We start from the raw sequence: 57,671 nt of genomic DNA, 5'->3' as shown, positions 1-57,671 counted from the left end.
CGTGGGCGCATAGTGCTCGGCCGAGAAGAGTTGCACCGCAGAGTCTTCGATCAGCGCGGTACCTATCGCGTTGGTCCCCACCGACTGCTCCGACCAGCGTGCGCCTTCCGCGAACCCGAGAGCGTCCGCCGCACGTTTGACGGTCTTCGCCCCTTCGCGCCAGAGCAGGACACCGTCGGCGTCGGCAACGACCACGATGAAGCCCGCGTCCTCGGCGACCTCGGTGAGCGTGGTTCGCAGTTCGGGCAGAACGCTTCGCAGCGCGGTACGCGAACGCCTCGCCTCCAACTCGGAGAAATCGGCGACAGTAGACGCACCGCAGTGATCCGGCGTGAGCCCGCCGGCGGCCACCCTCGACCACGACCGCGCCACGACGGTCCGCGGCTGCGCCGGTGGTTCCTGGCCGGAGAGAACTGCGTCGTGCACCCGACTGAGTAGGCGAGCATGCTGCGACAGGTCGGTACCCGGCACGACGGCACCGAGCCGACTGCCTTCGGGAGCGTTCCCCACGGTGGTCACTCCGTCAGGCTACCGCTTTCGATGTGACGCGAACCACGTCCACACGGCCAGGTCCCCACCACCTGCGATTAGCGGCCGGGAGCAAACTCCGGTAACGTATCCAAAGTTGTCTCGGCGAGGGTGAATCGCAGCAGTTCCACACGTTGCAGGTTTACCGTGATCGACGCGGCTACGGCTCAGCTCGAGCGTTTCGCTCCTGGCCGTGTGCGCGCCTGTCCGCCTTGCCGCAGGCAAAACCACACGTCAGTAAACCGAGCACGAACCCCGTGAGTTGTAGGAGCCGTTTCATCATGTCTGAAGAAAACAACCTCGTCGCCGTCGTCCGCACCGAATTCGGCAAGGGCGCAGCTCGCCGCGCACGTCGTGACGGCCAGGTCCCCACGGTTCTGTACGGCCACGGTGAAGATCCCCGCCACCTCAATGTGCCGGCTCGCGACTTCGCCGCCATCCTCCGTGCACACGGCACCAACGCCATCCTCACCCTCGACATCGAGGGCACGGAGCAGGTTGCACTGACCAAGTCGGTCGTCGTGCACCCCATCCGCAACTACATCGAGCACGCCGACCTCCTCGTCATCAAGAAGGGCGAGAAGGTCACGATCGACGTGAACGTCATCGTCGTCGGCGATGCTGCTGCAGGCACGATGGTCGCGCAGGACGCATCCACGATCTCCATCGAGGCCGACGCGCTTCACATCCCCGAGCAGATCGAGGTTTCGGTCGAGGGTCTCGAGATCGGCACCCAGATCCTGGCCAGCCAGCTCGAACTGCCCAAGGGCTCGACCCTGCAGGCTGACGCCGACACCCTGATCGTCAACGTCGTTGCTGCACCCACCGAGGCAGACCTCGAAGAGGGCGCAGAAGCTCCCGCCGCCGACGAGGCTGCAGAAGAGGCCTGATCCTCTCGGTTCCAACAGAACTCACTGCGCGCGGCGCGTCATTCCGATTCGGAGTGACGCGCCGTTCGTGCGTAGCAGGAAAAATCAAGCCAGAAAGTAGCGTCCGTTGAGCACAGATACCGCCCTCGTCATCGGCCTGGGTAATCCCGGCCCCCAGTACGAGAAGACCCGGCACAACGTCGGCTTCATGGTCGCCGGCACCCTTGCCGGGCGCATGGGCGGAAAGTTCAACGTACACAAGAAGAGTGGTGCCGAAATCGTCGAAGGTCGCCTCGCCGGCCGGCGCGTGATTCTCGGAAAACCACGCTCGTACATGAATCTCTCGGGTGGCGCTGTCGCCGGTCTCGCGCGGTTCTTCTCGGTCGACGCCGCGAACATCATCGTCGTCCACGACGAACTGGATCTCGATTTCGGGACAATCAGACTCAAACTCGGCGGCGGCGAAGGCGGCCACAACGGCCTGCGGTCCATTTCGAGTTCGTTGACCACCAAGGACTACCTGCGCACGCGCGTCGGGATCGGTCGTCCGCCGGGCCGCATGGACCCGGCGGACTACGTTCTCAAGCCGTTCTCGTCCACGGAGCGAAAAGAACTCGATCTCGTATGCGAAGAGGCTGCGGATGCAGTGGAGCTACTGCTCGAACTCGGGTTGGAAGCCGCACAGAACCGCCTGCACTGACGGTCAGTTACCCAGCAGTGCAGCCGAATTGGCGCGGCGGAGCTTCCCCGACGACGTCTTCGGGATACTGCCGGGACCCAGGACCGCAACGGCGCGAGGTCGGACACCGACGTCGGCAACCACGGCGTGGACCACTTCGCGTTCGATACGCTTGACCTCTTCCGGATCTTCGAAAGCGTTGGTCTCGACGGCGACTGCAAAGCTCTCACGCTTCTGGCCGGCGTCGAGACGAATCGCGACGGCATTTCCGGGACGCACACCGGCAACGGTTCCGGCCGCCCGTTCGATGTCTGTGGGGTACACGTTCCGGCCGCCCATGATGATGACGTCCTTGACACGCCCGCACACCACGACCAGTCCTTCCTCGGTGAAGTACCCGACGTCACCGGTGTCGAGCCAACCGTCGGCGTCCTGGGCCGGCTTGTGTCCGTCGACCGTGACGTACCCGGGGGTGACTGCCTTGCCGCGAACCTCGATGATTCCGACACCGCGGGCCGGAAGCACCTGACCGTCACGGTCGACGATGCGTCCCTCGAGGTCAGGCACCATCTTGCCGAGTGTGGCGAGGGCACGAGCGTTGGGGCGATTGGACGGCACCGCTCGAGACATCGATTCGAGAAAGTCTGGATCGACGTAGTCGAGGACCTGACCTTGATCGGGATCCGGAATCGACACGGCGAGCGTGGTTTCCGCCATTCCGTACACGGGCGCCAGCGCAGTCGGGTTCAAACCGAAACGCGCACCTGCCTCGGCGAGTGCATCCATCGTGTCGGGATCTACCGGCTCGGCGCCGTTCCACATGTATCGGACGCTGGACAGGTCGACTGCCCCGTCTTCCGCCTGTGCGAGTCGACGAGCCAAGAGCGAGTACGCGAAGTTCGGTGCGGCGGTGACGGTTCCGCCGTACTTGCCCATCAGTTCGGCCCACAGCACCGGGGTGCGCAGGAAATCCATCGGCGTGATGCTGATGACCTCTGCGCCCACCTGCATCGGAACCGTGAGAAAACCGACCATGCCCATGTCGTGGAAGAGCGGAAGCCAGCTCACCATCACGTCGTCTTCGATGGAGAACTTGATGCGGTTGATCATGGCGTAGGCATTTGTGTAGAAGTTCTCGTGCGTGATCTGCACGGCCTTGGGCGAACCGGTGGAACCGGACGTCAACTGCTGGAGTGCGATATCCGATTCGGCCGTCTCCACGGGATCGATCGACGTTCCGCTGCGAAGCTCGTCCACCGTCACGACGGTGATGCCACGCTCTTCGAGGAGCGGCTTGGCCGCGTCGAAGGGCGCACCAAGAATGACGGCTTTCGCGGAGATCATGTCGATCACAGTCTCGGTGTCCTGAGCCCAGACGCCCAGATCCGTTCGGGGGGTCGGCTGATGCAGCATCGTCACCGACGCACCGCGCATCCACGTCGCCTGGCAGGCAGGTGCGATGTCGACGGGCTGTCCGGCGAGAATGCCGATCGCGACGCCGCGATCGATACCGACCTCGGCCAGGCCGCCGGCCATGCGCCTAGCCTCCTGGTGGATGTCGCCCCAGGTCTGACGGAAAGCGTTGTCCGGCTCTCCCGTCACCAGGCCGCGGTCGGTGACTGCGGCGGTCGCATACATCTCTTCGGTGAACTTGCTCAACGCAACTCCTCGGTCAGTGTCACTCTTCGATCAGTGCAACTCTTCGCAGGACACAAATGGCTGTGTGTTCGAACACACACATACATGGATAATCAGCGATCGTTCGCCGAGTGTTACGCCGCAGTGGCTATTGCATCGTGGTCTGCGAGTATCCTTTCTCTGTTGTGCTGCCGCACTCTCCACCTGTCCGCGCACCGGCACGTCGCCGGCACCGACGCCCACTTCGAGAGGTTCTTCGTTGACTACCCCGTCCGACTCGACCGTCCCTTCCGACTCGACTGTCCAGTCCGACACCGAAGGCCCCGATTCAACCGAGAGCGGGTCGGTCGCGGTCACGACGACGACCAAGGGCCTGTCCGCCGAGGCAGAGCGTCGCCGCACCTTCGCCGTCATCTCGCATCCCGACGCCGGAAAGTCGACGCTGACCGAAGCGCTGGCACTGCACGCGAAGAAGATCTCGGAGGCAGGAGCCGTCCACGGCAAGGCAGGCCGCAAGTCGACGGTCTCGGACTGGATGGAGATGGAGAAGGCCCGCGGCATTTCCGTCAGTTCCACCGCACTGCAGTTCAACTACCACTCGTCCGAGACCCCGGACGAGCAGATCAACGTCATCAACCTCGTCGACACCCCCGGTCACTCCGACTTCTCCGAGGACACGTACCGCGTCCTGACCGCCGTCGACGCGGCGGTCATGCTCATCGACGCTGCCAAGGGCCTCGAACCGCAGACGCTCAAGCTGTTTCAGGTGTGTCGTCACCGCGGCATTCCGGTCATCACCGTCATCAACAAGTGGGACCGTCCCGGTCAGACTCCTCTCGAACTGCTCGACGAGATCAGCGAACGGATCGGCCTCACGCCCACCCCCCTGTACTGGCCGGTCGGCATCGCCGGCGACTTCCGCGGACTGCTGCGGCGCGGTGAAGACGGTGAGGCTCGCGAGTACGTCCGCTTCACCCGTACCGCAGGCGGCGCGAAGATCGCCCCCGAAGAGGTCATGGACGCCGACGCGGCGCTCGCCAAGGAAGGCTCCGAGTGGGAGACCGCGGCCGAGGAGAGTGAACTGCTCTCCGCTACCGGCCAGGACCACGATCAGGAGATGTTCCTCGCCGGTCAGACTTCCCCGGTGATCTTCGCGTCCGCGATGCTCAACTTCGGCGTCCGCCAGATCCTCGACACCCTCGTCGAATTGGCGCCGCCGCCGCGTGGGCGCGAAGACCTCAGCGGCAAGCCGCGCGAGGTCACCGATCCGTTCAGTGCGGTCGTCTTCAAGGTGCAGGCCGGTATGGACACCGCGCACCGCGACCGTCTGGCGTTCATGCGCATCGTCTCCGGCGTGTTCGAGCGCGGCATGGTTGTCACACACGCCCAAACCGGCAAGCCCTTCACGACCAAGTACGCCCAGACGGTATTCGGACGTGAACGTTCCACCGTCGAATCCGCGTTCCCCGGCGACGTCGTCGGCCTCGTCAACGCCACCGCACTCGCACCCGGCCACACGCTGTACACCGAGAAGAAGGTGGAGTTCCCGCCGATCCCGTCGTTCGCGCCGGAACACTTCTCGATCCTGCGCGCCGAAAGCGCCGGCAAGTACAAGCAGTTCCGCCGTGCTGTCGACCAACTCGATTCCGAGGGCGTCGTCCAGATTCTCCGCAACGACATCCGCGGCGACGCCTCCCCCGTCATGGCGGCCGTCGGCCCGATGCAGTTCGAGGTCGTCGCAGCACGCATGAAGGCCGAGTTCAACGTCGAGGCCAAGATGGAACCGCTCGGCTACGCATTGGCTCGCCGTACCGACGCCGCGTCCGAGGTCGAACTGAACCGTCAACGAGGTGTGGAGGTCTTCACCCGTTCCGACGGTGTTCTGCTCGCCCTGGTCAGTGACAAGTGGCGCCTGCAGTACATCCAGAAGGAACTCCCGGATCTGACGCTCGAACCCCTCGTCGCTGCTGCGGACTGATGAGCCTGATCGAGGCGCTGTTCGACGCCGAACTGCACATCGGCAGCGCCACGATTCTCTGGCGAGAGATCATCGGAAACGCGTTCGGAATCGGCTCCGCGATCGCGGGCGCGCGACGCTCGGTATGGGCGTGGCCCGTCGGTATAGCCGGAAATGCCTTGTTGTTCACGGTGTTCATGGGCGCACTTTTCCACACGCCGCAAGAGCTCAATCTCTACGGCCAGGCCGGCCGTCAGTTGTTGTTCATCACCGTCAGCGTCTACGGGTGGACTCAGTGGCGACGCGGGGCACGCGACTCCGGTCGCGCAGTCCTGCCCCACTGGGCGACAACTCGCGAGCGCGTCGCCATGATCGCCGTCATGTCCAGCGGCACAATCGCTTTCGCCTGGATCTTCGACCTCCTCGGCTCGTACGGAGCGTGGGCGGAGGCCTGGATCTTCACCGGCTCCATCCTCGCGACATACGGCATGGCGCGCGGCTGGACCGAATTCTGGCTCATCTGGATCGGGGTCGACGCCGTTGGTGTTCCGCTTCTTTTCCGAGCCGGCTATTACCCTTCGGCGATCCTCTATCTGGTCTATGCATTCTTCGTACTGTGGGGCTTCGCAATGTGGCTGCGCATTCAACGCCGAACTCCACAAGGGGTGTGACCGTAAACCAACTCCTGGTATGTTTGCGTCGATTAAGCAAACCGGCGGTCTGTTTACGGGCATCAGGAGCGAAACAATGGAAGACAAGAATTCTCACGGAATAGCGGGCCCCAACGGTTCCGGCAACGGATCGAGAGCCAATAGTTCCGCAAGTAATGGTTCTGCAAGCAATGGTTCTGCAAGCAATGGTTCTGCAAGCAATGGTTCTGGGAGCAACCTTTCCACGGGTAACGGTTCCAGCAGTGCCACCGCCACAGCGGATTTTCTGTCGACCGCACCCAAGCAATCCGATGCATTCACGTTTCCGCTTCCTGCCCGAACCACGGCCGCACACAGCAGCGGAGAGGACCTTTCAGTGCCAGCTTCAACACGCGAATCATCGAGGACGCTCGAAACTCGGAGTCGTACCGTCGTACGTCGCGACGCGATGGGCGTAGCCGCCGTTCGAGTGGCCGGTCGACTCACCCACACCGAACTCATCGCAAATCAGGCCTCACCCTCGAGCGCACATTCCTCCGATCCCACGACGGATCTGGACGAGTTGCTCACGATGCTCGGCAGCTACCTGTTGTCCTCGGGGTTCGAACATCCCGAAATCCACGCCAAACTGGGCGGACAGTCGATCGTCGTCAACCTCGTATCGCCGGAGATCAGCGCGAGCTGATCTGGGCCCAGCTGCCCCTTAGGGCCACAGCACTGCTCGTGTCCATGCTCGGTCCGAGCCGCGCCGGTACAACCACCGCTGATGCCGACGCCCGGAGTCTGCCTGCCAGAACTCGACAGACTCCGGCTCGAGGCACCACGCACGCCAGTCCTTCGACACGAACCCTGGGTCGTCGCTGATTCTTGCTTCCGCAGCGGCCACCGACGTGTCGTACGCCCCTAAGTCTTCGAGCACCTCGCTCTGCTCACTTGCCGTCGCCACCGCTCTCGCCGTGACGGAGCGTTCGACGAAGTCTCGGCGTCGAAGTGCGTCGTCGCCCTCGCGAACCGTTCCGCGAATCCGGACCTGTTGGCCTGTTTCGCGCCAGTAGAAGGCGAGCGATGCTCGCGGATTTTCTTTCAGCTCAACACCTTTCGGCGAAGCAGCTGAACCAGAGAACCAGAACCCACCCTCGGTCACGTCCTTGAGGATGAGGAAGCGAGAATCAGGCATACCGTCGCCGTCCACGGTCGAGAGCGCACACACGTGTGGCTCGACGACGCCGAAGGCTACGGCCGCACGGAGCCAGTCGAGGAACAACTCCCCCGGCTTTTCCGGAAAACACTCGGGCGCGGGCGGCGGAGTTCCGGTCAGCGCGGGGATACCGCGAATCCACGTCCGTACGTCAGGCAGCGAAAAATCTGCATCAACCATGAGCCGACTCTAATCGCGGGCGACCTCAGGAGACGTTGCGAACGACCGAGTCGCCGAACGACGGTTGCTGCAGCAGCGCCCACTTGTTGGACGTCAATCGGAAACTCGGCATGTCGGCGAGCGCCACCACCGATTCCCAGGTCCGCTCGTAGCTCGTGTGGGAGATTCGCCATTGACCGTCGCTGCAGCGGGTGTATCTGTCGTGATAGAAGGCCGATCCGCGAAGCAGCATGCCGTCTTCGGGGATTACCACTGTGTCCGCGAGGCACCAGATCCCGGTTGCGGTGTCTCCGTCGACGTCGATCTCGGGTTGCCCGCACTGATGTTCGGTGATGATGTGTGATCCGAGAGTGTTCTCGAGGAAGGAGACGAACGAATCTCGGGAATCGAAACTGAGTTGTTCTCCGTAGATCGCGGTGGCGTCGACGGTCAGAGTGTCGGCGAATTCGACCCACGATTTGGTGTCCAAGGCGCGTGCGTATCGGTACTTGAGTCTTTGGATGAGAACAATCGCTTCGAGATCCATGATCCCCGCCTCCCGGTGCAGCAACCACCCGTCCTATGTGTGCACATTAGCCTGTATCACGCCGAAACGGGCATTACTCTCAAAGCTAGTAGAAATGTCAGCCGATAACACGCTTTTCCAGGCCGTCGAGCATGATCGTGATCTTCTCGTCCAACCAACCTCGCCCGTGCCACGTCGATTCGTCGCCGATTCCCTCGATCAACGACTCCGATGCATTCCAACTTTCCTGATACGCCTGTCGCGCGGAACGTGAATCGGCGGAGCTGACGGTCTTGTCCATCGCCGCCATCATTGCGAACTGCGTCATCGTCACCTCGGAGATGAAGTCCACCGCCAATATCGCATCGTGGGGTGTGAAGCCTTGCGCAGTCAACGAACCGACCAGTTTCTCCACGATCTCGATTATCGCCGGCGGCGTGCCCGGAACTGCGAGACCGACCTGGGCCAGACCTGGATAGCGCTCGAACGAGGACCACAGAACGTCGCAGAAATCCTTCAGGAATTCGCGCCACGGACGATTCGTATCGGGCCATACAGTCTGACGCACAACATGATCCGAGCAGGCACGCAGCAGCGCTTCGCGGTCTGCGAAGTAGCGATAAAGTGCAGAATGACTGACGCCCAGCCGCTTTGCCACGCTCGGCATGGTCAGTTCACTCAGATCACCGGCGAGGGCGGCCTCGACGATGTCCACTGTCGACAACGTCGGCGGCCGCCCCGTCTTCTTTCCGGTCTGCATTCTGCTCAGCTTGCCACCAACCGCCATCCCGACGCACGGTGGCGCTGATTCCAGAACGCGGCGTAGTTCCCACCGGCTGCGAGCAGGACTTCGTGGGTGCCCACTTCGACGATCGAACCGTCGTCACCGAGCACGATGATCTGATCTGCGGCCACGACGGTCGACAGTTTGTGAGCGATCACGAGCAGTGTGCTTTCCCTGGCGAGTTCTTGCATCGCACGTTGAACGTGTGCCTCGTTCTCGGGATCGAGCGCGGCCGTCGCCTCGTCGAGCAGAACGACAGGTGCGCGTTTGAGGAGTGCGCGTGCAATGGAGACCCGCTGCCGCTCTCCACCGGACAGTGCCGTCCCGCCCTCACCGACACGGGTGTCCCAACCCCGCGGAAGCCGCTCGACGATTTCCGCGACGCCCGCGATCCGAGCCACGTCGAAGACTTCTTCGTCCGTGGCTTCGGGGCGGCCGAGGCGGATGTTCGCGATCAACGTGTCGTCGAAGAGGTACACGTCCTGGAAGACCAGAGACAGCTGCGACATCAGGTCGGCACTCGTGAGGTCCCGCACGTCGACGCCGCCGACACGCACCACACCGGAGTCGACGTCGTAGAAGCGCGAGATCAACCGAGTGACGGTGGTTTTGCCGGACCCTGACGAACCGACCAACGCCGTCAACGACTTCCGTGGCACGTCGAAGGAGATGTTTCGCAGAACCTGCCCACCGTCCGCGTATCCGAAGTCGACGGCGTCGAACTGCACTGCCGTCTCCCCCGTCGCCGTCCCGCTGGTATCGGGTTCGACCATTGGTTCAACTTCGAGGATCTCGGACATTCGCCGGATTTCATTGCGTGCCATTCTGATTGCACCGCCGAACTCGCCGATCTCACCCAGCGGCTGGATGAACCGTGCGGTCAGTCCGAGTAGCGCGATCAACGTGACCGGATCGATGTCGCCGCCGAGCGCGAGGAACGCGCCCAAGATGATCACGGCAGAGAACACGAATTGCAGGGCGATCCCGTTGACCACGGACCCGATCACCACGAACCACAGTTGTGAACGACCCGCAGTGTGTTGCGCTTCGATCGCGTCGTCGAGCGGTTCGTACACCCCGTGGGTGCGTCCGAAAGCACGCAGGACCGGTTGGCAACGCGCGTATTCGAGCACTCGATTGTTCGATTCGACGGCCGCTGCATGGGCCCGATCGTCGGCCTTGGCAGTCATCGTCGAGGCAAATCGTGCTGCCGCGAAGAGAATCGGAACGCTGATTACCAGCGCGAGCCCGAGCCGCCAGTCGAAGAACAACATGCACACGACAATGGTTGCCGGGCTGGCAATTCCGGAGATGATCGGTGTCATCAGGTGCGCAGCGGCCCCCATCACCGAGATGGTGCCCTTGCTGGCAACCTGCGACACCTGCCCGAGTCGGCCGGCGCCGAACCAGCCGAGCGGCAGAGTGACGAGATGATCTCCCAGGCGCAGATGCATCGTCCGCAGCAGAGTGAGGGCCGACTCGAAGCCCTTCATCGCCTGCAGGTAGTGCGCAATCGAACTGATCACAGCGCATACGGCCATGGCGGCGAGCCACCGAACGAAACTGCCCCAGTTCTGATCGAACAGTGCCTGCACCGCAGGGACCAGAAGCGCCACTGCCAAACCCTGCATCACGCCGTACAACACTGCCCACACCAGGAACTCGCGATATCGGCCCTGATTCTGCGGGCCGAGTATCCGGAAGAGGTCGCGAATCATGAGTTGGCCTTTCCTGCTGCGTCAGACTTACCTGCGGTGTTGCGTTCAATCGAGTCGGCCCGACTGTGTTCAATCGAGTCGGCCCGACTGTGACTCGCCCACATCCGCGCATAGGTTGAACCACTCGCCACAAGCTGATCGTGCGTGCCCTTCTCCACGATCCGTCCGGCGTCGAGGACCACGATCTGATCGGCACTCACGATCGAAGCCAACCGGTGCGCGATCACCAGCACGGTGCGCCCCACCGTCAAACGCGACAGCGCTTCTTGGATATCGGCTTCGGACTCCGGGTCGGCGAACGCGGTTGCCTCGTCGAGCACGAGAACAGGAGTGTCCGCGAGAATCGCACGCGCGATGGAGACTCTTTGGGCTTCACCACCCGAGAATCTGGCGTCGACCCCGACCACCGAGTCGTACCCCCTCGGGAGCGCTTCGATTCGGGTGTCGATCTGCGCGGCTGCGGCAGCGGCCTTCACCTCGGCCGAAGTCGCCTGCGGTCGGGCAAGCCGAATGTTGTCGAGCACGGTCGCTTCGACCAGCTGCACGTCCTGCAGAACGAATCCGACGTGGCGGTACAGCTCGTCGGTAGCGACTTCCCTGACGTCGACACCACCGATGGCCACGGATCCGGCACGCACGTCGTGGAACCTCGGAACCAACGTCGCCAGCGTCGACTTACCCGAACCCGACGGTCCGACCAGCGCCGTCACCGTGCCCTCCGGCAGCGTCAGATCAATGTCGGACAGGACGTCGGCGCCGTCGTCGTATGCAAAGGAAACTCCGGAGAATCGAACTTCGTTCCCCACAGGCTTTTTCGGATGATCGGTTTCCGGCAGAGCGTCGGTTGCGAACAGCGCGATCAGTCGCGCCGCAGCGGCGGCTGCCTCACGGCGTGCCTGCATACCGAAACCGATGGTCGTCACCGACACCGGAATCACCATCGCGACAAGAGAACTGGTCAGCACATCGACGGGTGACACCCATCCGGAGTGAACGAACCACGAGCCGAGGCCAAGGTTGACCACCAGCACAACCGGTGCGCTCAACGCAATCGAGGCCAGTGCCTCGGTCCGGAGCATCGGGCGAACCCAGCCCTCGTACGAGACGGCAAACGCCTTGGCAGCGTCGCGGTATCGAGAATGTGACTGCTTGTCCTGACCGAAGGTCTTGACCACTGCGATGCCGGTGACGAACTCGACGATTGTGTTGCTGATGGCCGCGATGCCCTCATTCATCCGGCTCATCTTGACGGCCATGTCCTTGGTCATCATGGCGTAGGCGATCATGTAGATCGGGAGGGTGGCAATCGCGACCAGTCCCAGACGCCAGTCGATCGAGATCACGTAGCCGAGCCCGACGAGCGGCACCGCGATGGCGCCGGTGGTCTCGACGGCGCTGTGCGCAACCAGGTAGTGGAGATCGGAGATGTCGTTCTGCGCGGCTTTGCGTACGGTTCCGGACGAGTGGGAGGTGAACCAGCCCAGTGGAAGTCGACCGAGTGTCGCTGCGATTCGACGCCGAAGCACAGCTTGAAGATTGACATCGGCGAAGTGCGTCACGATCAATGCACCGCCTCCGAAGAACGCACGCATACCCAGACCGAAGACGACCACCCACACGATCGTCCAGACGCGAGACGAGTCGATGTCGCCGCCCACGATCAGCGTCTTACCCAACTCGGCGATGGCCACGTACGGCACGATGGCCGCGACCGCGGCGATCACCTGCATCACCATCGCGATGGTGGTCCGTGTACGAACTGGCGCAAGGAGTTCGCGAAGCGCGCTCTTGTGCGCCGCCGCTTCAGCTTTGGCTTGCGAGGCTTCGGCCGTCGCTCCTTGTGATGCGTCGGCCTCTTCAGATGAAATGTCTGCTTTCGTAGCCTGTGTCGTCGTCATTTCGAGAACGCCTTCCATCGGGTTACTGCGTCGGCGTCGGATGCGATGCGGCCTTGGAGTTCCGCGCCGGTGAGAGTGAGATCGGCAAGAGCCTCGAGGTCTTCGAGGATCCAGTAGACCGCGAAAGGATAACTGCCGAACCAAAGTTCACCGCTCACGTCCACTGTGCGTCCGGCCTTCACTGCGGAGATCTCGTTGAACAGTGGATTTGCGTGAACTAGAGCGCCGTCGTAGATGTTGCCCGAGGTCACGACCATCGCGTCCGCCGCGTGCTGTCCGACCTCCTCGTCTGACACCGAAGACGTGGCAACACCTGTGTTGGGGCCGATCTTCGCGTCGAGTTCGGCTTGCGGGCGCCCGAAACCGGCTTCCTCGATGATCGAGGACATCGGCGACTCCGGGATGACGGTGTACATGCCGCCGGAGAATCCCACCAGCACTGACAGTGTCTGCGGTTGCGCCTCGAACGTTCCGGATACTTCGGCAAATTTGGCCTCGAGCCTCGACACGATTTCGCGAGCTTCGGACTCTCGACCCAGTGCAGTCGCCGCGGTATTCAGAACTTCGCGCCACGGCGCCGCATAGGCGAGCACCGTCGTCGGGGCAATCTCGTTGGCCCGCAAGGTGATCGACGTCAACGAGCCGACATCACTGAGCAGGATTCGGTCAGGATGAACGGCCGCGATCTGCTCCGCATCTGGTGATTGGAAGAACGTCGGTTTGTCGACGACCTCGATCCCCTCACTCTGCAATATCTCCTTCGCCGCCTGCGACTGCAGCGTGGCGAAGACCGTATCGGGCTTGACCCCGAGCGTGAGTGCGTTGAGCGCTGCGAACTCGTCCAGTGCGAGCAGTTTCTGAGGTGCAGGTACGGCCGACGACTCGCCTGTTTCCGATGCGTCTGCGTCATCGCCGCCCACGGAGCAACCGACAAGCGCCGTTGCTGTCGCTGCGAGTGCCGTTGCTCGCAGGCCCCACTGCTGCCGCATCCTTCTCTCCCCGCTTTAGTTACACGCTGTCTCGATTAGGGGAGCCTACAATAAGTCACGCCTTTTGTGCAGTCCTCGTCGCTGGAAGTGCAATCGCCGGCAGACAGGCGACAACACTGATGACGGCACCCATCACGAACGCCAGCGCGAACGAGTCGCCGGAAATGCCGATCGCCAGGACCGCTGTGGTCACCGGGGCGCCCACCGCCGAACCGACGGTTCTGATCACACTGTTGACTCCACTGGCTGCTGCCATTTCCGATGGCGGGACGATCGAGGCAACCAACAGAGCACAGACCGCGAACCCCACGCCGTTCCCCAATCCGACGAGGGAAAAGAACGCCACGATCGCAACCACCGAACTCGGCCAGATCGCGAGTCCGACTGCGCCCGCCGCCATGAGGGCCAGCGCTATGACAGCGGGCACCCGCGGCCCGAATCGCCGCGCGAGAGCCGGCGTCAAGCGGCCACCGAGAAAGACGAGGACAGCGGCGGGCAAGAGCGCCAAGCCGGTCTGCACAACGGTGAATCCGCTTCCATACGTGGACGTTTCCGGCGCCTGGAGGATCCGCGGCAGACAGAGATAGAAAATGTACGGCACGAACCCGAACACCAGGGTGAGTGCGCTGGTGATCATCATCGGCTTGTCCCGAAAAACTCGCATGTCGACGATCGGCGCGTCGTGGCGGGAATCGACGGCAATCAGTGTCGCGAACGAAACGAACGCGACTACCACCAGACCCCAGAATCCGAGCGACAAAACTCCCCAGTCGGAGGCTTTCGTGATCGCCAATAGCAGGCTCACCAATCCGAACGCCAGAGCGCCGGCACCGGCCCAGTCCGTCGGCATACCCGGGCGGCGATGCGAGCCCGGAACCACGGCCACCACTGCGACCAATGCGAGCACGATCAAGATCCCGGTGATCACGAACAACCACTGCCAACTGAGATACTCGAGGATGACACCGCCGATCACCAGTGCACTTCCGGCACCGATTCCCAAAGTCCCAGCGAGCCAACCTATCCCTGAAGACAACTCGGGACCTACTACCGTTCTCCGCAGTACTGCCATCGCAAGCGGGAAGCTCGCCATGCTCACTCCCTGGACAGCTCGAACGACAAGCAGCACCCCGATATTCGGGGCGGCTGCCGCGGCAAATGTCGCGAGAGCGAAGATGATCAGGACGATCACCAGGACTCGCTTGTCGCCGAATCGGTCACCCATCGCGCCGACTATCGGAGCCATCACCGCGGCCGCCAACAGGTACGCCGTCAGGATCCAGCCGGTCACCGCCACGGACGTGTCGAAATGCTCACCCAACACCGGCAACGCCGGTACCAGCATGGTCTGCATGAGCGAGTAGACGAGTACCGCCCCCGCAAGCGCGGCGATCACCCGGCTCCCGGATCGCGTGGGCGCCTCCGCCAAGGTTGTCATCGACACCTTCCTCCAATCATGAATCGAATCGGAACGGAACACTCCGTTCCGATTGAGTAAACCATGCATTGCTAGCCTGTGGGAATGGCGAAAGAGAATGCGAGCCTCCCCGGACGCGCCCGAGAAGCCGCAGACAACGACGTCACCGTACTGCGAGCAGCGCGCGAGATTTTTGCCGAACAGGGTTGGAATGCACCGGTATCGGCAATTGCCACCCGGGCCGGAGTGGGAGTAGGCAGCATCTATCGCCGATACCGAGGCAAGGAGGAACTGGCGCAATCCCTGCGCGTCTGGGCGATCGACCACCTCGCCACCCTCGCCCGAGAGTGCATGAGCACCGCGAAAACCGATGAAGCCGTATTGAAGACGTTCTTCTCGCGATACCTCACCGAATCAGTTGGGCCGCTCATTCCGGTCCTCGGCGGCAAGTTACCTGAACACGCCGAAGTCACTCGTGCCGCCGAAGAATTGGAGGCCGCACTGCAATCGATGGTCGACGTCTGCATCGACGCTCGCGAAGTCCCGCCCGACTTCACTGCTGCAGACGTCATGCTCATGACAGTGCATCTGCGGCCGACTCTGCCGATCGAGGGTGATCGAGCCACCGAAATACACACGCGCTATCTCGACTTCATGCTCGACGGACTTCGTGGCGGAACACCCCGACCAACGATCACTCCCCCGTCCTGGAGCGAATGGCTTCAGATGTGGCAGGGCAACTGACCCCGAGAACAACCGAATGACATGTCAGGTTAGGCTTACCTAGCTTAGTTAGCCATGTTCGGAAGGTTCTCATGAAAATCAATCGCCGGCTCGCCGGCTTCGCCGCACTGCCCGTCGTCGCCACACTCCTACTCGCCGGTTGCGGAAGTAGTGACGCAGCGCCCTCTACCGAGACCAGGTCTGCCGACCAGTCCTGGAGTTACACAACGGGATACGGAAACACGATCACCCTCGACCACGCCCCGGAGCGGATCGTCGTCGACGCGTACTCCGCTGCGGCTCTGTGGGACTACGGCATTCGGCCGGTCGGCATCTTTGGTTACGGCGTCGGCAATCCAGACGTCACCGATCGCGCTGACGAGTCGACGATGACCGTCGTCGGCCGTGAAGGTGAACTCAGCGCGGAAGCTCTTGCGGCGCTGGACCCAGACCTGGTCATCGGGTACGGCAACAGCGACGACCCGACACGATGGACTTGGTGGGACGAGCCGATGGGCAAGACCGTCAACAATGTTGCACCGTTTGTCGGCGTCAAGTTCTCCGGAGCCTCGACACCGGACGTGTTGAACGAGTACGCCTCACTCGCCGAAGCACTCGGCGGGAACACCGACACAGCCGCAGCACGCGAGGGCAAGGAAGCATTCGAATCCGGTGCGGAGCGCATCCGAACTGCTGCGGCCAAGGTCGACGACATCGAAGTCCTCGCCCTGAACGGTGACAGCTCCGAGTTGTACGCAGGCACAACGGCGCTCGCTCAGTTCGGGTACCTTAAGGAACTGGGCGTGAAGTTCACCGGTCCGGGAGGCGACAAGGGCTGGGCCGATCTCAGCTGGGAACAGGTACCGGATTATCCGGCGGACATCGTGTTCCAGTTCGCGGAGTCGGCAGAGGCATTCGCGGCATCACCTGTGTTCGTCAAGCTGCCCGCGGTGACCGCGAACCAGGTGATCGACTTCGACGACAAGCGTCCCAACACCTACGCCAATTACGGCGCCTGGTTCGAGCAGGTTGCACAACTACTCGACCAGGCCCGCAACGTCGCCTGAATTACTGCCCAGCAGTGATTCGTCCGGCCGCTTCCTCGAGAACGTCGAGGAAGATGGCCGCGGTGAGCGCAAATCCTTGGTTGTATCGCGCGTCGCTGGTCAACACGTTGCCCGCTTGAACTGCAGGCAACCGCTGCCACGTCGGCTGCGACTTGATCGCGTCGAGCGCTTCCTGATCGCGTGCTTGGGCGATGATCACATCCGCCGGAGCCAAGGTGTCGAGTTGCTCGAACGACAACTCGAACGAGTTCTCTGCATTGTCGTCGTCACGGAAAAGCACGTCCAGGCCGGCATCGAGTGCAACACTGATTCGCAGATTCCGCTGATGCACAAGGAAGCCCGTCGGCGTCTGAACGCCGAACACGATCTTCTTTCCGCCCAGCTTCTCCTGCAACATCGGTCGCAGTCTCGCGAGCTTGTCGTCGTACTCCGCAATGGAAGCCTCGGCGATCGTCACCCGGTCGAGCTGGCTCGCCTGCGCCATCAGAGCACCTCGCCAGTCGACCGGGTGCCCGGCAATCGGTTCGACGTCGTCGCCGACGACCAACAGCGGCGCGATGGAAGACAAGCGCTCGGTGCCGTACCAGTCACTGGTGTATCCGATCGCAGTGATGACGATCAGATCGGGCTCGAGAGCGAGCAGAGCCTCGAAGTTGGTGGAGAAGTCGCCGGCGACGTTGACGAAGCTCGCGTCCTCGATGGTGCGGCCGGGAAACTGGAATCCTGCCTTGGCGTCGGGGAACCAGAAGTTGCCCGATCCGACGATCGGGTAGTCCATCATCATCGCGAATTCGAGGTCGACGCGGCCGTCGAGCACCACCACACGCTTCGGGTCGCGCGGAACGTCGCCGCTGAACTCGGCCCACGTGTACGGGAGAGTGTCACTGGCAGAGTCGGATTCGCCATCGGAGCTTCCGCAGGCGCTCAGCGCCAATGCTGCAGCCACACCAGCTGCGCCACCGAAGAATCGGCGTCGCGAAATGCGGTCGACGATCTGAGCCCACTCCGTGTCGGTAACCTGCGCATCCAGGACGAGTGTCATACCTTTGCTCCTTCGATGTTTCGCTGACGCTCGCGTCCCACCGGAATGACCAGCGGTGTGTGGGAAACCGGATCGTCGATGATGCGGCACGCCATGCCGAACACCTCCTGCACCAGTTCTTCGGTGATGATCTCCGCGGGCGGGCCCTCGGCGACCACCGCGCCGTCCTTCATCGCGATGATGTGAGTTCCGTAGCGGCACGCGTGATTGAGATCGTGAAGCACCGCCACCAGCGTGTGTCCGTCGTTCTCGTTCAGATCGCGGCAGAGTTCCAGCAGCTCGATCTGGTGCGCGATGTCGAGGAACGTCGTCGGCTCGTCCAGTAGCACCAACGGAGTCTGCTGCGCGAGAACCATAGCTACCCAGACACGTTGGCGCTGACCACCGGACAGTTCGTCGACCGGCCTGGCCGACAGATCCGTGACCTTGGTTGCTTCCATCGCCTTGATGACGGCGGCCTCGTCCTCTCGGGACCACTGGCGGATCAGCTTCTGGTGCGGATAACGCCCTCGCGCAACCAGATCGGCGACTTTGATTCCGTCCGGCGCGATCGACGTCTGCGGCAGAAGCCCGAGTCGCCTCGCAACTTCCTTTGCCGGGTACGACGTGATCGCCTTACCGTCGAGAAGGACCTTGCCGGTGGTCGGCTTGAGCAACCGGGACAGCGCACGCAGAAGCGTCGACTTGCCGCAGGCATTGGGACCGACGATGACGGTGAAGCCACCGTCGGGGATTTCGACGTCGAGGTGTTCCGAGATGACGCGCTTGTCGTAACCGATCGTGACGTCCTCGGCGCGAAGCCGATTCGTCCTTTCGACCACGACGGCGGCCGTACTTGTCTCGTTCACGCTGTTCCTCGTTCCTTCACCGATCACTGCTTACGTGCCTCTCGCGCGAGAAGCCATACGAAATAGATGCCACCGATGGAGACGGTGACGACGCCGACCGGCAACTGTGTCGGCGCGAAAGCTCGCTGCGCCACCCAGTCGCTGACCATCAGCAACGCGCCACCCATTGCTGCCGACGGCAGCAGGGTCACTCCGGCACTACCGGTCAATCGCCTCACCAACTGCGGAGCCGCCAGCGAGACGAACCCGATGGGACCGGCCGCTGCTGTCACCATGGCCGTCAGGGCGACGCCGAGAACAACCAGGGAAAGCCGCGTGGGTTCGGCCCGGACGCCGAGCGCCTTGGCGGCGTCGTCGCCCATCTCGAGCATCTGCATCCGCCTGCCCAACACCAGGATCAGCGGAACGAGGATGGCCAGCACGACGACCACCGGCCACACCTGAGTCCAGCCGAGGCCGTTCAACGAACCGGCACCCCACACTGCGGCAGCCATGGCGTCGTCAAGTTTCGCCTTGAGGATCATCCAGGTGTTGACCGAGCCCAACATCGCGCTGATGGCGATACCGACGATGATCAACCGGAATCCCTGCACACCTCGCTTGTACGCAAGGAGATAAACAACTGCTGCGGTGGCGATTCCGCCCACCAGAGCACCGACTGCGATCTCGTAGTAAGTACCACCGATGAGGAGGATGACCACCAGAGCGCCCGTGTACGCACCGGAGTTGAAGCCGATGATGTCCGGGCTACCCAACGGGTTCCTGGTCAGCGATTGGAAGATCGCACCGCTCATACCGAGCGCCGCACCGAGCATCAGCGCCAACAGAACTCGGGGCAGACGCCATTCCACGACGACCATGTGGATACGCGCGGGGGCTTCGCCGAACAGTGCACCGAGGACGTCCCCGATCGGCACTTGGTAGTCACCACTACCGAGCGCGATGACACCGATGGCCAATGCAAGCGCAACGAGGACGAGGCAGACTGTGACCGTGCGGACGTCGATCCGCGCGGACCAGCCTTCTTTGGGTGAGCGCACCACCGTGGTGGCGCGCCCGAAATCGATGCTCACAGACCGCTCACCTTGCTTCGACGCACCAGCATGATCAGCACCGGAGCGCCGATGAAGGCCGTGACGATGCCGACCTGAAGTTCACCCGGGCGCAGCACGATTCGGCCGACGACGTCGGAGAAGAGAAGAAGAATCGGCGAGCACACCAACGTATACGGGAGAATCCATCGCTGATCCGGTCCGACGAACCATCTCGCGACGTGCGGAACCATCAAACCGACGAATCCGATCGGCCCGGCCGCAGCTGTCGCCGCGCCGCACAGCAATGTCACCGCGATGACACCGAGGATGCGAGTACGAGTGATGTTGGCACCGAGCGAACGTGCCAGATCGTCACCCAGGGCCACCGCGTTGAGTTGGCGCGCCAACGCGAGCGCCAGGAAGAGCCCGATGAGAATGAATGGGGCAACGGCCAGAACGATTTCCAACGAACGCCCGCTGAGTGAGCCGGCATTCCACTGGCGCATCTGGTCGAAGGCGGTCGGGTTGAGCAAGGTGATCCCGGACGAGATGCCGCCGAGCACGGAGCCGATGGCAACACCGGCAAGCGTCAGCCGAATGGGCGTCGCACCACCTCGACCGATCGAGCCCAGCGTGTAGACGATCGCCGTGGCTATCACCGCTCCGAGGAAAGCGAACCAGATGTACGACCAGATGCTGGTCAAGCCGAAGACCGCGACGGCAACGACCATCGCGAAGCCCGCGCCGGCATTGACACCGAGAATTCCTGGATCAGCCAAGGGATTTCGTGTCATCGCCTGGATGAGGCCACCGGCCACACCCAGTGCCATACCGACTATCAGACCGAGCAGAGTACGAGGTAGCCGCAGATCACGGATGATCACGTGATCATTGGAATCGTCGTAGTTCACCAGCGCGTCGATCACGGTGCCGAACGGAATGGTCTTCGATCCCACCGCGATACTCAGCAGGAGCACGGCGGCGAGCACCACCAGGCACACCAGAAGACCCGCCATACGACGAGAGTTGGTCGATACCAGCCCGTCCGGTTGCTTCTGCTTCTCGTGCAGCGACTCGTCGATCAGTTCTTCGGTGTGTTTGTCGACTGCGCTCTTGTCCGCCGCACCGCTGTCGACAGCACTCTTGTCGAATCCAACGGTCACAAGCCGGCGCTCTCTAGAGTCTTCTCGACCTCGTCGCGGATCTCTTCCTCGTCGCGGTCCGATTCCCAGGCCGCATCGAGTGCCGCGCGGACACTTTCGTCGAGGGCCTCGTACTTCGCGTTCCACACCTCGGCTTTGTACGTCCAGTAGCCGATGACCTTGTACTGCTCACCCGGCAACTTCAGTTCGTGGCGAAGGTACTTGCGGATGTCACGGAGCATCGTGCTCTCGCCTGCAACCCACACGTATCCGAGTTCGGTGGGCAGGTTCATCGCGCGAACCGCGTCCGGCAACTTCGACGGTGCAACACCGTTGCCACTGCCGACCAGCCAGATGAACTCGACGTCGGCCGACGAGGTGATCTGCTGCTTGTGAGACTCGTCCACCACCTCGACGATCGCCTTGGCCGACATCCCGGCGGGCAACTGTTCGATCAAGCGTCCGAGTGCGGGGAGTCCAGTCGCGTCGGCGACGAACACCTGCCAACGTGCGTCGGCCGGGGGCTCGTAGAGGCCACGAGACTCGCCGATCGCCAACTTGTCACCGATCTCGGCCTTCTGCGCCCAGTCGCTGGCGATACCACCCTCGTGAACGACGAAGTCGATCGTCATGCGGCTGGTTTCGGAATCGAACCGTCGCACGGTGTACGGCTGGCACGGGGACGGTTCCTCTCCCTCCGGGTATCGCCAACCGCGCGGTGCATCCGGATCTTCCGCCGGAAGAACGAACTTGCCTGTAGCCGGGACCGGGAAGTGGAGGCGCAGATATTCGTCACCGGTACCGGTGGTTTCGAAGGCGGTCAGCTCCTCCCCACCGAACACGATACGAACCATTCCCGGGGTCACGTACTCCTTGTGAAGTACCTCGCCGAACACAAGACTCACAACAATCTCCAACATCGATGGAACATGAACCGGACCCGAACACGAGGATCCATCCGACTTCCGGACATAGTTAACCCGTGCTAAGTAAGGTAGACCTTAATTTATTGCAGTGTCGTCGATGAGTCGATGCCTTCTCCGCTGCAACGGGGCCAACTACTATCGCAATTCGGCCAACGCAATACGTATGGCCTGTTCACGACAAGTATTGGCACCGGTGTGACTTCTGACTACCGCCCACGATCCCTAGCGTGGACCCAGTGCCTTCGACACCACTTCTTTCGGCCGAGACAAACGGTCCCCCAACCAGCCCGGCGATCACGCCGCGTCAGGTAATCACACGCGCGATCGCTTCCGAAGGTCGCGGAGCCAAGCTGGCGGCCGCGTCCGTCGGCTTCACCGGCCACCAGGTCGCGGAAGCGTTGGTGCCGGTGGTGATCGGTGCGGTGATCGACCGTGCTGTGGCGACCAGCGATGCCGCAGCGCTCGGAAAGTGGATCCTCGTTCTCGGAATTCTCTTCACCGGCTTGTTGCTCAGTTGGCGCTTCGCGGCGCGCATCTCCGATTCCGTCACCGAGCACGGAGCACATCGCTTGCGGATGGACATCGCGCGCCGAGGCCTCGATCCGCACGGCATGTCGCCGCGGCGTATGCCGGGCGAGGTCTACTCGATTGCAACATCCGACGCGGGTTCGGTGGCCGGATTCACGCACACGCTGAGCACCAAACTTGCGGCCGCCTGCGGAGTGCTGACCGCCGCGATTTCGCTACTGGTGATCTCGGTGCCACTCGGCCTGCTCGTCATCCTCGGCACTCCCCCGGTGCTGGCTCTCATGCAGGTGGTCAGTCGGCCGCTCGAACGCCGAGCCGAAACCGATCAGTGGCAGGGCGCCAAGGCCGGCGCACTAGCCGCGGATCTACTCTCCGGACTCCGAATCCTCTCCGGAATCGGCGCCGGAGATGCTGCAGCGCAGCGGTATCGGGGAGCCAGCCGGACTTCGTTGGAAGCAACCCTTCGCGCACAGAGATACCAAGCGATGTACTCCGCCGCCAACGTTGCGATCGCCGGCGCTTTCCTCGCCGTCATCGCGTACGTGGGCGGACGGATGGCAGCGTCCGGGAGCATCTCGGTCGGTGAATTCGTTGCCGTGGTTGGTCTGGCACAGTTCCTTCGGGGTCCGTTGATCGACATCATCTACTTCGGCGCCGGTCTGGCACGGGCGCGTGCTTCCGCCAACCGCGTCGCAGCACTTCTCGGGACCACCGAGGCTGTGACTCCCGCGGGTGAACCTGTGTCCCTGAATCACTCCGAGTTCCTGACGCTGCGCGACGTCGAGTTGGCCGGAGCGTCACCAGTCGATCTCGACGTCAAACGCGGCGAGATCATCGGCATCGTCACCGAGAATGCCGCCTGGGCAGATGCGTTGGTCGACGCACTGGCGCGTCGAATCGAGCCTTCGAGCGGAACAATTCATCTCGGCGACAACGCCATTCACGAGCTGCACATCGACGAACTTCGCACTCACGTTCTGGCAGCACCGCACGACGCGGCACTGTTCATCGGCACAGTCGGCGACAACATCGACGCCCTCGCACCGATCGGCAGCCGCAACGACGAGGCCATCGCCGCTGCTGCGGCAGATCAAGTGATCTCGGCACTGCCGCTCGGCCTCGCAACCCGAGTCACCGAGCAAGGGAATTCTTTGTCCGGCGGTCAGCGTCAGCGCATCGCGCTGGCGAGGGCACTGGCGAGCGAAGCTCCCGTCCTGGTCCTGCACGATCCCACCACTGCCGTCGACTCCGTCACCGAAGCGCGCATTGCTCGCGGGATCGCCGAGGTACGCGGGGCGCACGCCACAATACTTCTGACCAGCAGCCCAGTGCTGCTCGATATCTGCGATCGGGTGATCGAGCTGTGAACGAACTACTCCCCACCGCAACACCGAAACAGGCGCGGCGCGCGGCACTTCGGTTGATGGGACCCCACCGGATTTCCGCGATCGCAGCAGTCGTCACCCTGACCGCCGCGACCGCGATCGGTCTGCTCACACCGCTGGTCCTCGGCGCCATGGTCGACGCCGTGACCGACGCAGACGGCGACGCTGTCTCTCGCATCGGCACACTGACTCTCGCGTTGGTCGGCATCGCGGTTGCCTCGTCACTTCTCGTCGGAATGAGCAACTACCTACTCGCCGGCGTCGGCGAGCGCGTTGTCGCCGACCTTCGCGAAGAAGTTGTCGTCCGGGTTCTCGACCTTCCGCAGAGCGACGTCGAACGGGCCGGGCGCGGAGATCTCGTCTCCCGCATCACCGGCGACGTGCGGTTGGTGACCCGGGCCGTATCCGAAGCACTTCCGGTTTTTGCCACCGCGGCACTGACCATCGTGTTGACGCTGATCGGATTGGGTAGCCTCGATTGGAGATTCGCCGTCGCCGCGGTGATCGCGGCACCCATCCAGATCCAGGCGCTGCGCTGGTACCTCTCGAGGTCGGCACCGGTCTACCGCGAGGAGCGGGAGGCAGAAGGTGCACGTGCGCAACAGCTCCTGGACTCGCTGAGCAACTCCGACACCGTCGGATCGCTTCGCCTGGCCCAGCCGCATCTCGAACAGATCGAATCTCGATCGATGACGGCCGTCCGGCTGAGCTTGTTGACCACGCGTCTACGCACCAGGTTCTTCGGCCGGCTCAACATCGCGGAGTTCATCGGCCTGTCCGCTGTGCTGATCACCGGCTTCTGGCTGGTGAAGGACGGTCAGATCAGCATCGGTGCCGCCACCGCCGCAGCCCTGTTCTTCCACCGCCTCTTCGATCCGGTGGGCGCGGTTCTCAGCGTGTTCGACGAATTGCAGGAAGGCACAATCGCGTTGGCTCGCCTGGTCGGAGTCACGCTTGCGCCCGTGCCATCTGCACCGACCGATCCGCAGGAACCTGTCGACAGCTCAGCTTCTTTGGAACGCGTCACATTCTCGTACCGAAGCGGCGACGCTCCTGTTCTGCGAGACATCGACATCACCATTCCGGCAGGAACCGTCACCGCACTGGTGGGCGCTACCGGAGCCGGAAAATCTACAGTCGCAAAGCTGATCGCGGGAACCTACGAACCGACCGAAGGCGTCGTGAAGATCGGGACGGTGCCCCGGAACGAACTGCCACCGTCGACATCTCGGAGCGCGGTGGCCCTCGTGACTCAGGAGGTCCACGTCTTCGCCGGCACGTTGGCCGAGGATCTGCGGCTGGCCGACCCGTCGGCAACCGACAACGACATCACCGCGGCGCTCGATACCGTCGGCGCGTCGGATTGGCTGCGGGCTCTCCCGGACGGACTCGAAACCGTGGTCGGAGACGGTGGACACCGGCTGACCGCAACACAGGCACAACAACTTGCGTTGGCAAGAATCGAATTACTGGATCCGCCGCTGCTGATTCTCGACGAGGCGACCGCCGAAGCGGGCAGCGCCGGAGCCAGGGTCCTCGACGATGCCGCTCTCGCTCTGACCAGGGGTCGCACTGCTGTCACAGTGGCACACCGACTCTCACAGGCCGTCGACGCCGATCAGATCCTGGTGATGGACGACGGCCGCGTCGTCGAGCACGGCTCTCACGACGAGTTGGTCAACCTCGGGGGTCGGTACGCGGAGCTGTGGGAAGCGTGGTCCGCTCCGCGGAGTTGACCGCGACGGTTGCACCGAGCACTTCCGCCCGGTGCAACCCAACTCATGCGTGCAGAAGGTACGGCACCGATTCGGGCGCCACACTCCGCTTGTTCATCATGCTGCCGGGTGTGCGGCCGGTGACCCGGCGGAACACCGCGACAAAGGCACTCGGAGTTTCGTATCCGACCCGCCTACTGACAACCGAAACCGGCACTCCAGCAGCTAAATACGTCAATGCTGCGCGGACACGTACCTGAATTCGCCACTGCGCAAAAGTCATTCCAGTGCCCTGCGCGAACACACGCGTCAGCGTACGGACGCTACCGCCAGCCGTCAGCGCCCATTCGGACAGCGACCGCTGGTCTGCCGGATTGGCGACCAACGCTTCGGCGACGAACAACGCTCGCGGATCGGTCGGCATCGGAACCTCCACCGCAGCAACTTCGAGCGGCTGCAACATGTCGAAGGCCACCCGCTCGGCGCGACTGCGCGCCTCGTCGGGCATGTTCCGCCGATGCATGTGCAGGAGTACCTCACGCAGGAGAGCGCTGACACCGAACAAGCCCGGAACACCCGACGGCGCCTCGTGAGCCTCGGGCCGGAAGTAGGTGCAGAAGAACTCCGTACCCGGACCGGCCTTCACGGCATGCAACGCCCCGGCAGGCAGCCACAGTCCGGCCGAAGGCGGCACCTCCCAAGTGATGCCGTCAGCGACAACCGTGAGCATTCCACCGGAGTTTCCCCAGATCAGCTCATGTTCAGGATGACGATGCGGGGCCCACTGCCGCTGATGAGAGAGCTTCAGAGTCACCGTTGTCATCGAGTAGGGGTGATCGATGGAACGCGGCCCCACGGGCACCGAAATTCTCTCTGCCACAGCTGTCATGAAGACGAGTATAGGACTTTCGTTAGGCATACCTAAATAGGAACCCGAAAATCGTTGACTGTGACCCCAGAGTTACACATACCAGGGTCCCCGATATCGTGACTGCAACTCCCGGCTACGGGTCGGCAACGAGAGGTACATGATGGTTGACGCATCACGAATCCCGGTCATCGTCGGCGTCGGCGATCTGCGCTGGAATCCTGCCGACGGGCACCGCGAACCCCTCGATCTGATTCACGACGCCACCGTCGCCGCGTTGAACGACAGTGGCCACGCTGAACTGGGAACACAGATCGATTCCGTGTTCGCGATCAAGACAGTCAGCTGGTCGTACGACGATCTCCCCGGGCTGCTTGCCTCACGATTAGGCGCGACCCCCACGGTCACCTCTACCTCGCCGATCGGTGGCCACTGGCCCGCGGCGCTCCTCGATCGGATCGGCGCGGCCATCGCTCGCGGTGAATCCTCGGCTGCTCTGCTCGTGGGCGGCGAATCGCACGCCAGCAGCACCGCGCTGCGAAAGTCCGGAGTCGCCCCCGACTCGATCGGGTGGACAGCCGCGCCCGGTGGGCCTCCCGGATTCGATCCGACCGACCTGGGAAGCCCCGAAATGCAGCGCGCCGGTTTCATCGTGCCGACTCGTGTCTACCCGCTCTTCGAGAACTGTTTCAGTGCTGCCGAGGGCCATGACGCCCGTGAATCGCTCGACTGGTCCGCGCGGATGTACGCCGCGTTCTCGGAACTGGCTTCGAAGAATCCCGCCTCCTGGACGTCGGAGATCCGATCGGCAGACGAGATCGGCACCGTCGGCCCCGGCAATCGGATGGTCGCCGAGCCGTACCCGCTGATGCTCAACGCCATGCCTTTCGTCAATCAGGCTGCGGCCGTTGTCGTCTGCTCGTTGTCGACGGCCCGCGAGTTCGGGATCGATGAAAACAAGCTGGTGTACCTCTGGGGCGGCGCAGGTGCGAGTGATCCGTTGGACATACTCAGCCGCAACAGCTTCGACAGCTCGGCCGCGATGCATGACGCCGTACATCGCACACTCGACGGTGCCGGAGTCGGCGCCGACGCACTCGACATCGTCGATGCCTACAGCTGCTTCCCGATCGTGCCCAAGCTGTTGATCCGCGAACTCGGACTTCCCGATACCGCGATCCCAAGCGTCACCGGAGGACACTCGTTCTTCGGTGGACCGCTCAACAGCTACACCCTGCATTCCGTCGCTGAAGTCACCAGGCGAATTCGCGACGGCGCGAACCTTGCCCTCGTCCACGGCAACGGTGGATTCCTCACCTACCAGCACTGCGTACTGCTGTCGTCCGCCGCTCACGCTGGCGGGTACGTCGGTGATCCCGACGCACGCGCGCTAACTGCGGAGGTTCCGGAACTGATCACTGATTACACGGGCACGGCGGAAATAGTTACGGCCTCTGTCGAATACGGCCGCACCGGGGAGCCTGAGATCGGGTTCGTGATCGCGGCAACGCCGGACGGCGGCCGCGTCGCCGGTCACACCGGTCCCGAGAATGCCGCCGAACTGACCCAGCTTCGCGGTGACAACCCTCCGTCGATCGGGCGAACTGTTCACATCAGCGACGAGAACGGGCGACTCACGCTCACGTTCTGACAGTAGCGTTCTGACAGTAGACAGCCGTCAGCACCGGGGCATGGTTGTGCCCCGGTGCTCACGTCTTCAGTTGTCGCGATTCACGCCGCGGTGGGTGGGCTGTTCCCGCCGATCGGCTGCTGATACGGATCAACAGACATCGGCGGATAGAACACCGATTTGCGATCCGGCCCGATCTCCACCCGCCATTCGGTGTGGTGCATCGTCCGATGATGATGACCGCACAACAAGACCAGATTATCGAGATCTGTTGGGCCACCATCGTTCCAGTGAACAATATGATGAGCATCGCACCACCCCGACGGTGTCCCGCACCCCGGAAACGCACACCCACCATCACGAACCGCCAACGCCCGCCTCTGCGGCACCGTCGCGGTCCTTGCTTCTTTGCCGCAGTCGAGCGGAACACCATTCTCATCCAACAAAATCCGGGTGACCGTGCAGTCGCACGCCAACATCCGCGCGGTATCGATACTGATCGGACCTACCCAATCCGCCCACGCGAAACCCAGTTCCTGAGTCGACGGCAGTAGATCCTTCAATGCTTTGAGGTCCGTCATGTCTTTCGCAGACGCAGTCACCGTGATGTGCGGTTTCACCCCGCCCTCGATCGGACCCAACCCCGCCCGCTCGTACCGGCGCAACAATTCGCAGAACCCGTCCGCCCGCCGCAGTGCCGGAGTGCGGGTGTCTTTGACACCGTCCTTCTCCGGCGTCGGAGCCGACAGACTCGACAACAACGTGATCAACCGTGCCCCGTTCACCGCATCCAGATCACCCTTCACCGACACGCGCCCGTACAAGCCTTTCGAGGCGTAGAACTCGTTACGCTCCGAATCCTCACCCACCGGAACGCCGTCTTCGCGTTTGCCGTACTGCTTCTCGATCCGCCGGATCGCTGCCCGCACTGCATCACAATCGGCGATGTTCTTCGACGCCAGGCCAAGCAGGATCCCGCGAGCCTTGTCCACATCCGCCAGGGTCATGTTCTTGGGTGGATGCTGACAAAACGACGCCACCTGCCGCGCCTTCAACGCATCCACGTCACCACGGTGAAACGCATCCGCGACAACAGGTTCGAGCATCAGCAACCGCGCCAACCCGACCAGCAGACTGCACTCACCGATCTCCAGATTCGTCGACCCATGCAACCACTGCGCGATCGCCCGAAAACCCTTCCCACCGAGAACCTCCCGGGAAAACATCTCCACGATCAGCAACACCATCCGCGACTGCAACTCGTGTCGGGCGCGCACCAGATCCAGAACCTCACCCTTGAGGTCCTCGCCATCCAGCTGCCACGCTTCCCGACTGTCCATGCTCAAAGTTTAATCGAACATACTTTCGATAACCAGAGACAAACCGGACAACTTCGGGAACATGAAGACTTGAGACCTGTTGCAGTACATCACCATTCAGCTAGCCGTCAAAGACGACGCGATAGAGGACGTATCCCGCGAAACACACAATCGCAACAACGCACAGCACAAGCAGGATGTCGAAAAAGACGGGCCGGGTTGGGTTTCGAGCCTGGTCGATGAGAGGCGTCGAAGACGAGGCGGGCGTGCCACACGGCAGCGCACGGCACTACTTCGCAAACCAGCGTGGACTGATAGTCGAGGTGGTGCGACACCTTCTGGACGGTGATCTTCCTCGCCCGGGCGAGACGCCGAAGCAACAGGTGGCCCGGTGGCTGGGGCCTGAATCCGGCCGCACTCGGGCGCGTTACGAACTGATCATCGCGTCATTCCACGATCCCGACCTCGCAGTGGAACTGGTGCGTGGTCGGGATCGGTTTGTCGACATCCTGGTCGAACGCGGCATGACCTCGTCCGATGCAACGGAGTTGGTCGCAGCACTGGACGGGCTCGTTCTGGACGCACTGCTGCGCAGGCATGCTCCGGAAACCCTGGATCCCGAGCGAATCTTCAAGAGGTTCGCAGCGAAGTTCCCCTAGCCGTCCAGCTCGGCGAAGAGCTCCATCCACTGCTCTTCGGCGGCTTCCTTGTCGGCGATGACCTGCTTGAGTTCTGCGCCGAGTTTCTGCAGCTTGTCCGGGTCGGTGGCCGCGTCGGCGAGGGAAGCGTGCAGCTTCTTCTCTCGGTCGTCGAACTTCGCAATTGACCGCTCGAGCTTCGAAAGTTCCTTGCGTGCAGCGCGATCCGCGGCGCCGTCGCGGACCTGCTTGCTCTTCGACGCACCACTCGCCGTCGAAGCCACCGACGGGTTGTCGCCATCCCCCATTGCTGCGCGCCGACGCAGGTAGTCCTCGATACCGCCGGGCAGGTTGGTGAGCTTGCGGTCACCGAAGAGCGCCCAAGTGGTGTCACAGATGCGCTCGATCAGGTACCGGTCGTGCGAGATGACCACCATGGTGCCCGCCCAGCCGTCGAGCAGATCTTCGAGTTGCTGAAGCGTGTCGATGTCGAGATCGTTGGTCGGCTCGTCGAGAAGCAGGACGTTGGGCTCGGCCATGAGGACACGCGTCAACTGCAGACGTCGGCGCTCACCACCGGAGAGATCACCGACTGGGGTGCGCTGACGCGCCGGCGTGAAGCCCAACCGCTCAGCCAGCTGACCCGCCGATACTTCCTTGTCTCCCAGCGTGATTCGCTCGGCTACATCCTTGACCGCGTCGAGTACGCGCATGTCGGTCGGTAGATCGTCGAGTTCCTGCTTGAGCCAACCGATGTGGACGGTCTGCCCCTGAATGCGCTTTCCGGCGGCAGGCTCGAGTTCGCCGGCCAGAGTCCGCAGCAGAGTCGTCTTGCCCGAGCCGTTGACACCGACCAGGCCGACACGCTCACCTGGAGCGAGACGCCAGGTCAGATCCTCGACGAGTACACGGCCGTCCGGAGTCTCCAGACGCGCGTCTTCGAGTTCGATGACAACCTTGCCGAGTCGACGCTGGGCGAAGGACGCAAGTGCCACCGCGTCACGAGGTGCCGGAACGTCGGCGATCAGGGCCTCCGCGGCCTCGATGCGGTACTTCGGCTTGGACGTACGGGCCGGCGCACCGCGGCGCAGCCATGCGAGTTCCTTGCGTGCAAGGTTGCGTCGACGCTCTTCGGAAGCGTCAGCCTGACGCGAACGCTCGGCGCGAGCGAACACCCAGTCGTTGTAGCCACCCTCGTAGCTTTCGACGCCGCCGCCGACAACCTCCCAGGTGCGGGTGGCGACGGTGTCGAGGAACCAGCGATCGTGGGTCACGACGACAAGCGCGCTGCGACGCGAGACGAGGTGCTCGGCCAACCACTGAACACCTTCGACGTCGAGGTGGTTGGTGGGCTCGTCGAGCACCAGCAGGTCGAGGTCCTGAACCAGGGCCGCAGCGAGAGCCACGCGGCGACGCTCACCGCCGGACAGGCCGTCGACCTTGGCATCCAATGCGGACCGCTCGCCGCCGGCGCCCAGGTTGTCGATGCCGATACCCGAGAGCACCGAACGGATGCGCGCGTCGCCGGCCCATTCGTGTTGCGCCACTCCGAGCGGCCCCAGGACCACTTCACCGACAGTGGAGCCGGGAGGCAGTACACCGCGCTGCGTCACGACGGCCATACGCAATCCGCCGACGCGGCTGACGCGTCCCGAATCCGGCTGCTCCACACCCGCGAGGACTTCGAGCATGGTCGTCTTACCGCCACCGTTGAGGCCGACGACGCCGATGCGCTCGCCCTCCTCGACGCCCAGGGAGACCCCGTCGAGCAACGGCTTGACGCCGAAAGACTTCGACACGTTTTCCAGATTGATCAGATTCGCCATCAGTGCTGTCCCTTTGCCGCATTGTCGAGTATTCGTGTTCCGGGAACGGGTCCGCTCGCCACGCGAACGGTGCGGCACACCCCCGCTCCCGCAAGTTCTGCGCTCACTTCCACCGCGGACTGTGCGTCGGCGCAGAGAAAGGCGCATGTCGGTCCGGAGCCGGAGACGATGCCGGCCAAAGCTCCGGCTTCGACGCCCGCTCGAAGCGTCCGTCGTAGATCCGGGTTGAGTGAGAGTGCCGCAGCCTGCAGATCGTTGCCGAGCAGCGACGCAAGCAGATGAGCGTCACCCGTGGTCAGTGCCTGGATCAACGCATCGGCGCTCCCCAACCGTTTCGGGGAGCCCTCTGCCCGCAGCTTGTCCAGCTCGCGGAACACGACCGGTGTGCTCAAGCCACCCTTGGCCAGCGCCAACACCCAGTGAAAAGTGTGGCGGGTCAACACGGGGACAAGTTGTTCGCCGCGGCCGGTTCCGAGGGCAGTGCCACCGTGCAGCGAGAACGGAACGTCACTCCCGAGGCGTGCCGCAAAAGCGTCGAGATCAGGCCGCGAGAAGTCGAGCTTCCACAAAGCGTTGAGCGCAACCAAAGCGGCGGCTGCGTCGGCACTCCCGCCGGCCATTCCGCCTGCGACGGGGATGCCTTTCTCGATGACTATCTCGACGTTCGGGGCCACGCCACCCTCGACGGCGAGCATCTCGGCGGCACGCCACACGAGGTTGGTGCGATCGGTCGGCACGGCCGCGGCGTCGTCGCCGATCACCCGCACGGTCAAGGTGTCCGCAGGCGTCACCGTGAGGGTGTCTGCCAGCGACAAAGCCTGAAAAACCGTCGTCAGCTCGTGATAGCCGTCGTCTCGCAGGTCCCCGACGGCAAGGTGGAGATTCACCTTGGACGGGGCCCGGACGACTACGGGGCGTGGAACGACGGAGAGCACAAGGAACAACAATAGGCGCTGCGAACACCTGGGCGAAAACCTGCGACCGCAGCACCCCGTCCGACAGCCAGCACACCCACGCTATTTCACCGCGCGCACACCTACGCCCAGACCGACCACCGCCACGCCCAAGGCGGCGACGATTCCTGCCAGAACGCTGCTCGACGCGAAGTCTCCGGCAAAGAGTGCCCGCTCGGCGTCTACGACGTAGCCGAGCGGATTGATGTTCACGAGGACCTTCATCCAACCTGGTGCGTCCTCGAGTGGAAGCATGGTTCCCGACAGGATCAGGAGCGGGAACATCAGCGTCTGCTGAACGACCCAGAACATCCAATCCTGCTCCCGCACAGCCAGAGCGAGAGCGTACGAGAGCGCACCGAGTCCGACGCCGAACACTCCCAGCAGGACTATCCCGAGCGCGGCTCCCGCTGCATTGACGTCCAATCCGAGCGGAAGTGCGACCAGAATGATCAGAATCGCCTGCGCGGCAAGCGGAACCATCTCCTTGCACGCTCGCCCGATCAACAAGGACGAGCGTCGGAGCGGAGTCACCAACATTCGCTCGTGCGATCCCTGCTGCATCTCCATCAGGAGGTTGGACCCGGTCATCGTCGTTCCGAAGATCGCGATCATCACCAACACACCGGGAATGAACCAATTCCATACGCCGTCACCGGTACCCGGAACCCCTTTGAGCAGAGGCCCGAACAACGCCAACAGGATCAGCGGCTGGATGAGGCTGAAGATGACGCTGACCGGGTCACGCAACATCGGTCGCAGTTCACGACCCATCACGATCGCGCTGTCTCGAACGATGTTGCCGTGCGCGCTACGTGGGGTATCGAGTGTGATTGTCATGGCGGGTTCCTGTTCGTCGTAGTTCTTCGTCGTAGTTCTAGGAAGCGACCGCGGCGGCGCTCTCGCGCAGGCTGCGGCCGGTGAGAGTGAGGAAGACGTCGTCGAGAGTCGGCCTGGTGATGTCGGCAGTAACTGCGCGGGCGCCGCGGGTATCGGCTTCACGCAGCAATACCGGGAGCGTCGAATCACCCTCGCCGGCACGGATACTCACCGAGTTTGCCTCGACCGTGACGTCACGCACAGTGACAAGTTGCTCGGCCACCGACGCTGCGATGCCGGCCGCTTCGGCACTGTCGAAGGTGAGCAGAAGATGATCCCCCGCGAGATCCGCTTTGAGTGCGGCAGCGGTGTTGTCCGCGATGACAGTGCCTTCGTCGATGACGATGACCCGCTCTGCCATCGAATCCGCTTCTTCGAGGTAGTGCGTGGTCAGCACGATCGTGGTGCCCATCTCGCGCCGCAGCCGGAGGATGTGGTCCCAGAGGTTGGCCCGACTCTGCGGGTCCATGCCCGTGGTCGGCTCGTCGAGGAACAGGAGCGGTGGGCGATGGACCAGGCCCAGAGCGATATCGAGCCGCCGTCGCTGCCCGCCGGACAGCGTACTGACCTTTCGAGTACCCAACTCGGTGAGTTCGAGATCACGCAGCAATTCGTCGGCCCGGACCTGCGAGTCGCCCTTGGGCATTCCGTAGCACAACCCCTGCGTCACCAACTCGTCGCGAACCCGCTGGTTGTGGCCGGCTCCGTTCCCCTGTCCGACGTATCCGAGGCTGGAGCGCACCTCGTTTCGTGCCGCAGCGATGTCGAATCCCGCGATCCGCGCAGTACCGGAAGTGGGCTCGAGCAAGGTGGTCAGCATGCGCAACGTCGTCGATTTTCCGGCACCGTTCGGCCCAAGCAAGGCAACCAACTCGCCCTCCGCTACGTCGAGAGTGACTCCCTTGACTGCTTCCACGAGCTTCTTGCCCTGGGCGAAGTGCTTGGTGAGCGCCTTCGTCTCGATCATCGGTCTGCGGTCGTTGATGCGACTCATGATGTGCCCCAATTTCTTCTCGACTGATCGGATGTGGACCAACCTAAATTCAATTGAGGACGCATTGGGTCCTAAATGTTTGGCAGACTTCTGGCCATGAAGGAGACATCGGCTCGCCTACTGCGGTTGCTGTCACTGCTCCAGACGCGTCGAGACTGGTCCGGTGCCGAACTCGCGGACAAACTCGCGATCACCCCGCGCACAGTCAGACGTGACGTGGACCGCCTCCGCGATCTCGGCTACCCGGTCGACGCGACAGTCGGAGTCGGTGGCGGATATCGCCTGGGAGCGGGCGCGGAGATGCCCCCGCTACAGCTCGATGACGAAGAAGTGCTCGCGGTGGCACTTTCACTGCAGTCCGGAGCGACCGGCTCTGTGGTCGGCATCGGCGAGGCCTCGATGCGCGCGCTGGCGAAGCTGCGGCAGATCATGCCGTCGAGGCTGCGACACCGTCTGGAGTCGCTGTCGATCGACGTCGTGCCACGCGAGCCCGCCGCGAGCGCAGTCGATGCGTCGGTCTTGTCCGCCATCGCGTCGGTGTGCCACAACCACGAACGCCTGCGATTCGACTACAGCACTCACGACGGCACCCAGAGCCGGCGCGAGGTGGAACCGTACCGGCTCGTACGGTCGGGTGTCCGGTGGTATCTGGTGGCATGGGATCTCGCTCGCGAAGACTGGCGATCATTTCGCGTAGACAGAATGGAACCCAAGATCCCCACCGGCCCACGATTCGTGCCGCGGGAACTACCCGCCGGTGGTGCAGCAGACTTCGTTTCCCGCGGTGTCGCTCGGGCCTATTCCTCCACGCGCGCAACAGTTCTACTGCATGCACCCATCGAGCAGATAGCACCCATGGTCAGCGAACAGTGGGGATCGGTGGAGTCCACCGACGAAGGGCGTTGCGTCATAGTGCTTTCGGGCACTTCTCTGCGATCGATCGCACACTGGCTCAGAGCTTTCGACGTCGATTTCACCGTTGTGAATCCACCTGAACTCCGCGAGGAATGCCGCACGATCGCGGCGGAGACGGCGGTCGCCACTCAGCGGTATCTCGATGCATGACAGCGTTTTTCACCCAAATACAACAAGACCCCAACTCCGAAGAGTTGGGGTCTTGTCAGTACGTCATGCGTCGGTTGCCCGACTCACATGGACGTCTTAGACGATGGTAACGCCGGTGGCCTGCGGGCCCTTGTTGCCCTGACCGATCTCGAACGCCACGCGCTGGTTCTCCTCGAGAGTGCGGAAGCCGCCACTCTGGATCTCGGAGTAGTGAACGAAGACGTCAGCACTGCCGTCTTCGGGAGCGATGAAGCCGAACCCCTTCTCGGAGTTGAACCACTTCACGATGCCCTCTGCCATGTAAATCTCCTCTAACACAGTGTCAACAGGCAGTCGCTTCGACCGCCCGGGTCACTTACTACGACCGTTCTGAGACAAATCCGTGGAGGATGTCCAAACGCTCGCAACCTAACCATTTGCGAGCGTGGAAACACAAACACAAACACTTACGACCACCACAAGTAGACCACACATCCGCTGTGTTGTCTTCCCTGAGGCCTTCATCACTGCCCAGCCCGTTGACAGGCATACCCCCTGGGGGTACCTTCGATTTCAGAGCGATACCTACACCGGGTATCCGTAAAATAAGCTTTCCACAACCGAAGGGATCTGCGATGACCACCGCCGAATACACCGTTTCCGGAATGACCTGCGGACACTGCGTCGGATCCGTCAAGGAAGAGATCGGCAACATCGCGGGAGTAACCGCGGTGGATGTCGAACTGGCGAGCGGACGCGTCGTTGTCACCAGCGATGCTCCCGTCTCCGCAGCCGACGTCGTCGCAGCAGTCGACGAAGCCGGCTACGCAGTCGTACCAAGCTGAGTCAGCCGTGCGCACCTCGACAACACTTGCCGCCTACGCCGTAGGGCTGGTCGCCGTCTTCGGCGCCGCCCTCGGCGTGGGGGCCGCAATCGGAAGCCCGATAGACATGTCCACCACCCAGCACAGCACCCACGAATCAACCACAGAATCGATGCCAGGCATGGATTCGGCAACACCTGCAGGACTCGAAGTCTCTTCCGGCGGATACACACTCACCGATGTGACCGCACCCGGTCGAGCTGGGGAGCCGGGAACCTTGACCTTCCGGATTCTCGACGACACCAACACGCCCGTCGTCGATTTCGACCTCCTGCACGAGAAGAAACTCCACCTCATTGTCGTCCGAAACGACACCAGCGAATTCCGCCACGTACATCCGTCCCTCGCTGCAGACGGCACCTGGTCGATCGACTGGGCCTGGCCCGCCGCCGGCACCTACCGAGTCTTCGCGGACTTCGATCCCACCGACGGCACCCAACTGACACTCGGCCGAAACTTCGACGTGGCAGGCGAATTCACTCCTGCGCCGCTACCTGCGAAGAGCGCGACCGCAACCGTCGACGGATACACCGTGACTCTCGACGGTGATCTGACCACTGCCGGCGGCCCGATCACGCTGAGCGTTGCTCGCGACGGAGCCCCGGTCACCGATCTCGATCCGTACCTCGGTGCCTTCGGTCACCTCGTTGCCCTGCGCACCGGCGACCTCGCCTACCTGCACGTGCACCCCGAAGGCGAGCCAGGCGACGGCGTCACAGCTCCTGGTCCGGACATTTCCTTCCACGCACAGGCACCGAGCGAAGGCACATACCGGCTGTTCCTCGACTTCCAGCACGAGGGCGTGGTTCGGACCGCCGAATTCACTGTTGATGCAGGCATTTCCACAGCTTCAGTTCCAGACAATCACGAGGGAGGGCACTGATGACGTCACCGACTGCGGTCGACAATGCTGCCAACTCGAGCAGCGTCGAACTCGCGATCACCGGGATGACCTGCGCCTCCTGCGCGTCACGAATCGAGAAGAAGCTCAACAAGATCGACGGCGTCACAGCCACCGTCAACTACGCGACGGAGAAGGCCAAGGTCACCTTCCCGGACGGGGTACCCGTCGAAGATCTGGTCACTGCCGTCGAGAACGCCGGTTATTCCGCCGCGCTCCCCAAGCCGCCCAGCGCGCCGGACACCGTCGACCCGGATGCGGAAACCCCGCAGGATCGTGATCTGCGCGAGCTCCGTACTCGCCTGATCATCTCGACTCTTCTCTCTGTGCCGGTCATCGCTATGGCGATGATTCCTGCGCTGCAGTTCGACAACTGGCAATGGCTCTCCCTCACACTGGCCGCACCGGTCATCGTGTGGGCGGCCCTCCCCTTCCACCGGGCTGCCTGGGTGAACCTGCGTCACGGCGCGGCCACGATGGACACGCTAATTTCGCTGGGCACCATCTCGGCCTTCGTCTGGTCGCTCTACGCACTGTTCTTCGGCACTGCGGGCGAAGCCGGTATGAAGCACGCCTTCCGGCTGACGGTCGACCGGATGGACGGCAGCGCCAACATCTACCTCGAAGTTGCCGCGGGCGTCATCACGTTCGTGCTGGCCGGACGCTACTTCGAGCACAAGTCCAAGCGCACGTCCGGCGCCGCACTACGCGCACTCATGGAACTCGGTGCGAAAGACGTCGCGGTATTGCGCAACGGCGTCGAAGTACGAATCCCCGCCGAAGAACTGGCAGCGGGCGACTCCTTCATCGTCCGGCCCGGCGAGAAGATCGCCACCGACGGCATCATCACCGAGGGCCGCTCAGCCGTCGACATGAGCATGTTGACCGGCGAATCCGTGCCGGAGGAAGTCGGTGTCGGGGACACTGTCGTCGGCGCCACCGTTAACGTCGGTGGAACCTTGACCGTCGAGGCCACCCGGGTCGGGAGCGACACCCAACTCGCCCAGATGGCGGCACTGGTCGAAGACGCACAGAACGGCAAGGCCGAAGTTCAGCGCCTCGCCGATCGGATCGCCGGTATCTTCGTGCCGGTCGTCATCGCGATTGCCGTTGCGACACTGGGCTACTGGCTCGGTACCGGCAACCCCATCGAGATGGCGTTCACCGCTGCGGTCGCCGTGCTGATCATCGCGTGCCCCTGTGCTCTCGGATTGGCAACGCCCACAGCTCTGTTGGTGGGCACGGGCCGCGGAGCCCAGATGGGAATCCTCATCAAGGGACCCGAGGTGCTCGAATCGACGCGCGCAGTCGACACCGTCGTGCTCGACAAGACGGGAACCGTCACCACCGGTCAGATGACATTGCTGGACACCGTGGTGGGCGAAGGAACAACCGTCGACGAGGTCCTTCGGCTGGCCGGCGCACTCGAACATCGCTCCGAGCACCCCATCGCCGCAGCGATCGCGAAGGGTGCGACCGAAGCCGTGGGCGAATTGCCTACGGTCGAGGATTTCGTGAACGTCGCCGGGCGCGGCGTGCAGGGAATGGTCGACGGTCACGCCGTCGTCGCGGGCCGAGACGCGCTGCTCGCCGACTGGTCGATGCCGTTGCCGGAAAATCTCCGCGAGGCGAAGGCTGCAGCAGAGAAGGCCGGGCGCACCGCAATCGCGGTGGGCTGGGACGGCAAGGCGCACGGCATCCTCGTGATCGCCGACGCGGTCAAGGACACGAGCGCCGAAGCAATCGCGCAGTTGAAAGCACTCGGCCTCGAACCGGTTCTGCTGACCGGTGACAACGCCACCGTTGCTCGCACTGTCGCGGATCAGGTCGGGATCAGCACCGTCTTCGCCGAGGTCATGCCTGCGGACAAGGTCGACGCCGTCAAGAAACTGCAAGCGGAAGGACGCGTCGTGGCCATGGTCGGCGACGGCGTGAACGACGCGGCAGCCCTGGCTCAGGCCGATCTCGGCCTGGCGATGGGCACGGGTACTGACGTTGCGATCGAGGCCAGCGACATCACTCTGGTGCGAGGTGACCTGCGGTCGGCAGCCGATGCAATTCGACTGTCCCGCAAGACGCTCAAGACCATCAAGGGCAACCTGTTCTGGGCATTCGCCTACAACACGGCTGCGATCCCGCTGGCTGCGGCCGGCCTGCTCAACCCGATGCTCGCCGGTGCCGCAATGGCATTCAGCAGTGTGTTCGTGGTGAGCAACAGCCTGAGGTTGCGGCGGTTCAAATAAGGGGGCAAGCCCCTGTGCGCGGTTAGGGAGTCCCTGCACTCCTTAACCGCGCACGGGGCTATTCGCCTCCAGCCAGCCGAACGAAGGCTGCTGCGTCGAGCATCTCACCACGCGTCTGTGGCTCGATGCCGGCAGCGAGGAGCCGTCGTTCGGCCTCGGCAGGCGAACCTGCCCAACCGCTGAGCGCGGCACGCAAAGTCTTGCGGCGCTGCGCGAATGCGGCGTCGATCGCCGCAAAAACCTGCTTGCGGTGCTTCTCGTCCATCGGCCACGGCGGCTCCGCATACCGGTCGATACGAACCAGACCTGATTCCACCTTCGGCACCGGCCAGAACACGTTGCGTCCGACGGCACCGGCGCGGCGAACCTCGCCGAAGAAGTTGGCCTTGACGCTGGGAACGCCGTAGATCTTGCTTCCCGGATCAGCCGCCAGGCGGTCGGCAACCTCGGCTTGCACCATCACGAGTGCGGTCCGCAGACTCGGAAGCGACGCGAACAGGTGCAACAGCACCGGCACCGCGACGTTGTACGGCAGGTTCGCGACAAGCGCGGTCGGCTCGCCGGGAATCTGCGAAGGCAGCACACGCATCGCGTCGGCTTCGACGACGGTCAGGCGATCGGCCAGTTCCGGCGCTCGCTCGGCCACCGTCTTCGGCAGGCGAGCCGCGAGGTTGGGATCGATCTCGACCGCGATGACCCGATCGACCACGTCCATCAGCGCCATCGTCAGCGAACCGAGACCAGGCCCTACCTCGAGAACGACGTCGTCACGTGTCACGCCTGCCGTGGTGACGATGCGCCTCACGGTATTGGCGTCGTGAACGAAGTTCTGCCCCAACTGTTTCGTGGGCCGGACACCGAATTCCTCGGCAAGAGCGCGCACCTCGACCGGACCGAGCAGGGCTGCCTGCCCGCGCGGAGTAGCGATGGGTTCGTTCGATTGTTCGGCGTCTGACACCAGTAGAACTTATCCCAGTCCGAGGCGACCCGAGCACGACGGCCATGCGCCCCAGCCCTGAGTGCGCTGGGTCTGTGTCGCAATCGCGATCTGTTCTTCACGGGTGGCGAGGTCGGCGCGGGGCGCATACTTCAACCCGCCCTGTCGTTCCCAGGTGTTCTGATCGAACTGCACGCCGCCGTAGAAACCGTTGCCGGTGTTGATGGCCCAGTTACCGGTGGCCTCGCACTGTGCGAGCGCATCCCACGTCGAACCGTTCTCCACGGGCGGCACCTCGGTGCCCGGCTTCGTTCCGACACGCACGACCTTCGGCTGCGCCGGTGTGGTGATCGTCTCCGCGACCTGGGTACGTCCGGCTTCGACACCGTTGACGAGATTCACGGCGAACGTCACGTCACGCACGCCGGGCACGCCCGGGTTCTCGACGATCGTGCGGCTCTGGTTCATCGTCGGATCCTCGATGCGCTGATCCGGCGGATCGAGCGGCAAGGTCTCGACCTTGCTCTCGGTGCGGTTGCGCGTCACCGTGACCTCCAGGCCCTCGGTCAGTGGAGCGTCGGCGGCGGGAACCACCGTGTCCGACTGCTCGAGCGGAGTGCCGTTGGCGGTAAGGAACTCCCCGACCGTCGGCGCCGCGATACGCACGTCTGCTGCCGCGTTTGCGCCGTCGACCAGTTTTGCGACGACCGGTGTCAGCACGTCGAGCGCGGCGCCGTCCAGCGGAAGACGCTGCGAGCGCGAAGCCGACACGTGCACATCCGCCGCGACGTCCAACTGCTTCAACGCGTCGTCGACGGTCAAGGCTGTGGTCCAGAGCTTCTGCGGCTGACCGTCGACCGTCAGCGTGATCTCACGGGCACGACGGAGCACCACGGTGTCGCCGTCGGACAGCGAAGCGTCGGCCGCGGGAGCAACTGCATCCTTGTCACCGATCGGGTAACCCGCGTCCTCGAGAGCGCCGTCGACGTTGGTCGACATGGTGCTCAGGCGAATCTGCTCACCGTCGACATCGAGAGTGATGGTCTTGTGCCGGACGACGGCCAGAACACCACCCACGAGAACCGTCAGGAGAAGAGCGGCGATCGCCGAGTACAACAACGGCGACCTGGTCGAGTTGATTTTGGCGAACGGTGACATCGGTTCCTGTGTTCTGTGAGGTGTGAGCGCGTCAGCGCAGGCCCAATTTGCTGGTGCAGGACGGCCAAGCACCCCAGCCCTGACCGGCGCGGACCTTCTCGCCGATCGCGATCTGCTGTTCACGTGATGCGAGGTCGGCGCGAGCTGCGTACTGACCGCCGCCGAATGCTTCCCAGGTGCTCTGGGTGAACTGAAGTCCTCCGTAGAAACCGTTGCCGGTGTTGATGGCCCAGTTTCCGGTCGCCTCGCACTGAGCAATGGCATCCCACGTCGACGCGTTGGACACAGCGGGAGCGGAAGCCTGCTTGGTACCGACCTTCACCACTGCTGCGACCGGTTCCTTGATCACGGTCGCGGACAGTTCGGTTCGTCCGGCCTCGACGCCGTTGACGGTCTTGACCTCGACGGTGGCCGTGCGCTCACCCGGAACACCCGGGTTCTCGACGACGGTCTTGTCCTTCTCCAGCTCGGGATCCTCGACCTTGTTCTCCGGCGGCGCGATCGGCTGCGTCTCGACGCGAGTGTCCGTGCGGTCGCGAGTGACCTGGATGGTCAGGCCGTTGGTAACGGGTGTCTCGGCGGTGGGAACCACCGAGTCGGCCTGCTCGAGCGGCGTATTCTTGGCCGCGAGAAGATCGCCGACGGTCACGGCGGCGAGCTTGACCTCCGCCGCGGGAGCGCCACCGTCGCTGACGCTGACGGTCTTCGGGCTGACGACGTCGAGCTCGGTCCGTTCGAGCGGCAGACGATGCGAGCGCGAAGCCGAGACTGCGAAGTCGTCGGAAACATCTACCTGCTTCAATGCCTCGTCGACCGTCAATGCGGTGGTCCAGATGGTGGTCGGCTGACCGTCGACGGTCAGAGCCAACTCACGGGCACGGCGTAGTACGACGGTATCGCCATCGGACAGGGAGGAATCGGCACTGGGTGCGAGCGCGTCCTTGGGATCGACCGGGTATCCGGCGTCCTCGAGAGCGGTACCGACGCTGCTCGACATCGTGGACAGCGAAATCATGTCGCCGTCGACGTCGAGGGTGATCGTCTTGTGCCGAACCACGGCGAGCGCACCCCCGACGATGAGCGTCAGAAGCAACGCACCCACCACTGAATAGAGAAGTGGTGACTTCGTGGAGTTGATCTTGGCAAAAGGCGACACAGGAAATCCCAAGGCAGACGACGTTCGATCACAATACGGTAACGACCGAGCGTTGTATCGGCAACCAAATCACAACGAAATGCGACTTTTGTCACGGAACGGCAACGGCGTGTCGTGTGTTCTACACTTTCCGGCTCCGATACCCGTGTATCGATTCAGCTCTGGGCGCAGTATGTTCTCGTCTGGTTCAAAGCAGTCCGGCGATCCCGGGCGCGACAGAAGAAAGCTGGGCGATAGTGCGAAGAAGATTCGACAGACCACGTAATGCCAGGTGGCCGATCCTGGCCATCCTGCTGGCGCTGATCGCAGCGCTGTTCGCCCCCGGAATCGCGAGCGCGCAACCCGGCCGCACCTACACGATCGCCACCGATCTGACATTCGCCCCGTTCGAATTCGAGAACGAAGACGGCAAACTCGTCGGCATCGACATCGACCTGCTCAATGCGATCGCCGAGGACCAAGGCTTCAAGGTCGACATCAAGCAGCTCGGCTTCGACGCGGCCCTTCAGGCCGTGCAGGCCGGGCAGGCGGACGGCGTCATCGCGGGCATGTCCATCACCGACGCCCGCAAGCAGGTGTTCGACTTCTCCGACCCGTACTTCGAGTCGGGCGTGCAGATGGCGGTCCTCGAGACCGACAACGACGTGAAGTCGTACGAGGATCTGAGGGGCAAGCGCGTCGCCGTCAAGAACGGCACCGAGGGCGCCAGCTTCGCCGAGTCCATCAAGGACCAATACGGCTTCACCACAGTCTATTTCGCCGACTCCGCCAGCATGTACGACGAGGTCCGCACCGGGAACTCCGTCGCAGTCTTCGACGACTACCCCGTCCTCGCCTACGGCATCACACAGGGCAACGGCCTCAAGACGGTCACCGAAAAAGAGGTGGGCGCGAGCTACGGCTTCGCAGTCAACAAGGGCCAGAACGCCGAACTGCTCCAGATGTTCAACGCCGGACTGCAGAACCTGCGCGACGACGGCCAGTACGACGAAATCGTCTCGACCTACCTCGGTCAGGGCGCGTCGACGTCGGACAACTCCATCATCGGCTTGATCAAGAGCACCTACCCGCAGCTTCTCAAGGGCCTGTGGTTGACGATCGTTCTCTCCGTCGTCTCGATCGCGATCGCTCTGGTCCTAGGCGCGATCTTCGGTCTCTGCCGCGTGTCCACCAACATGTTCGTCCGAGGTATAGGCACAACCTACGTCGACATCTTCCGCGGCACACCGCTGTTGGTGCAGGCATTCTTCATCTACTTCGGCATCCCGGCAGCCCTGCATTTCCAGATGTCCGCCTTCACCGCAGGCATCATCACGCTCTCGCTCAACGCCGGCGCGTACATGGCTGAAATCGTCCGCGGCGGCATCCTGTCCGTCGACAAGGGACAGATGGAGGCGTCACGAAGCCTGGGCATCAGCTACATGAAGTCGATGCGAAAAGTCATCATGCCGCAGGCAATTCGCACGATGATCCCGTCGTACATCAACCAGTTCGTGATCACCCTCAAGGACACGTCGATCCTGTCGGTCATCGGACTCGCCGAGCTCACTCAGACAGGGCGCATCATCATCGCGCGCAACTTCCAGTCGTTCAACATGTGGCTGATCATCGGCGTCATGTACTTCATCATCATCATGGCGCTCACCAAGCTGTCGAACCGCCTCGAGAAGAGGATCAACAAGTGACCGAAACAGCCGTCAACATGGGCAAGTCCGCCACCGAGGTCAAGATTTCGGTCAAGGGACTGAAGAAGTCGTTCGGCGACAACGAGGTCCTCAAGGGCCTGGACGTCGACATCAAGAGCGGTGAAGTGGTCTGCGTCATCGGGCCTTCCGGTTCCGGCAAGTCGACCTTCCTGCGTTGCCTCAACCGCCTCGAAGACATCACCGCCGGATCCGTGCGCGTCGACCAGTTCGACCTCACGAACAAGGATGTCGACATCGACAAGGTGCGCCAGCACATCGGGATGGTGTTCCAGCACTTCAACCTGTTCCCCCACATGAGCGTCGTCGAAAACGTGATGCTCGCTCCGGTGCAGACCGGGCGATCGACCAAGGAGCAGGCTCGCGAGATCGCCGTCAAACTGCTCGGCCAGGTCGGCCTCGCGGAGAAGGCAGATGCCAAGCCCGCCAGCCTGTCCGGTGGGCAGAAGCAGCGCGTTGCCATCGCCCGCGCACTCGCGATGAGTCCGGACATCATGCTCTTCGACGAGGCCACCAGCGCCCTCGACCCCGAAATGGTGGGTGAGGTTCTGCAGGTGCTGCGCGACCTCGCCAAGCAGGGCATGACCATGGTCGTCGTGACCCACGAGATGGGCTTCGCCCGTGAGGTTTCCGACCGAGTCATCTTCATGGCCGACGGATACATCGTCGAAGAAGGTAAGCCGGAGAGTCTGTTCGGCAACCCCCAGCAGCAGCGCACCCAGGACTTCCTGGCGAAGGTTCTCTAGGGGCAAGCCCCCTGTGCGCCTTTTTGGTAGTGGGGACTACCGGAAAGGCGCACGGGTGGTGGCCAATTCGACGACAACGGCCGTCTCCATCCAGCCACGACGACCGGCAACCAGCGACGACATGCCGCGAAAAGACCGTGGGACCTTCTCGACTCGAACGTGATCGGTGCTCCCAGGTACCAATACCCAGTGCCTGGGTTCTTGTTCGACAAACTCGCCGCGCTCGAGTCGGATCGAGAGAACGATCCCGGCCGTAGGTTCCACGTCGTCGGGATAGATTCCTCCATGAACCGTCCCGTCGAACCACAGCGACTCACGTGTGGGGTGCAAAGCCCACGCAGATTTTTCGCCGACCACCGGCAACGGTGCACAGCACTCGAATTCCCACGTTTCGATGCGGACTGTGACCACGTTGTAGTCATTCATCTGAATACTCCGCGCAGTAGACGAACCGGGACACGACCGTCCCGGGCGCGGAGTTACCTGTCAGACCACCATAGCGTCAGAGCTTGTAGACGCGCTCCGCTGTCGCCGTGGACGCTGCTGCCAGCGCCTGCGGATCCTCACCGCGGATGTCTGCGAGCGCGCGCACTGTGTACGGCAGGCAGTACGACTCGTTGGGCGCACCGCGGAACGGGTGCGGCGTCAAGAACGGCGCATCCGTCTCGACGATCAGTTGATCCGACGGCACCAACAGCGCGGCCTCACGCAGCGCCTTCGCATTCTTGAAACTCACGGTTCCCGAGAAACTCAACACGTAGCCCGCGTCGATGCACGCACGGGCCATCTCCGAATCCGAGGAGAAGCAATGGAACACCACGGTCTCCGGCGCGCCTTCCTCGTGCAGCACCCGCAGCAGGTCCTCATCGGCTTCGCGATTGTGAATCATCAGCGTCTTGCCGAGACGCTTCGCGAGGTCGATGTGCCACCGGAAACCGTCGACCTGCTCCTCGATGGTGGCGCACCCTTCGAGCTTGCCTGGCCAGTAGAGATCCAGCCCGGTCTCCCCCACCGCGACGACCCGCGGATCGGACGCCAACCGTTCTATCTCGGCTCTGGTGTCGACATCGAGGACGTTCGCCCTGGTCGGATGGATTGCGACGGCTGCGTAAACCCTCGAATCCCAGTTCGCAGCGTCGACGGCAAAGCGTGCGGCATCAAGGTCGTCGGCCACCGTGACGACCCGTCCGACGCCGACGGCTTCGGCCCGATCGACAATTTCGGCCACGGTCGCAGCGTCGTGCGCACCACAGGCGTCGAGGTGCGTATGTGCGTCGATCAGAGGCGACAAGGGCTCAGGGGCATCGGGGGCGGGACGGTCTTTGCTCACGCCCGATAGAGTAAGCCCACCATGACTGTGCCTGCCTCACCCTCCCAGACCCCGCGCCCGGACTCCGCTGCCCCGGAAGGCGCGGAACGATCGCCGTTCTACATCACGACAGCGATCGCGTATCCCAACGGCGCTCCGCACATCGGCCACGCGTACGAGTACATCTCCTCGGACGCGCTCGCCCGCTTCAAGCGGTTGGACGGTCATGAAGTGTTCTTCATGACCGGCACCGACGAGCACGGTCTGAAGATGCAGCAGACAGCGATCAAAGAGGGCATCGACGTCCGCGAACTCGCGGCTCGGAACTCCGACGTGTTCCAGAACCTCGACAAGGTCCTGAACATCTCGTACGACCGCTTCATCCGCACCACCGACGCCGACCATCAGGTCGCCAGCAAGGCGATCTGGGAAAAGATGGCTGCATCGGGCGACATCTACCTCGACACGTACTCGGGGTGGTATTCGGTTCGTGACGAGGCCTTCTACACCGAAGCCGAGACCACGCTTCTGGACGACGGCACCCGTCAGTCGACGGAGACCGGCACTCCGGTGGAGTGGACCGAGGAGTCCAACTACACCTTCCGTCTCTCGGCCTACGAGGACCGTTTGCTTGCTCTGTACGAAGAGCATCCCGAGTTCATTGCCCCCGCGACTCGTCGCAACGAGATCGTCAGCTTCGTCAAGGGCGGCCTCAAGGACCTGTCGATCTCGCGCACCACGTTCGACTGGGGCGTCGAGGTTCCCGGAGACCCCGACCACGTCATGTACGTCTGGGTCGACGCCCTCACCAACTACCTGACCGGCGTGGGTTACCCGAACGTCGACTCGGCGGAGTTCGAGAAGTTCTGGCCCGCGAGCCTGCACATCATCGGCAAGGACATCACGCGTTTCCATACCGTGTACTGGCCGGCGTTCCTCATGTCTGCCGGCATCGAACTGCCAGAGCGGGTCTTCGTCCACGGGTTCTTGTACAACAAGGGCGAGAAGATGTCGAAGTCGGTCGGCAACGTCGTCGACCCCATCGCGATGGTCGATCAGTACGGCCTAGACGCGGTCCGCTTCTTCCTGCTCCGCGAGATCTCGTACGGCCAGGACGGCAGCTACAGCCACGAAGCAATCGTGACGCGTATGAATGCAGACCTGTCCAATGAACTGGGCAACCTCGCGCAGCGTTCACTGACGATGGTCGCGAAGAACTGCGATGCCCAGGTACCGACCCCCGGCGAGTTCACCGAGGACGACCTGGCGATGCTGGCGTCGGCGGATGCCCTGCTTGCCAAGTGCCGCAGCGAGTTCGACGTGCAGGCGCTGCATCTCGCACTGGAAGCCATCTGGGGCGTTCTCGGCGAGACCAACCGGTACTTCTCCAAGCAGGAACCGTGGGTTCTGCGCAAGACGGATCCGGCACGCATGGCGACGGTTCTGTACGTGACGCTCGAAGTGGTCCGTATCGTCGGGCTTCTCGTTCAGCCGGTGATGCCCGACGCGGCGTCACGCATCCTCGATCTGCTTGGCCAGAGCGAAGAGAACCGGCAGTTCGCCGACATTGCGGTTCGCATCGACGCGAACCGGAAACTGCCTGCTCCGGCGCCAGTTTTCCCCCGCTTCGTCGAGGAATGAGCTAAGCGAGAGTGCCGCACGTGGGGTCCGAAATATCCGCCTACCGGCGGATGTGTCGGACCCGACGTGCACACTCCAGCCATGACCACGAATAGAACATACATTCGAACCAGCGCTTCGGCGCAGACACTGCCATGGAACGGAGCACGGGTGTCCACTCAGGAGGTCAGCCCTCAATCCGTTTCCGCGGTGCGAGATCTCGTTTCCGAACTGTCCGCGGCGTACGACCGCGGATGGCAGCCGGCGGATCTGATTCACCTGGCGCGTCGAAGTAAAGAAGCGTCCGACGCCGATCTCGCCGCCACCACCATCCTGTTCGACGCGAAGGCGTCGCGCGCCTCCGATCGCGCTCCGCTCGAATGGGTGGGGCAGTTGCAGACGATCGGCGAGCAGTATCCGAAGTCTCGGCACATCGCTTCTCGAATCACCGTGGACGACGACGTTTTTCGCTCCCTCGCGGCCGGCCTTCTGTTCCAGGATCCCTACTTCCTCGTTTCGCAGATCGTCGACGTCGCGCGATCGTGGATGCGCCTACCTCAGTGGACGGTGTTGCTCGCGCCACCATCCACCTGGCCGTCGCAACGCACCGATACCAGCTATGCCGGCGTCGGCGATACCGAGGTCGACGCCAAGGTACTCAAGCGAATTCGTGGACTACTCGCCAAAGCGGAAGCAACCAACTTCGCGGAAGAAGCCGAGATTTTCACCGCGAAGGCCCAGGAGTTGATGACCCGGTACGCCATCGACTCCGCACTGCTCCACAGTCGCGCCGGGGTCACCGACACATCCGTCAATGCCCGACGCATTCACATCGAGAACCCGTACGTGAAGGAAAAGGTTCACCTCCTGACCGAGATCGGCGAATCGAATCGAGTCAGGACTGTCTGGTTCAGCGACATTGCACTCGCGACCGTCGTCGGCACTCCGGTCGACCTTCAGCAAGTCGACATGCTGTTCACTTCCCTGCTCGTACAGGCAACCCGTGCAATGCAATTCGCCGACTCGAGCAATCGTGGCGGCTCACGCACCACCTCGTTCCGCAAGGGATTCCTGGCCGGGTTCGCCAGCCGCATCGGACACCGCCTGCGTGACGCCGGCACCAAAGCCACCGCCGAAGCGGCCGACGCGGCATCGATGGACGTCGCGGATCTTCTGCCGATCCTCGCCACCACATCCGAGGCCGTCGACGCCGAATTCGATCGATTGTTCCCGACAACCCGTAAGACTCGCGGACGGTCCGTGGACGCCGAAGGCTGGCACGCCGGCCAGGCTGCAGCCGACGACGCCAACCTGCGTCCCGGCACACCCGCCGTGAACCGCTCCCGCTAGTCCTTGCGCGCAGCCAGGACCGTCTCGTACAACTCACGCTTGGAGACTCCGGCCGTTGCGACCAGAGCACACGCGTCCTTCAATCGTGCTCCCCCCTCGACCAGCCTTTCCACCTCGTCGACCAGATCGGCAGGATCAGATGCCACCAGCACTGCGCCTTCGAGCACCACCGTGATCTCACCGCGAACGCCCTCGGCGGCCCAAGCAGCTAACTCCCCGAGAGTGCCGCGCTTCACTTCCTCGTAGGTCTTGGTCAATTCCCGGCACACAGCCGCGCGGCGATTCGGCCCGAGCACTTCCACCGCATCTGCGAGGCAGTCGGCAAGGCGATGAGGCGCTTCGAAGAACACACACGCTCGCTGCTCGGTTGCCAAGGCAGAGAGCCACGTCTTGCGCTGCCCCTGCTTACGCGGCGGGAACCCGTCGAAGCAGAACCGCTCGACGGGCAATCCGGAGAGTGCCAGCGCCGTCGTCACCGCCGACGGACCGGGCAAGCACGTGACGGCGAGGTTCTCGGCTACGCAGGCGGCGACAAGGCGATATCCGGGATCGCTGACCGACGGCATGCCCGCGTCCGTGACCAGCAGGACGGTCTTGCCTTCGGCGACGTCGGCGACCAGCGCGGGCAGCCGGGAAATCTCGACCTGATCGTAGAAACTGACGATCTTCCCGGTGATGGTTACCTCGAGCGCGGACGCCAGAGACTTGGTGCGTCGTGTGTCCTCCGCAGCAACGACGTCGGCGGTTGCGAGAGCAGACCGAAGACGCGGAGACGCGTCACCGACATCTCCCATGGGTGTTGCGGCGAGTACCAAGCGACCAGTCATACCTGACAGCCTACGATTGCCAGGTGACTGTGCAGACGGACGAGCGGCCAACGCCCGCCACGAGCGATCGGGTAATGCGTAGTCCCGGCCCGCTGGTACCGGATCCTGATTTCGGCCCGACCGACAGATTGCGCGGCTGGATCGTCACCGCTTTCGTCACCGCTATCGCGGCGATCACACGCTTCACGATGCTCGCCTACCCGACCGACGCCGGCACACCTGTCTTCGACGAGAAGCACTACGTTCCGCAGGGCTGGCAAGTTCTGACCGGTGGCGGCATCGAAGACAATCCCGGTTACGGATTGGTGGTACACCCGCCCATCGGTAAGCAGATGATCGCGATCGGCGAAGCACTCTTCGGTTACAACGGTTGGGGGTGGCGATTCTCGTCGGCCCTGGTCGGGACACTGATGGTCTTGCTGATCATCCGGATCGTGCGCCGCATGACGCGCTCCACGCTGATCGGCGCGATTGCCGGAATCCTGCTCATCGTCGACGGCGTCACCTTCGTCTCCTCACGCCTGGGGATGCTCGACATCTTCCTGGCTTTCTTCGTCCTCGCTGCTCTCGGATGCCTGGTGGTCGATCGCGACCAAGTCCGCGAACGGATGGCGAAGGTATACGAAGAGGGCCGAATCGGCGACTCTGCCTGGGGTCCGCGGCTGGGTTTCCGGTGGTGGAGGTTCGGCGCCGGCATCCTGCTCGGCCTGGCCTGCGGAACCAAGTGGTCCGGCATGTACTTCATTCTGTTCTTCGGATTGCTCAGTGTTGCCTTCGACCTGTCAGCGCGCCGCGCCTACCGCGTGCAGCGCCCATGGGTCGGCACTGCAGTTCGCGACATCGGGCCGGCTCTGTATGCGTTGGTGATCATTCCGCTCGGTGTGTACCTCGCGAGCTACTGGGCCTGGTTCACCAGCGAGACCGGCGTCGACCGTCACGCCGTCGGTAACGAGATCGGTGAGGGCGGCACATGGAGCTTCATTCCCTCCGCGCTGCGCTCACTCTGGTACTACAGCGGCAACGTTCTCCAGTTCCACGCCGGTCTGACCAACTCCGCCGGAAACCACCACCCGTGGGAGTCGAAACCGTGGACGTGGCCGATGGGGCTACGACCGATGCTCTACTACTACGCCGACGGCGAGCAGGTCACCGGTTGCGGGGCCGCCAGCTGCGTCAAGGCCGTGATGCTGATCGGCACACCGGCGATGTGGTGGCTGGCCCTACCGATGTTGGCGTGGGCGATCTGGCAGACGTTCGTGCGCAGGGACTGGCGATACGCCGTGGTCCTGACGGGCTACGGTGCCGCTTACCTCCCGTGGTTCGCGACGCTCGACCGCCAGATGTACTACTTCTACGCAGTTGCACTCGCCCCGTTCATGGTCATGGGATTTGCGCTGGTCCTCGGCGATGTACTGGGCAAGGCGAGCGCGTCCGTCGAGCGTCGTACCACCGGACTTCTGGCAGTCAGTCTGTACATCGGTCTGGTCGTGGCCAACTTCGTCTACCTCTGGCCGATACTCACCGCCATGCCGATCACGCCGGAATCGTGGCAGAACCATCTGTGGTTGCCCAGCTGGAAATAACCGGACGACAAAGGGGCACCGAACCGCAGTTCGGTGCCCCTTCACAGTTCAAGTCCTACTCCGCTCAAGTCCTACTCCACTGACTTACCCACACGGCGTCCTCGGCGCGGGCGTAGGAGAGCACGTTTCTGCTCCTTCGCCGCAATGATGATCGGGTCGTGCGAAAGATCCTTGTACAGCGAGAAGCACAGTCCGATCATGACCAGCACGAACGGCGCCGCAGCGATGATCGTCATGGTCTGCAAGCCGTCGAGCGCTTCGGAACCACCGGTCCACAGCAGAAGCGCCGCGACGCCACCGGTCAACATGCCCCAGAACACCACGACCCAGCGACTCGGTTCGAGCGTTCCGCGCTGCGAGAGCGTCCCCATCACCATCGACGCAGCGTCGGCGCCGGAGACGAAGAACACTGCGACGAGCAGCATGACGAGGACAGTCGTCACTCCGGCCAACGGCAGATTGTCGAGCATGCCGAACAGTTGAGCCTCTTCCGAGCCTCGGCCGGACAAGCCGATTCCGTCGCGTTCCTCGCCGATGCCTGCGCCGCCGAAGATCGCGAACCAGAGCAAGCTGACAGTCGTGGGAACGGCGATGACGCCGACGATGAACTGGCGGATCGTGCGGCCGCGGCTGATGCGGGCCAGGAACATGCCGACGAACGGCGTCCACGACACCCACCATGCCCAGTAGAAGATCGTCCACGACGAAAGCCACGCGCCGGTTTCAGGATTCGACGATGCACCCGTGCGGGCCGACATCTGGGCGAGGTCGGAAACGTATGCACCAATGGTCGTCGGGAGCAGATTGAGAATCAGTACGGTCGGCCCGAGAACGAACACGAACAGGGCCAAGATCAGCGCGAGCACCATGTTGATGTTGGAGAGCCACTGAATTCCCTTGGCCACACCGGAAACTGCCGAAGCGACGAACGCCAGGGTCAGCACCGCAACGATGGCCACGAGCAGGAATACGCCGGCTTCTTCCATCCAGCCGACTACCTCGAAACCGGAGCCGATCTGAAGTGCGCCGAGCCCCAAAGATGCTGCGGTGCCGAAAAGCGTCGCAAAGATTGCCAGGATGTCGATGACCTTGCCGATCGGCCCTTCGGCTTTGCGACCGAGCAACGGGATGAAGGCCGAACTGAACAGTTGCTTGCGTCCTCGGCGATACGACCCGTACGCAATGGCAAGGCCCACAACGGCATACATCGCCCAAGGATGAAGACCCCAGTGAAACATGGTGGTAGCCATGGCAGTTCCGACGCCACCGTCGGTGCCGGGAGGCGGAGTCACGTAGTGCGCAAGCGGTTCCGCGACACCGAAGAACATCAGGCCGATGCCCATGCCGGCGCTGAACATCATGGCGATCCAGCTGACGGTTCGGAACTCGGGCTTCTCACCGTCTTTGCCCAGCGGAATGTCGCCGAATCGACTGACAGCGAGGTAGATGGAAAACAGCACGAAAGCCGAAGCTGCGAGTACGAAGAGCCAGCCGATGTTCGTCACCAACCAGCCGAGAACACTTCCGGTTACCGAGTTCAGGTTGTCGGGAGCTACGAGACCCCACACGACAATAGCCAGCACCGCTGCGGCCGCCACGGAAAACACCACGTAGTCGGTCCGAACGCCTACCCGAGTAAAGCCCGTCTCCGGGCGCTCTTCGTTGGCCCCGGAATCTTGTTCGGATCGATCAGATTTCGTCACCATAGATGACTACGTTCGTCACTTTGTGGGCCAAAAGCAAGCTGGAAGGCGGGCTCAACAGCCGTTGAACCCGCCTTCTCACCCCGATCAAGCTGGGGTTTTAACCCAACCGTTGCCCTTGCCGATCAATCCGTCGATGCTGATGCGTCCTGCGCCGATAACAGCGATCAAGAGCGAACCGACACCGAGTGCGACGACGAGTTCATAGCCGCCGTTGTCTATGAAGACGCCCTTGTCGGCGTGCACGATGAAGAACGCGCCGACCATGTCGAGGAACAGCAGTGCGCCGACGAGCGGGGTCAGCAGACCCGCGATGAGCAGGATGCCGCCACCGAGTTCGATGGATGCTGCCAGAACTGCAGAAATCTTGGGGAGCGGGGCGCCCATCCCTTCGAATGCGGCCTGCGTTCCGGCGATCTTGTAGGTGAAGAACTTCTGCCAACCGTGGGCGATGAAGATGATCCCGAGGCCGACACGGGCGATGAGGAGTCCGAGGTCACGAGCAATCGACGAATTCATGAGCCAAGACTGACAGCTTTAAGTTGAAGCGTCAACTTAATCAATGTGTCACGCACCTCTCAATGCCGACTCCACCATGGCGACGATCTCAGTGTCGGAGTACCCGAGCGAGCGGACCTTATGCGCAAACGCGGTCGCCGCCTGCTCCGCCTGCGCCTGCACCGGATCGGTCCCCGAAGCGATGAACGTCCCTTGCTTTCCCCTCGTCTCGATCACGCCCTGATCGCTGAGCGCGCGATAAGCCTTCGCGACGGTGTTGGCCGCCAATCCCAGCTCCGAGGCCAATGCACGCACCGTCGGGATCTTGGTTCCCGCAATCAATCCGCCGCCGTGAACCTGCTCGATAATCTGTTGCCGCAGTTGGTCGTACGGAGCTGTGGAGGAATCGTGTTCGATAGCGATCTTCATCGTCACCCTCGTCGTATCTTCTCGGTCACAGCATCTTCTCTCTCACAAACCCTCGATCGCTTCGCGGATCGTATGCGGGCCGGAGGTCAGAACCAATATCTTGCCGACACTGGACGGCGCGTCGATGAGCGCTTCGATCACTGCGGCGACATCTGCACGAGGCACAGAGCCTCGATCGACGGGTGGCTCTGCAAGAAGGACTTCACCGGTGGGGTCGTCGTCTGTCAGAAGGCCTGGCCGAAGAATCGTCCAATCCAGCGAAGTCCTTGTCTTCAGGTCTTCCTCTGCTGCAGTCTTCGCCCGCAGGTAGGCGGCAAAAACCTCGTCGGTGTTCTCCGGTATTTCGTCACCAGCACCCATGGCGCTGATCTGTATGAACCGACGCACTCCCGCTTTCTCGGCGGCATCGGCCAACAGCACCGCCGCAGCTCGGTCTACGGAGTCCTTCCGCTCGATCGAGCTACCAGGTCCGGCGCCCGCGGCGAAGACCGCGACGTCGGCACCGTCGAGTACCTTCGCAACTTCCTCGACCGTGGAGGATTCCAGATCGATCACCACGGGGAACGCGCCGAGTGTGCGGACCGCACCCTCGTGCGCGGAGTTGCGGATCAACGCTACCGGCCGATCACCATGTCCTGCCAGCAGGTACGTCAGGTGCTGCGCGATCTTGCCGTGCCCACCGGCAATGACCACGCGCCGTTCGTCCACACTTCGATGTTCCGTCATCGTTTTCTCCTCACAAGTCGGTACTTCAAGTGCAGCGCGCCGGAGGTGTCCGTTGTTCCCCTGTTTGTCCCACGAGTTCGGACACAGAGGCAGAATGACGGACATGGCATCTGCAACCATCTTCCACAATCAACGGTGCAACACGTCGCGGACTGTTCTCGGACTTATCCGCGACGCCGGCATCGAACCGACCATTGTGAAGTACCTCGATACTCCGCCTACCCGATCCGAGCTGGAAAAACTCCTCGCCGACGCCGGCCTCGAGCCCAGCCAAGCCGTTCGCAAGCGCGAAACGCAGTACAAGGAACTCGGGCTCGCCGATGCATCCGAATCCGAGATCCTCGACGCGATGATCGAGCACCCGATTCTGATCGAACGCCCGTTCGTGGTCACCGACAAAGGCACCGTCCTCGCGCGGCCTGCAGCCAAGGTGGAAGAAATTCTCTGACAGCGTCGACGGCTTACAGCGGATCGCGGGCGATCGGGCAGGACATGCACCGAGGACCACCTCGGCCGGACCCCAGTTCCGAACCCGCGATTCGCAAAACCTCGATACCCGAGGCCTCCAGCCTGGCGTTCGTTTCGACGTTGCGCTCGTAAGCGACGACGACGCCAGGCTCGACGGCGAGGGTGTTGTTTCCGTCGTCCCACTGCTCACGCTCGGCAGTCACCGTGTCGAGTCCGGTGTCGATCACACGCAGTTTTCCGATTCCCATGGCGTCGGCCGCCGCTTCGAGGAACGGCGTCGCACCGCGAATACTCACCCCGTCGTCTTCCTTGCGCAGAGTGAACGCCGCCAGGGTGTCCTGAATGGCCGGATACATGACGACCGCGTCGGCCTCGACCATGGTGCAGACCGTGTCGAGATGCATCGACGCTCGGCGTTGCTCGATCGGAACAACCAACACCGTGTGGGCGAGGCCGTCGTCGAACACGCTACGCGCCAATGCTTCTGCTCCGGCGGGTGACGTACGTTCACCGACACCGATTGCGATCACCCCCGGCGCGAGAAGCAGCACGTCACCTCCCTCGACAGGAGCCGTGTGCGACTCGTACGCGCGGCGCACGCCTTTGAATCGAGGGTGATGCGCGTAGACGAGATCCGTTATCGAGGATTCGCGAGCTCGCGCTGACAACGCCAAGGACGTGATGATGACCCGTGGCCCGACCCAGAACGACGAATCACGGGTGAAGAGCAAGTTGGGCAACGGGTCGATCACGAAGTCACCGCCGTGATGCATCCTGCGCACCAACGAGGTCGAGTCGGCATCGATCGGCAATTCGTCGAACGTCATTCCTGCAGTAAGGATCGACGAAAGCTCCTTCGGCTCCACCTTTCGCAGGTAGGCGGCCAGGTGTTGCCCGAGCGCGTGGCCGATCTTGCGTGCGTCGACGGCGGCCGCGATTCCCTGGATCCTCGCTGCGCCACTGACCTCGAGCGCCTCGGTGAGGAGATCGGACAAAAGCAGTACCTCGACGCCGCGCTCACGAAGGACGGTCGCAAACTGATCGTGTTCTTCCTGCGCGCGGTCCACCCACGGCAACGCGTCGAACAGCAGCTCGTCGTTGTTGCGCGGAGTCAATCGTTTCAACTCGTCGCCAGGACGATGAAGAATGACCGATCGCAATCGGCCCACCTCGGAATCGACACCGAGGGGGACGGAGCCAGAAGCGTTCATGAGTGAACACTAATCCCGTAGGCCCCACCCAGCAGGGATAAGCAGCTGTCGTACCGGCCCGCGTAACGTCTGATCCGACGCAGGCGAGAGGACCAGGCAATGAGTAGTACGGATCAGGCGGCGCTGAACGGCGCCGGAATCGAGAGGTTCACCGGGCGCTGGGTCGGCGCTGGAGCCGGACATTTCCCCACCATCGACGACTTCGAGTACTCCGAGGAGATCGAGTTCGCGCCCACCCCGAAACCGTTTCTCACCTACTCGTCGCGCACTCGTGGGCTCCCCGACGGACGACCGCTTCACATGGAATCGGGATACCTGCGCCCAACACCGGGTGGTGAGCTCGAATTGCTGGTCAGCCAGCCCACCGGATTCGTCGAGATCCATCGCGGCACCCTCGACTCCGAAGGCACTCTCGCCTTGACCCGTCTCACGCTCGCAGCATCACCCGACGCAAAACCGGTTCACGACGTTCGGCGAGTCATGCGCGTTCAGGGCGACACGCTGACATACGACCTGTGGATGGCGCACGGCGACACCCCGCTGACGCATCATCTCCACGCCACCCTCCACCGCGCGACGGACCGGTAGTCGCCATGGAGATGCCGTCGTGGAAGGCAAAGGAACTCACGCCCGGCCAGCTCTCCGAGC

The 57,671-nt window shown here is 63.0% G+C and carries 55 protein-coding genes (2 of these 55 running past the window's edge); 23 read left to right on the top strand and 32 right to left on the bottom strand.

All coding sequences use genetic code 11. The annotated features are described in order from the left end of the window. On the bottom strand, positions 1 to 519 hold the beginning of the coding sequence (locus ABH939_RS05065) for a GAF domain-containing protein (protein WP_075834005.1). Its footprint begins 687 nt before the window's first position; 519 of the gene's 1,206 nt are visible here — the first part of the coding sequence; it begins with the start codon at positions 517 to 519; the stop codon falls past the left edge of the window. A 290-nt stretch (positions 520 to 809) separates the two neighbouring features. On the opposite strand from ABH939_RS05065, the gene ABH939_RS05060 reads away from it, so the two are divergent. Both ABH939_RS05060 and pth read left to right on the top strand, forming a co-directional pair. Beyond that, positions 810 to 1,418, top strand: coding sequence for a 50S ribosomal protein L25/general stress protein Ctc (locus tag ABH939_RS05060; protein WP_003946242.1), 609 nt, complete (start codon positions 810 to 812; stop codon positions 1,416 to 1,418). A gap of 106 nt (positions 1,419 to 1,524) precedes the next feature. Then, entirely contained in the window at positions 1,525 to 2,097 is a 573-nt protein-coding gene (gene pth, locus ABH939_RS05055) for an aminoacyl-tRNA hydrolase (protein ID WP_003946229.1), read from the top strand. 3 nt (positions 2,098 to 2,100) lie between these two features. On the opposite strand, the gene ABH939_RS05050 is transcribed toward pth, so the two are convergent. After that, positions 2,101 to 3,735 carry a fatty acyl-AMP ligase gene (locus ABH939_RS05050; RefSeq protein WP_007728923.1) on the bottom strand — a complete coding sequence of 545 codons (1,635 nt, stop codon included), beginning with the start codon at positions 3,733 to 3,735 and terminating at the stop codon, positions 2,101 to 2,103. 352 nt (positions 3,736 to 4,087) lie between these two features. Here ABH939_RS05050 and ABH939_RS05045 point away from each other — a divergent pair, with 352 nt between their 5' ends. The 3 genes from ABH939_RS05045 to ABH939_RS05035 all read left to right on the top strand — a co-directional run bounded on the left by ABH939_RS05045 (position 4,088) and on the right by ABH939_RS05035 (position 7,006). Beyond that, entirely contained in the window at positions 4,088 to 5,692 is a 1,605-nt protein-coding gene (locus tag ABH939_RS05045; protein ID WP_135000451.1) for a peptide chain release factor 3, read from the top strand. After that, positions 5,692 to 6,342, top strand: a complete 651-nt coding sequence (gene pnuC, locus ABH939_RS05040; RefSeq protein WP_404649403.1) for a nicotinamide riboside transporter PnuC — start codon at positions 5,692 to 5,694, stop codon at positions 6,340 to 6,342. The genes ABH939_RS05045 and pnuC overlap by 1 nt, the downstream gene beginning before the upstream one ends. A 355-nt stretch (positions 6,343 to 6,697) precedes the next feature. Beyond that, entirely contained in the window at positions 6,698 to 7,006 is a 309-nt protein-coding gene (locus ABH939_RS05035; protein ID WP_306669658.1) for a hypothetical protein, read from the top strand. A gap of 18 nt (positions 7,007 to 7,024) precedes the next feature. On the opposite strand, the gene ABH939_RS05030 is transcribed toward ABH939_RS05035, so the two are convergent. From ABH939_RS05030 to ABH939_RS05000, 7 genes are all read right to left on the bottom strand, one after another. Further along, on the bottom strand, positions 7,025 to 7,699 hold the full coding sequence (locus ABH939_RS05030) for a pyridoxal 5'-phosphate synthase (RefSeq protein ID WP_042920963.1): 675 nt from the start codon (positions 7,697 to 7,699) through the stop codon (positions 7,025 to 7,027). Positions 7,700 to 7,724: 25 nt separating this feature from the next. After that, positions 7,725 to 8,225 (bottom strand): nuclear transport factor 2 family protein, encoded by a 501-nt coding sequence (locus tag ABH939_RS05025; RefSeq protein ID WP_404649402.1) that lies wholly within the window; start codon positions 8,223 to 8,225, stop codon positions 7,725 to 7,727. Between the two features lie 97 nt (positions 8,226 to 8,322). Then, positions 8,323 to 8,964 (bottom strand): TetR/AcrR family transcriptional regulator, encoded by a 642-nt coding sequence (locus ABH939_RS05020; RefSeq protein WP_054780876.1) that lies wholly within the window; start codon positions 8,962 to 8,964, stop codon positions 8,323 to 8,325. Between the two features lie 5 nt (positions 8,965 to 8,969). Further along, positions 8,970 to 10,706 (bottom strand): ABC transporter ATP-binding protein, encoded by a 1,737-nt coding sequence (locus ABH939_RS05015; protein ID WP_404649401.1) that lies wholly within the window; start codon positions 10,704 to 10,706, stop codon positions 8,970 to 8,972. Then, entirely contained in the window at positions 10,703 to 12,604 is a 1,902-nt protein-coding gene (locus ABH939_RS05010) for an ABC transporter ATP-binding protein (RefSeq protein WP_249342784.1), read from the bottom strand. The genes ABH939_RS05015 and ABH939_RS05010 overlap by 4 nt, the downstream gene beginning before the upstream one ends. After that, on the bottom strand, positions 12,601 to 13,593 hold the full coding sequence (locus tag ABH939_RS05005) for an ABC transporter substrate-binding protein (RefSeq protein WP_404649400.1): 993 nt from the start codon (positions 13,591 to 13,593) through the stop codon (positions 12,601 to 12,603). The genes ABH939_RS05010 and ABH939_RS05005 overlap by 4 nt, the downstream gene beginning before the upstream one ends. 55 nt (positions 13,594 to 13,648) lie before the next feature. After that, positions 13,649 to 15,031, bottom strand: coding sequence for an MFS transporter (locus ABH939_RS05000; RefSeq protein WP_047270341.1), 1,383 nt, complete (start codon positions 15,029 to 15,031; stop codon positions 13,649 to 13,651). A gap of 84 nt (positions 15,032 to 15,115) precedes the next feature. Here ABH939_RS05000 and ABH939_RS04995 point away from each other — a divergent pair, with 84 nt between their 5' ends. Both ABH939_RS04995 and ABH939_RS04990 read left to right on the top strand, forming a co-directional pair. Beyond that, positions 15,116 to 15,754: a TetR/AcrR family transcriptional regulator gene (locus tag ABH939_RS04995; protein WP_030536301.1), complete on the top strand. Its 639-nt coding sequence runs from the start codon at positions 15,116 to 15,118 to the stop codon at positions 15,752 to 15,754. Positions 15,755 to 15,825: 71 nt separating this feature from the next. Beyond that, positions 15,826 to 16,800: an ABC transporter substrate-binding protein gene (locus ABH939_RS04990; RefSeq protein ID WP_165639597.1), complete on the top strand. Its 975-nt coding sequence runs from the start codon at positions 15,826 to 15,828 to the stop codon at positions 16,798 to 16,800. A gap of 1 nt (position 16,801) precedes the next feature. On the opposite strand, the gene ABH939_RS04985 is transcribed toward ABH939_RS04990, so the two are convergent. Genes ABH939_RS04985 through ABH939_RS04965 form a run of 5 tightly spaced genes read right to left on the bottom strand, consistent with a single transcriptional unit; the run spans position 16,802 to position 21,771 of the window. Then, positions 16,802 to 17,842 carry an ABC transporter substrate-binding protein gene (locus ABH939_RS04985; RefSeq protein ID WP_054827505.1) on the bottom strand — a complete coding sequence of 347 codons (1,041 nt, stop codon included), beginning with the start codon at positions 17,840 to 17,842 and terminating at the stop codon, positions 16,802 to 16,804. After that, on the bottom strand, positions 17,839 to 18,690 hold the full coding sequence (locus ABH939_RS04980; RefSeq protein ID WP_404649399.1) for an ABC transporter ATP-binding protein: 852 nt from the start codon (positions 18,688 to 18,690) through the stop codon (positions 17,839 to 17,841). Before ABH939_RS04980 ends, ABH939_RS04985 begins: the two co-directional genes overlap by 4 nt. Before the next feature lie 23 nt (positions 18,691 to 18,713). Beyond that, on the bottom strand, positions 18,714 to 19,763 hold the full coding sequence (gene fepG / locus ABH939_RS04975) for an iron-enterobactin ABC transporter permease (RefSeq protein WP_003946259.1): 1,050 nt from the start codon (positions 19,761 to 19,763) through the stop codon (positions 18,714 to 18,716). Beyond that, the gene (locus ABH939_RS04970) at positions 19,760 to 20,887 is read right to left on the bottom strand and encodes a Fe(3+)-siderophore ABC transporter permease (protein ID WP_003946222.1); all 1,128 of its coding nucleotides are present in this window, start codon (positions 20,885 to 20,887) and stop codon (positions 19,760 to 19,762) included. Before ABH939_RS04970 ends, fepG begins: the two co-directional genes overlap by 4 nt. After that, positions 20,884 to 21,771, bottom strand: a complete 888-nt coding sequence (locus tag ABH939_RS04965) for a siderophore-interacting protein (protein WP_003946220.1) — start codon at positions 21,769 to 21,771, stop codon at positions 20,884 to 20,886. The genes ABH939_RS04970 and ABH939_RS04965 overlap by 4 nt, the downstream gene beginning before the upstream one ends. A gap of 257 nt (positions 21,772 to 22,028) precedes the next feature. On the opposite strand from ABH939_RS04965, the gene ABH939_RS04960 reads away from it, so the two are divergent. Continuing rightward, complete coding sequence (locus ABH939_RS04960; protein WP_391590237.1) at positions 22,029 to 23,687, top strand: ABC transporter ATP-binding protein; 1,659 nt, start codon at positions 22,029 to 22,031, stop codon at positions 23,685 to 23,687. Next, complete coding sequence (locus tag ABH939_RS04955; protein ID WP_083058291.1) at positions 23,684 to 25,441, top strand: ABC transporter ATP-binding protein; 1,758 nt, start codon at positions 23,684 to 23,686, stop codon at positions 25,439 to 25,441. Before ABH939_RS04960 ends, ABH939_RS04955 begins: the two co-directional genes overlap by 4 nt. A 43-nt stretch (positions 25,442 to 25,484) precedes the next feature. Here the strand turns inward: ABH939_RS04955 and ABH939_RS04950 are convergent, their stop codons facing one another. Next, positions 25,485 to 26,309, bottom strand: a complete 825-nt coding sequence (locus ABH939_RS04950) for an AraC family transcriptional regulator (RefSeq protein ID WP_063316779.1) — start codon at positions 26,307 to 26,309, stop codon at positions 25,485 to 25,487. Positions 26,310 to 26,448: 139 nt separating this feature from the next. On the opposite strand from ABH939_RS04950, the gene ABH939_RS04945 reads away from it, so the two are divergent. Then, a complete protein-coding gene (locus ABH939_RS04945; RefSeq protein ID WP_217017653.1) occupies positions 26,449 to 27,939 on the top strand; it encodes an acetyl-CoA acetyltransferase in 1,491 nt (496 codons plus the stop codon). Positions 27,940 to 28,019: 80 nt separating this feature from the next. Here ABH939_RS04945 and ABH939_RS04940 read toward each other — a convergent pair whose 3' ends face one another. Next, entirely contained in the window at positions 28,020 to 29,258 is a 1,239-nt protein-coding gene (locus ABH939_RS04940; RefSeq protein WP_404649398.1) for a DUF222 domain-containing protein, read from the bottom strand. Positions 29,259 to 29,476: 218 nt separating this feature from the next. On the opposite strand from ABH939_RS04940, the gene ABH939_RS04935 reads away from it, so the two are divergent. Beyond that, positions 29,477 to 29,896 carry a TetR/AcrR family transcriptional regulator gene (locus ABH939_RS04935; RefSeq protein ID WP_081558219.1) on the top strand — a complete coding sequence of 140 codons (420 nt, stop codon included), beginning with the start codon at positions 29,477 to 29,479 and terminating at the stop codon, positions 29,894 to 29,896. On the opposite strand, the gene ABH939_RS04930 is transcribed toward ABH939_RS04935, so the two are convergent. The 4 genes from ABH939_RS04930 to ABH939_RS04915 form a co-directional block, all read right to left on the bottom strand. Next, positions 29,893 to 31,701, bottom strand: a complete 1,809-nt coding sequence (locus ABH939_RS04930) for an ABC-F family ATP-binding cassette domain-containing protein (RefSeq protein WP_003946255.1) — start codon at positions 31,699 to 31,701, stop codon at positions 29,893 to 29,895. The two genes, ABH939_RS04935 and ABH939_RS04930, sit on opposite strands and share 4 nt — an antisense overlap. Beyond that, entirely contained in the window at positions 31,701 to 32,636 is a 936-nt protein-coding gene (locus ABH939_RS04925; RefSeq protein ID WP_404649397.1) for a 4-(cytidine 5'-diphospho)-2-C-methyl-D-erythritol kinase, read from the bottom strand. The genes ABH939_RS04930 and ABH939_RS04925 overlap by 1 nt, the downstream gene beginning before the upstream one ends. 81 nt (positions 32,637 to 32,717) lie before the next feature. Beyond that, positions 32,718 to 33,494, bottom strand: coding sequence for an ABC transporter permease (locus ABH939_RS04920; RefSeq protein ID WP_007729012.1), 777 nt, complete (start codon positions 33,492 to 33,494; stop codon positions 32,718 to 32,720). A 37-nt stretch (positions 33,495 to 33,531) separates the two neighbouring features. Continuing rightward, positions 33,532 to 34,527, bottom strand: coding sequence for an ATP-binding cassette domain-containing protein (locus tag ABH939_RS04915; RefSeq protein ID WP_404649396.1), 996 nt, complete (start codon positions 34,525 to 34,527; stop codon positions 33,532 to 33,534). Between the two features lie 96 nt (positions 34,528 to 34,623). Here ABH939_RS04915 and ABH939_RS04910 point away from each other — a divergent pair, with 96 nt between their 5' ends. Next, complete coding sequence (locus ABH939_RS04910) at positions 34,624 to 35,592, top strand: YafY family protein (RefSeq protein WP_030536310.1); 969 nt, start codon at positions 34,624 to 34,626, stop codon at positions 35,590 to 35,592. A 96-nt stretch (positions 35,593 to 35,688) separates the two neighbouring features. Here the strand turns inward: ABH939_RS04910 and ABH939_RS04905 are convergent, their stop codons facing one another. Continuing rightward, the gene (locus tag ABH939_RS04905) at positions 35,689 to 35,892 is read right to left on the bottom strand and encodes a cold-shock protein (protein ID WP_003946232.1); all 204 of its coding nucleotides are present in this window, start codon (positions 35,890 to 35,892) and stop codon (positions 35,689 to 35,691) included. 314 nt (positions 35,893 to 36,206) lie between these two features. Here ABH939_RS04905 and ABH939_RS04900 point away from each other — a divergent pair, with 314 nt between their 5' ends. Genes ABH939_RS04900 through ABH939_RS04890 form a run of 3 tightly spaced genes read left to right on the top strand, consistent with a single transcriptional unit; the run spans position 36,207 to position 39,599 of the window. Then, positions 36,207 to 36,416, top strand: coding sequence for a heavy-metal-associated domain-containing protein (locus tag ABH939_RS04900; protein ID WP_003946267.1), 210 nt, complete (start codon positions 36,207 to 36,209; stop codon positions 36,414 to 36,416). A 7-nt stretch (positions 36,417 to 36,423) separates the two neighbouring features. Next, positions 36,424 to 37,338, top strand: a complete 915-nt coding sequence (locus ABH939_RS04895; protein WP_054188799.1) for a hypothetical protein — start codon at positions 36,424 to 36,426, stop codon at positions 37,336 to 37,338. Beyond that, a complete protein-coding gene (locus ABH939_RS04890; RefSeq protein ID WP_003946240.1) occupies positions 37,338 to 39,599 on the top strand; it encodes a cation-translocating P-type ATPase in 2,262 nt (753 codons plus the stop codon). Before ABH939_RS04895 ends, ABH939_RS04890 begins: the two co-directional genes overlap by 1 nt. A gap of 58 nt (positions 39,600 to 39,657) precedes the next feature. On the opposite strand, the gene rsmA is transcribed toward ABH939_RS04890, so the two are convergent. From rsmA to ABH939_RS04875, 3 genes are read right to left on the bottom strand one after another with little or no spacing between them, the layout of a single operon-like run. After that, positions 39,658 to 40,557, bottom strand: coding sequence for a 16S rRNA (adenine(1518)-N(6)/adenine(1519)-N(6))-dimethyltransferase RsmA (gene rsmA / locus ABH939_RS04885; protein ID WP_003946263.1), 900 nt, complete (start codon positions 40,555 to 40,557; stop codon positions 39,658 to 39,660). 9 nt (positions 40,558 to 40,566) lie between these two features. Then, entirely contained in the window at positions 40,567 to 41,694 is a 1,128-nt protein-coding gene (locus tag ABH939_RS04880) for a resuscitation-promoting factor (protein ID WP_064074037.1), read from the bottom strand. A gap of 31 nt (positions 41,695 to 41,725) precedes the next feature. Next, a complete protein-coding gene (locus tag ABH939_RS04875; RefSeq protein ID WP_063316774.1) occupies positions 41,726 to 42,850 on the bottom strand; it encodes a resuscitation-promoting factor in 1,125 nt (374 codons plus the stop codon). Positions 42,851 to 43,086: 236 nt separating this feature from the next. Here ABH939_RS04875 and ABH939_RS04870 point away from each other — a divergent pair, with 236 nt between their 5' ends. Then, the gene (locus tag ABH939_RS04870) at positions 43,087 to 44,535 is read left to right on the top strand and encodes an amino acid ABC transporter substrate-binding protein/permease (RefSeq protein WP_003946214.1); all 1,449 of its coding nucleotides are present in this window, start codon (positions 43,087 to 43,089) and stop codon (positions 44,533 to 44,535) included. Further along, positions 44,532 to 45,299, top strand: a complete 768-nt coding sequence (locus ABH939_RS04865) for an amino acid ABC transporter ATP-binding protein (protein WP_003946239.1) — start codon at positions 44,532 to 44,534, stop codon at positions 45,297 to 45,299. Before ABH939_RS04870 ends, ABH939_RS04865 begins: the two co-directional genes overlap by 4 nt. A 36-nt stretch (positions 45,300 to 45,335) precedes the next feature. On the opposite strand, the gene ABH939_RS04860 is transcribed toward ABH939_RS04865, so the two are convergent. Further along, on the bottom strand, positions 45,336 to 45,725 hold the full coding sequence (locus ABH939_RS04860; RefSeq protein WP_165639595.1) for a DUF6578 domain-containing protein: 390 nt from the start codon (positions 45,723 to 45,725) through the stop codon (positions 45,336 to 45,338). Between the two features lie 76 nt (positions 45,726 to 45,801). Continuing rightward, complete coding sequence (locus ABH939_RS04855; RefSeq protein WP_030536315.1) at positions 45,802 to 46,629, bottom strand: TatD family hydrolase; 828 nt, start codon at positions 46,627 to 46,629, stop codon at positions 45,802 to 45,804. Between the two features lie 21 nt (positions 46,630 to 46,650). On the opposite strand from ABH939_RS04855, the gene metG reads away from it, so the two are divergent. Then, positions 46,651 to 48,249, top strand: a complete 1,599-nt coding sequence (gene metG, locus ABH939_RS04850; RefSeq protein WP_003946248.1) for a methionine--tRNA ligase — start codon at positions 46,651 to 46,653, stop codon at positions 48,247 to 48,249. Positions 48,250 to 48,330: 81 nt separating this feature from the next. Beyond that, complete coding sequence (locus ABH939_RS04845) at positions 48,331 to 49,578, top strand: DUF2786 domain-containing protein (protein ID WP_232329897.1); 1,248 nt, start codon at positions 48,331 to 48,333, stop codon at positions 49,576 to 49,578. Here the strand turns inward: ABH939_RS04845 and rsmI are convergent. Then, positions 49,575 to 50,405: a 16S rRNA (cytidine(1402)-2'-O)-methyltransferase gene (gene rsmI, locus ABH939_RS04840; protein ID WP_003946264.1), complete on the bottom strand. Its 831-nt coding sequence runs from the start codon at positions 50,403 to 50,405 to the stop codon at positions 49,575 to 49,577. The two genes, ABH939_RS04845 and rsmI, sit on opposite strands and share 4 nt — an antisense overlap. Positions 50,406 to 50,479: 74 nt before the next feature. Here rsmI and ABH939_RS04835 point away from each other — a divergent pair, with 74 nt between their 5' ends. Next, positions 50,480 to 51,988: a dolichyl-phosphate-mannose--protein mannosyltransferase gene (locus ABH939_RS04835; protein ID WP_003946230.1), complete on the top strand. Its 1,509-nt coding sequence runs from the start codon at positions 50,480 to 50,482 to the stop codon at positions 51,986 to 51,988. Positions 51,989 to 52,059: 71 nt separating this feature from the next. Here the strand turns inward: ABH939_RS04835 and ABH939_RS04830 are convergent, their stop codons facing one another. The 4 genes from ABH939_RS04830 to ABH939_RS04815 all read right to left on the bottom strand — a co-directional run bounded on the left by ABH939_RS04830 (position 52,060) and on the right by ABH939_RS04815 (position 55,344). Beyond that, entirely contained in the window at positions 52,060 to 53,694 is a 1,635-nt protein-coding gene (locus ABH939_RS04830) for a BCCT family transporter (RefSeq protein WP_003946258.1), read from the bottom strand. 84 nt (positions 53,695 to 53,778) lie between these two features. Next, positions 53,779 to 54,210, bottom strand: a complete 432-nt coding sequence (locus tag ABH939_RS04825; RefSeq protein WP_003946228.1) for a DoxX family protein — start codon at positions 54,208 to 54,210, stop codon at positions 53,779 to 53,781. 48 nt (positions 54,211 to 54,258) lie between these two features. Continuing rightward, entirely contained in the window at positions 54,259 to 54,618 is a 360-nt protein-coding gene (locus ABH939_RS04820) for a GntR family transcriptional regulator (protein WP_003946225.1), read from the bottom strand. A gap of 42 nt (positions 54,619 to 54,660) precedes the next feature. Next, the gene (locus ABH939_RS04815; RefSeq protein WP_003946268.1) at positions 54,661 to 55,344 is read right to left on the bottom strand and encodes an SDR family oxidoreductase; all 684 of its coding nucleotides are present in this window, start codon (positions 55,342 to 55,344) and stop codon (positions 54,661 to 54,663) included. 94 nt (positions 55,345 to 55,438) lie between these two features. On the opposite strand from ABH939_RS04815, the gene arsC reads away from it, so the two are divergent. After that, entirely contained in the window at positions 55,439 to 55,792 is a 354-nt protein-coding gene (gene arsC / locus ABH939_RS04810; protein WP_003946209.1) for an arsenate reductase (glutaredoxin), read from the top strand. Between the two features lie 13 nt (positions 55,793 to 55,805). On the opposite strand, the gene arcA is transcribed toward arsC, so the two are convergent. Continuing rightward, complete coding sequence (gene arcA / locus ABH939_RS04805) at positions 55,806 to 57,023, bottom strand: arginine deiminase (protein WP_003946210.1); 1,218 nt, start codon at positions 57,021 to 57,023, stop codon at positions 55,806 to 55,808. Positions 57,024 to 57,122: 99 nt separating this feature from the next. Here arcA and ABH939_RS04800 point away from each other — a divergent pair, with 99 nt between their 5' ends. Both ABH939_RS04800 and soxR read left to right on the top strand, forming a co-directional pair. Then, positions 57,123 to 57,611 carry an FABP family protein gene (locus ABH939_RS04800; protein ID WP_003946270.1) on the top strand — a complete coding sequence of 163 codons (489 nt, stop codon included), beginning with the start codon at positions 57,123 to 57,125 and terminating at the stop codon, positions 57,609 to 57,611. A gap of 5 nt (positions 57,612 to 57,616) precedes the next feature. Beyond that, on the top strand, positions 57,617 to 57,671 hold the beginning of the coding sequence (gene soxR, locus ABH939_RS04795; RefSeq protein ID WP_003946250.1) for a redox-sensitive transcriptional activator SoxR. 425 nt of this gene lie beyond the right edge of the window; 55 of the gene's 480 nt are visible here — the first part of the coding sequence; the start codon lies at positions 57,617 to 57,619; its stop codon lies off the right edge, out of view.

The organism is Rhodococcus sp. 27YEA6, from assembly GCF_044908235.1.
Lineage (GTDB): Bacteria > Actinomycetota > Actinomycetes > Mycobacteriales > Mycobacteriaceae > Rhodococcus_F > Rhodococcus_F qingshengii.
Note: the sequence above shows the minus strand (reverse complement) of the source record. Positions and strands in the feature narration are given on the sequence as shown.

Coding starts and splice junctions, on each gene's coding strand:
- ABH939_RS04800 (WP_003946270.1), top strand. CDS start 57,123: ATGAGTAGTACGGATCAGGCGGCGCTGAACGGCGCCGGAATCGAGAGG.
- ABH939_RS04825 (WP_003946228.1), bottom strand. CDS start 54,210: ATGAATTCGTCGATTGCTCGTGACCTCGGACTCCTCATCGCCCGTGTC.
- ABH939_RS04835 (WP_003946230.1), top strand. CDS start 50,480: ATGCGTAGTCCCGGCCCGCTGGTACCGGATCCTGATTTCGGCCCGACC.
- ABH939_RS04935 (WP_081558219.1), top strand. CDS start 29,477: ATGAGAGGCGTCGAAGACGAGGCGGGCGTGCCACACGGCAGCGCACGG.
- ABH939_RS04950 (WP_063316779.1), bottom strand. CDS start 26,309: ATGACAGCTGTGGCAGAGAGAATTTCGGTGCCCGTGGGGCCGCGTTCC.
- ABH939_RS05010 (WP_249342784.1), bottom strand. CDS start 12,604: ATGACGACGACACAGGCTACGAAAGCAGACATTTCATCTGAAGAGGCC.
- ABH939_RS05000 (WP_047270341.1), bottom strand. CDS start 15,031: ATGACAACCTTGGCGGAGGCGCCCACGCGATCCGGGAGCCGGGTGATC.
- ABH939_RS04990 (WP_165639597.1), top strand. CDS start 15,826: ATGAAAATCAATCGCCGGCTCGCCGGCTTCGCCGCACTGCCCGTCGTC.
- ABH939_RS04890 (WP_003946240.1), top strand. CDS start 37,338: ATGACGTCACCGACTGCGGTCGACAATGCTGCCAACTCGAGCAGCGTC.
- ABH939_RS04905 (WP_003946232.1), bottom strand. CDS start 35,892: ATGGCAGAGGGCATCGTGAAGTGGTTCAACTCCGAGAAGGGGTTCGGC.
- ABH939_RS04820 (WP_003946225.1), bottom strand. CDS start 54,618: ATGAAGATCGCTATCGAACACGATTCCTCCACAGCTCCGTACGACCAA.
- ABH939_RS04880 (WP_064074037.1), bottom strand. CDS start 41,694: ATGTCACCGTTCGCCAAAATCAACTCGACCAGGTCGCCGTTGTTGTAC.
- ABH939_RS04845 (WP_232329897.1), top strand. CDS start 48,331: ATGACCACGAATAGAACATACATTCGAACCAGCGCTTCGGCGCAGACA.
- ABH939_RS04830 (WP_003946258.1), bottom strand. CDS start 53,694: ATGGTGACGAAATCTGATCGATCCGAACAAGATTCCGGGGCCAACGAA.
- ABH939_RS04860 (WP_165639595.1), bottom strand. CDS start 45,725: ATGAATGACTACAACGTGGTCACAGTCCGCATCGAAACGTGGGAATTC.
- ABH939_RS04915 (WP_404649396.1), bottom strand. CDS start 34,527: ATGAGTCGCATCAACGACCGCAGACCGATGATCGAGACGAAGGCGCTC.
- metG (WP_003946248.1), top strand. CDS start 46,651: ATGACTGTGCCTGCCTCACCCTCCCAGACCCCGCGCCCGGACTCCGCT.
- ABH939_RS05025 (WP_404649402.1), bottom strand. CDS start 8,225: ATGGATCTCGAAGCGATTGTTCTCATCCAAAGACTCAAGTACCGATAC.
- ABH939_RS04940 (WP_404649398.1), bottom strand. CDS start 29,258: ATGGACAGTCGGGAAGCGTGGCAGCTGGATGGCGAGGACCTCAAGGGT.
- ABH939_RS05005 (WP_404649400.1), bottom strand. CDS start 13,593: ATGCGGCAGCAGTGGGGCCTGCGAGCAACGGCACTCGCAGCGACAGCA.
- pnuC (WP_404649403.1), top strand. CDS start 5,692: ATGAGCCTGATCGAGGCGCTGTTCGACGCCGAACTGCACATCGGCAGC.
- ABH939_RS04945 (WP_217017653.1), top strand. CDS start 26,449: ATGATGGTTGACGCATCACGAATCCCGGTCATCGTCGGCGTCGGCGAT.
- ABH939_RS04900 (WP_003946267.1), top strand. CDS start 36,207: ATGACCACCGCCGAATACACCGTTTCCGGAATGACCTGCGGACACTGC.
- ABH939_RS04930 (WP_003946255.1), bottom strand. CDS start 31,701: ATGGCGAATCTGATCAATCTGGAAAACGTGTCGAAGTCTTTCGGCGTC.
- rsmI (WP_003946264.1), bottom strand. CDS start 50,405: ATGACTGGTCGCTTGGTACTCGCCGCAACACCCATGGGAGATGTCGGT.
- ABH939_RS04995 (WP_030536301.1), top strand. CDS start 15,116: ATGGCGAAAGAGAATGCGAGCCTCCCCGGACGCGCCCGAGAAGCCGCA.
- ABH939_RS05060 (WP_003946242.1), top strand. CDS start 810: ATGTCTGAAGAAAACAACCTCGTCGCCGTCGTCCGCACCGAATTCGGC.
- ABH939_RS04920 (WP_007729012.1), bottom strand. CDS start 33,494: ATGACAATCACACTCGATACCCCACGTAGCGCGCACGGCAACATCGTT.
- ABH939_RS04815 (WP_003946268.1), bottom strand. CDS start 55,344: ATGACGGAACATCGAAGTGTGGACGAACGGCGCGTGGTCATTGCCGGT.
- ABH939_RS05015 (WP_404649401.1), bottom strand. CDS start 10,706: ATGATTCGCGACCTCTTCCGGATACTCGGCCCGCAGAATCAGGGCCGA.
- ABH939_RS05030 (WP_042920963.1), bottom strand. CDS start 7,699: ATGGTTGATGCAGATTTTTCGCTGCCTGACGTACGGACGTGGATTCGC.
- ABH939_RS05020 (WP_054780876.1), bottom strand. CDS start 8,964: ATGCAGACCGGAAAGAAGACGGGGCGGCCGCCGACGTTGTCGACAGTG.
- ABH939_RS04910 (WP_030536310.1), top strand. CDS start 34,624: ATGAAGGAGACATCGGCTCGCCTACTGCGGTTGCTGTCACTGCTCCAG.
- ABH939_RS04985 (WP_054827505.1), bottom strand. CDS start 17,842: ATGACACTCGTCCTGGATGCGCAGGTTACCGACACGGAGTGGGCTCAG.
- arsC (WP_003946209.1), top strand. CDS start 55,439: ATGACGGACATGGCATCTGCAACCATCTTCCACAATCAACGGTGCAAC.
- arcA (WP_003946210.1), bottom strand. CDS start 57,023: ATGAACGCTTCTGGCTCCGTCCCCCTCGGTGTCGATTCCGAGGTGGGC.